Origin of the sequence: Salinisphaera dokdonensis CL-ES53, from assembly GCF_040361215.1 — a bacterium.
GTDB classification, from domain to species: Bacteria; Pseudomonadota; Gammaproteobacteria; order Nevskiales; family Salinisphaeraceae; genus Salinisphaera; species Salinisphaera dokdonensis.
The window spans coordinates 115344-171789 of record NZ_APND01000003.1; the positions used below are offsets into that span (position 1 = coordinate 115344).

The following is a 56446-nucleotide window of genomic DNA, read 5'->3' on the forward strand; positions in this document are numbered from 1 at the left end:
CGAATAAATCGTCAGACACAAAAAAGGCCCATCTGATGATGAGCCTTCTTCTTTGCATGGTGCGCCCGGGAAGATTCGAACTCCCGACCTTGCGGTTCGTAGCCGCACGCTCTATCCAACTGAGCTACGGGCGCTTTGACTAGTTGTCATGGCGGAGAGGGAGGGATTCGAACCCTCGAAGAGGCTATAAACCCCTTACTCCCTTAGCAGGGGAGCGCCTTCAGCCACTCGGCCACCTCTCCTGAAATTCGTTGTCCTTATCGAACGCAACCGCCGTTCACTAGAGCCGTTTGCGTCGACTGTTCGAACAAACCGACTTACTGAAGTAGCGGCCTTGCGAGAACGAACGTGCATTCGTTCAAGGCCGCGAATAATACCGGTGTAACCGGCGCGGGTAAACCCCTTGTCTACTTTTGATTTGTACCGGTTTCCGAATCATCCTCGGGGGTCGCTGCGTCCACAGCCTCGATACGCACGTCGCGCGGCGCCTCGACACCGATGCGCACCGTCTGCCCATCGGTATCGAGAACACGCACTTCAATCTCGTCGCCGAGTTGCAGCGCTTCGCCTGCGCGCCGTTCGTAGACGAGCACGACCTGGCCTTAGCCCTGGTCTGCCGACGGCGTGAGCTCGCTTTCGACCTTCTTCGGCTCTTCGTCGAGTTCGAATTCGTCGTGCAGCGCGCGTACCGCGAGTTCGAGATACTTGGTCTCGATCACGATCGAGATCTTGATCTCTGTGGTCGAGATCATGCGCACGTTGATGTTCTCGTTCGCCAGCACCTTGAACATGCGCGCGGCGACGTTCGCATGCGAGCGCATGCCCACGCCCACGAGCGACACCTTGGCGATGCCGGCCTGGCCGGAAACGTCGCGCGCCCCCAGATCCTTGGCGGACTTCTCCAGCAGCTCCTTGGCCGCATCGAAGTCACGGGTATGCACGGTGAAGGTGAAGTCTGTCAGCGTGAAATCGCTGCTCGAATCGCCCGAGACGTTCTGCAGGATCATGTCGACTTCGATGTTGTTCTCGCCGATCGGGCCGAGCAGCGCATAGGCAATGCCGGGACGGTCGGGCACGCCGAGCACGGTGAGCTGGGCTTCGTCCTTGGTAAAGGCGATACCGGAAATGATCGGTTCTTCCACTTGATTCTCCAATGTAATGAGCGTGCCGGGGCCGTCGTCGAAGGTGGACAGTACGCGCAGCGGCACGCCGTACTTGCCGGCGAATTCCACGGCGCGTATCTGCAGCACCTTGGAGCCGAGACTGGCCATCTCCAGCATTTCCTCGAAGGTGATCTGTTCCAGACGCCGCGCACCCGAAACCACGCGCGGATCAGTCGTATACACGCCGTCCACGTCCGTATAGATCTGGCATTCATCGGCGCCGAGCGCGGCCGCAAGCGCCACCGCCGTGGTGTCCGAGCCGCCGCGACCGAGTGTCGAGATCTCGTTGTTCTCGGTCACGCCCTGAAAACCGGCCACTACCGTTACGTCGCCATCGTCCAGCGCGCTGCGCAGATTTTCCGGGTCGATGCTCTGGATACGTGCCTTGCCGTGCGAATCGTCAGAGACGATCGGAACCTGCCAGCCCGTGAACGAACGTGCGGATACGCCGGCGTGGCGCAGCGCCATCGACAGCAGCGAGATGGTGACCTGCTCGCCGGTGGACAGCAGCACGTCCATCTCACGTGCGATCGGGCGGCTTTCGAGTTCGTCCGCCAACCCCTGCAGGCGATCGGTCTCGCCGCCCATCGCGGAGACCACGACGACGACCTGGTCGCCGTTATCGCGGTAGCCCTTGATCTTCTGGGCGATGCGTTTGATCTTGTCGACCGTGCCGACGGAAGAGCCGCCGTATTTCTGGACAATCAATGCCATGGAATATCGTCTTCCTTGCCGGGCACGGGGTCGCGCGCCCTGGGTGAAAATTCGATTGTACTAATATCTGCGCGCGGCGCCCGCTAATCGACGCTGCGCTGTTCGACCCAAGCGTAGACACTTTCCAGTGCCTCATCGAGTTTGCCGGCATCGCTGCCGCCGGCTTGCGCCATGTCCGGCCGACCGCCGCCCTTGCCGCCGACCTGCTCGGCAACGAAGTTGATCAGTTCGCCTGCCGGCAGCGTCTTGCTCTGGCCCTTGGCCACGCCGGCAATCAGCGCGACCTTGCCTTCGGCCGCCGCGCCGAGCACGACGACTGCGTTATCGAGCTTGTTCTTGAGCGCATCGACAGTATCGCGCAGAACCTTGCGATCGGCGCCGTCCATGCGTTTGACCACGACTTGCGCCCCGCCAATCTCGCGTGCGCTATCGACCAGGTCGTCGCCCTGGCTGGCGGCGAGCTTCTGGTTCGCCTGATCGAGCTGTCTCTCCAGACCTGCGACGCGCTCGAGCATGCGATCGAGCTTGTCTTCGAGTTCGGCCGGCGATGCCTTCAGGCGTGAGGCCACGCGAATCTCGCGGGCCGACGCGTCCTGCACCCACTTGAGCGCATGGTCGCCGGTCACGGCTTCCAGACGCCGAACACCGGCCGCCACACCGCGCTCCTCGGTGACCTTGATCAGGCCGATCGCGCCGCTGGCCGGGGCGTGGGTACCGCCGCACAGCTCGACCGAGTAGTCGCCGAAGCGCACTACACGCACCTCGTCGCCGTATTTCTCGCCGAAGAACGCCAGCGCGCCCTCGGCGATCGCCTCGTCGTAGCTGCGGGTGTAGAACTCGCCCTGGATGTTTTCGCGCACACGGGCATTCACCTGGGCTTCGATATCGGCCAGGTTTTCAGGCGTGACCGACTCGTAATGCGCGAAATCGAAGCGCAGCCGATCGGGCGCAACCATGGAACCCTTCTGGCGCACATGCGTGCCCAGCGTCTCGCGCAGCGCGGCGTGCAGCAGATGGGTCGCCGTGTGATTGAGCTCGATCGCCCTGCGGCGTTCGAGATCGACACGGGCGTCCACGGCCTGCTTCGCTGCGAACTCGCCGTTCTCGACACGCCCGAAGTGCAGGAACACGCCGTTCTGTTTCTGGGTATCGGTAACCACGAAACAGGCACCGTCGGCCTCGATCACGCCGAGGTCGCCGAGCTGACCGCCGGATTCGCCGTAGAACGGCGTGCGATCGAGAACGAGCACGCCCTCGTCACCGGCTGCGAGCCGGTCCACTGGCTGCTCGTTCTGGATCGTGCTGAGCACGGTCGCTGAGCCGCTGGTTTCGGTGTAACCGATGAATTCGGTCGGCTCGTCGATCTCGAGCTTGGCGTGGTAGTCGGCGCCGAACTGGCTGGCTGCGCGGGCACGCTCGCGCTGGGCGCTCATGGCCGCGTCGAAACCGCGGGTATCCAGCGTCAGCTCACGCTCGCGGGCCACGTCGTTGGTCAGGTCGACCGGAAAACCATAGGTGTCATAGAGCTTGAACACGGTTTCGCCGGGGATCTCGGTGCCGCTCATCTCGCTGATGGCATCCTCGAGAATACGCAGGCCCTGGGCCAGCGTGAGCGCGAAACGCTCTTCTTCCTGCTCCACCACGCGCTCGATCTGCGCCTGCGAATCGGCCAATTCCGGAAAGGCCTCGCCCATGAGTTCGACCAGCGGGGCGACCAGTTTGTAGAAGAAGGTGCCCGTCGCGCCCAGCTTGTGGCCGTGACGAATCGCACGCCGCATGATCCGGCGCAGCACGTAGCCACGGCCTTCGTTCGCCGGCATCACGCCGTCGGTGATCAGGAATGCGGTCGCGCGAATATGATCGGCCACGACCTTGAGCGACGCATGGTCGGAATCGGCCGGGATGCCGATCGCATCGGCCGTGGCTGCCATCAACTTCTTGAAGACGTCGATCTGGTAGTTGTCGTGGGTGCCCTGCATGACCGCTGCAACGCGCTCCAGGCCCATGCCGGTGTCGATGGACGGGCTGGGCAGATCGACCATGGTGCCGTCGGGCTGGCGGTCGTACTGCATGAACACGAGGTTCCAGATTTCGACAAAGCGATCGCCGTCCTCTTCCGGCGTGCCGGGCGGTCCGCCGTTGATATGGTCGCCGTGGTCGTAGAAGATTTCGGAACAGGGACCGCAGGGGCCCGTGTCGCCCATCTGCCAGAAGTTGTCCTTGGCGCCGATACGCGAAAAGCTGTCTTCCGACACGCCGATCTCGTCGAGCCAGATACGTGCGGCTTCCTCGTCTTCCTCGTAGACCGTCACCCACAGCTTTTCCGCGGGCAGTCCCAGTTCCACGGTGAGGAATTCCCACGCGAACTGAATGGCCTCGCGCTTGAAATAGTCACCGAAGCTGAAGTTGCCCAGCATCTCGAAGAAGGTGTGATGACGCGCGGTATAGCCGACGTTCTCGAGATCGTTGTGCTTGCCGCCGGCGCGTACGCAGCGCTGCGAAGACACGGCACGGCTGTAGTCACGCTTGTCGCGGCCGAGGAATACGTCCTTGAACGGCACCATGCCGGCGTTGGTGAACAACAGGGTTGGATCTGACGCGGGCACGAGGCTGCTCGAAGCAACAAACCGATGCTTGTGACGTTCGAAATATTCGACGAAACGCGCGCGCAACGCGTTGGTGGACATCATGGGCGGGCGCCTCTTCTACAAAATCAGCGTGGGGCAAATAGCCCGCTAGTCTAGCAGAGCACCCGCGCCGGCCCTACCGCATTCGGCGCGCCTATTCACGTCCTGCATGAACGCTGTCGATCTTGTCCTGATTGCTCTGCGCGCGATCGGTGCGGCTGCCGACCTTGATGGTCGTGAACACGCGGGGTGCGCCCAGGTCGTGGATGGTTTCGTGGCATTCCCGGAAGGCAGCGAATACGTCGTCCCACTCGCCTTCGACGTTGGTGCCGTAGGCATGCAGCACGGGATTGAGTCCCGCCGCTTCCAGGATCGGCCGGCAGGCCGCGACATAGCGCGAGACCGATACGCCCACGCCCATGGGTATGACACAGATTTCGGCGGTGACTTTCATGGGCAACTCCATGCGGGACATACCTGCATCTTCCGACGTCGCGTAGCCGCTATCAATCCTCGAACGCGGCCTGCAATGCGTCGCCATCGAAACCGCGCCGCTGCAGAAACCGCATCTGTTTTGCCTTCGCGGGGAAATCGGCGGGCATTTCGTCACCGAAGCGTTTGCGCCGCACCGCCTCCGCGAGCGCGTGCCAGTCCACCTCGGCATCTTCCAACGCACGGTCGATCTCGAAATCGGAGACCTTGACCGCGGTGAGGTCGGCACGGATACGTATCGGACCGATACCGCGCGCAGCGCGCGAGGCCACCATGGCGTCTGCATAGCGGCTCTCAGATAAAAGCCCGTCGTCGATCAGCTCATCGAGAACGGTCGCGATCGTGTCTCGATCGTGATCACGCTTGGCGAGCTTGATCGCCAGTTCAGCCGGCGCATGTTCGCGGCGGGCAAGGAAGTCCATCGCCCGCTTGCGGATAGCGAGCCGCTCGGCGTCTGGGTCGAGCGGCTCGACTTCGGTCGAATCGTCGTCGATCATCCGACAGTGGGCGCGGGCGGCAGAACCGTTTAGCTGCTCTTGCCGCCGCTCTGCGCGGAATCAAGCAGATCGGAACTCTCGCTCTTCTCGGCGGCAGCCTTAGCCTCGGCCTCTTCCTTCTTGCTGCGCCGCGGCGCAAGCAGCTTCTCGCGCAGGGCGTCTTCCAGCTGCTGCGCGATCTCGGGATTTTCCTTGAGGAAGTTGCGGGCGTTGTCCTTGCCCTGGCCGACCCGGTCGCCGTTGTAGGAATACCAGGAACCTGCCTTCTCGATCAGGTTATTGGCCACGCCCAGATCGATGATCTCGCCTTCGCGCGAGCTGCCCTCGCCGTAGAGGATTTCGAACTCGGCCTTGCGGAACGGCGGTGCCATCTTGTTCTTGACCACCTTCACGCGGGTCTCGTTGCCGATCACCTCGTCGCCCTTCTTGATCGCGCCGATACGGCGGATATCCAGACGCTGGGACGCGTAGAACTTGAGCGCGTTACCCCCCGTGGTGGTCTCCGGACTGCCGAACATCACGCCGATCTTCATGCGGATCTGGTTGATGAACATCACCGTGGTGCCGGTACGCTTGATGTTGGCGGTGAGCTTGCGCAGTGCCTGGCTCATCAGACGCGCCTGCAGGCCGACATGGGAATCGCCCATCTCGCCCTCGATCTCGGCCTTGGGCGTGAGCGCGGCCACGGAGTCGACCACGACGATGTCCACCGCCGCCGAACGCACCAGCATGTCGGCGATCTCGAGCGCCTGCTCACCGGTATCCGGCTGCGAGATCAGCAGATTCTCGATATCCACGCCCAGCGCCTCGGCGTAGGTCGGATCCAACGCATGCTCGGCGTCGATGAAGGCTGCGGTGCCGCCGGCCTTCTGGCATTCGGCGATCGCCTGCAGCGTGAGCGTGGTCTTGCCCGAAGATTCCGGGCCGTAGATCTCGACCACACGGCCTCGCGGATAGCCGCCAATACCAAGAGCGATATCCAGGCTCAGCGAGCCGCTCGAAATGGACGGAATATTGGTGGTGTCCTGGTCGCCCATGCGCATGACCGAGCCTTTGCCGAACTGGCGCTCGATCTGGCTGAGTGCGGCGGCCAGTGCCTTTTTACGATCTTCGTCCATAATTCTCGTCACTTTTCATGGGGATACGGTCGCCATTCCGAGTGGCGCCCGGTATCGAAATCGGGCCATCGGCGGCCATTATTTCACAACCTGAACGCCTCGACCGAAGCCGGCAGAAGCGGCCATCGACGCAGTTCGCGATAGGCGCCGGGCGCGCCGTTCACGCCACTCGCGATCAACGAAAAATCGGTTACGGGCCAGCGTATCGGTGTGATCGATCGCGTTTCCAGTACCGCCGCTTTGCGCTCGATCGTGATATGCGGACGAAAGCGCCTGCCATCAATAGCCGAATGTGTATTTTTATACAGCATTCGAGACAGGGCTGGCAACGCCTGGGGTGGCTCGCTCGGGGCGAGCCAGTTGATGCCGGCATGGGCAAAACCGCCGACATGGTCCAGCGCCAGCGCGAAAGCCGGCATCTGCGCCGCGTCGCCACGCGCCAACAACGTATCGATCTGCATATCGTCCACGTTGCCGATGAACGCCAGTGTGAGGTGCAAGCGATCGGTAGACACCGCCTGCCCCGTCAGTCCAAGAGACTGTGCCAGTTCGCCAATTTCCGCCGCGACCGAAGCTGGCGGCATGAGCGCGAAGAAAACGCGGCTGCGTGATTCGCAGGCATGGCGCGGCGCCGGCATATAACGCGCGGCTGTTACTGCGCGTCGGCCCGCTCGCGCAGGCCGACTAGTGCAGCGACCACGCTCTGACGGCGCACTTCCGCGCGCTCACCGTCGAACTGGTAGCGCACCACATCAGGACGACCTGCGCGCGCCATCCAGCCAATGAAGACCGTGCCTACCGGCTTGTCTTCGCTGCCACCGCCCGGGCCGGCGACGCCGGAAACCGCAACTGCCCAATCCGCCGGGCTGTGCGCAAGCGTGCCCTCGAGCATGGCAGCAACCACCGGCTCGCTGACGGCACCGTGCGCCTCCAGCAAGGCATCGGGAACGCCAAGGCATTCCTGTTTCGCGGCATTCGAATAAGTGACGAAGCCGCGCTCGAACCAGTCGGAGCTCCCCGCGCGGTCGGTACAGGCCGCCGCGATCATCCCGCCAGTGCAGGATTCCGCCGTCGCCAATCTCTGACCGCGGCCCGGCAGCAGCGTGGCAAGTTGCTCGACGAGCGAGGCAATGGATTTCTGGGCATCGTAAGCTGCGATCATCCAACGTATTATGCCAACAATCGCGCCTGCGAAGAGACGCCGATTGCGTCTACAATCCGCGCCCGCCCACACGGGCCGCCTTCGACGACTGGCGCAGGCACCGGCCCGGCCCTGACCAAGTAAAGGCTCATGAGCGCATCCCGCACCGGCGAACAACGCAACGAGATCTCGCCCGACGATTTCACTCAGCACACGCCGATGATGCGCCAGTATCTCGGCATCAAGGCGGACTATCCGCACATGCTGCTGTTCTATCGCATGGGTGATTTCTACGAGCTGTTCTTCGACGACGCCCACCGCGCCGCCGAGCTGCTCGATATCACCCTTACCGCGCGCGGTGAATCGGCCGGACGCTCGATCCCGATGGCCGGGGTGCCCTATCACGCCGCCGAGGGTTATCTGGCGCGCCTGATCGCAAAGGGCGAATCGATCGCCATCTGCGAACAGCTGGAAGCGCCGGGCGCGACCAAGGGCCCGGTCAAGCGTGAGGTCGTACGCGTGGTCACGCCGGGCACGGTCACCGACGATGCCCTGCTCGAGGCCCGGCGCGCCAACCTGATCGTGGCCCTCGCGCCGGCCAAGCGCGCGATCGGCATTGCGGTGCTGGAACTGGCGCGCGGCGATTTCGCGGTCACCGAAGTTGCCGACGATACCGCACTGGCCGCCGAACTAGCGCGTCTGGATCCGGCCGAAATCGTGATCGGCGAGCAGTCGACGCTGGATCTGCCCAGCGACGGCGTCGCGATCACCCGTCGTCCGAGCTGGCTGTTCGATGCGGTCAGCGCACGACGCCGGCTCGAAGGCTTTTTCGAGGTCGCCCAGCTCGACGCCTTCGGCTGTGCCGATCTGCCGCGTGCGATTGCCGCGGCGGGCGCACTGGTCGATTACGTCGAAGCCACCCAGCAGGCGGCGCTATCGCATATCAAGAGCCTGCGCACCTACGCGGTGACCGATACGCTGGTGCTGGATGCTTCGACCCGCCGCAACCTGGAAATCGAACGCAGTGCGAGTGGCGACACGCGCCATAGCCTGGTCGGCTTGCTCGATCGCTGTGCCACGCCGATGGGCGCCCGCGCGCTGCGCCGCTGGCTGGCCGAGCCGCTGCGCAACTTCGATATCCTGCGCCATCGCCATTTGGCGATCGAAACGCTGCTGTCCGGCAGCCATGCCGGGCTGTCGGAACGGCTCAAGGAAGTGCCGGACGTCGAGCGTATCGCCACCCGAATCGCGCTCGCCTCGGCGCGCCCGCGCGATCTGTCCGGGCTGAGCCGTGCGCTGGTCGCCCTGCCGGCGATTCGCAGGACGCTGGCCGGTCTCGACGCGCCGCTGCTGGCCGCGCTGCACGAACAGATCGACCCGGCCGAGGAAGTCCGCGCCCTGCTCGAGCGTGCCGTGATCGACAATCCGCCGGTGGTGATCCGCGACGGCGGCGTGATCGCGCCCGGCTACGATGACACGTTGGACGAGCTCCGCAACCTGTCGGCCAACGCGGACGGCTTCCTCGCCGAACTGGAAATGCGCGAGCGCGAACGCACCGGCGTGGAGACGCTCAAGGTCGGCTATAACCGCGTGCACGGCTATTACATCGAGATGGGCCGGATGCACGCCGAGAAGGCACCGATCGACTACCAGCGGCGCCAGACGCTCAAGGCGGTCGAACGTTACATCACCCCGGAACTGAAGAAATTCGAGGACCAGGTGCTCTCCGCGCGAGAGCGCGCGCTGGCACGCGAGAAGGCGCTCTACAACGAGCTGGTCGAAAGTCTGGCCGCGCATCTGCCGCGGCTGCAGGCGATCGCCGCGGGCCTTGCCAGCCTCGACGTGCTCTGCGCGCTGACCCGCTGCGCACTCGATTGCCACTGGGTTGCGCCAACCCTGACCGATACGCCGGGCATCCAGATCACCGGCGGGCGCCATCCGGTCGTGGAGCGTTTTTCCGACACGCCGTTCGTGGCCAACGACACCGTGCTCGACGACGACTGCCGGCTGCTGCTGATCACTGGCCCGAACATGGGCGGCAAATCCACGTACATGCGCCAGACCGCGCTGATCGTGCTGCTGACCCATATCGGCAGCTTCGTGCCGGCCGATGCCGCGACCATCGGTCCGCTGGATCGCATCTTCACGCGTATCGGCGCGGGAGATGACCTATCGGCCGGCCAGTCGACCTTCATGGTCGAAATGAGCGAGACCGCGCAGATTCTGCACCACGCCACTGATCGGTCACTGGTACTTCTCGACGAAATCGGGCGCGGCACCTCGACCTACGACGGCCTGGCGCTGGCCCGCGCGGTGGCAGAGCGGCTGGCGCGCCACAACCACTCTTACACCCTGTTCGCGACCCACTACTTCGAGCTGACCCAACTGGCCGAGAATTGGCCCGCCAGCCGAAATGCACATTTCGAAGTGGCCGACTACAACAACGGCGGCGAACAGAAACTGGTGTTCCTGCACGCGATCCGGCCCGGCCCGGCATCGCGCAGTTTCGGCTTGCAGGTGGCCGCACTCGCCGGCGTGCCGCGTACGGTGATTCGCCAGGCCGAAAAGCATCTGGCGGAGCTGGAAGCCCAGTCGCGCGCCGAATCCGGTCCCCAGATGGGCCTGTTCGAACCGGCCCCGGAAGTGAAAAAGCCGGCCGAACCCGATCCGTTACACGACGCGATCACCGATCTGGACTGCGACGACATGACGCCGCGCGAAGCGCTCGATCTGCTTTACCGTCTCAAGCGTATTGCGAGCGAGCGCAGCGATACGCCGGGCGGCTAGCCCACTAGCCGGCGAACGACGTCGCCATTTTCACCAGCCCGACGAGCAGCACGATCAGCAGGATCGTCGCCAGCAGGCCGAGCAGAATAAAGTGACTGGCCTTGCCGCGAGTGAAGTCCCGCTCGCGGTTGGCGCTGGACTGCACGCCGAAGAAGGCCGCCAGCACGCTAACCCAGCTTTGCCAGAGCGTCGGCGGCTTGCCTTCGCGCTCGCGCTTGTCGTCATGTGCCACGATCAGGCCGCAGCGTAGTCGCTCGCCATCTTGTTCGACAGCGCCATATCGCTATGCAGGCGATCAGTGATCGGACCGGCGATGGCCTTTTCGATCTTGGAGCCAAGCAGCGGCACCTGGGCATCGATATCAAAACGCAGTGTCAGTCGAGCCTTGCCGTTCTGCTCGCTGAGTTTCAGGTCGATGGTGATATCCACCGGCGCCTTCTCGATATCGATATCGATACGGCCGCTCTGGCTGGCCACGTTCCAGACATCCGTCTGGCGCAGCATGATGCGGTCGCCGACCCGCTTCTTGATGATGTCCGGGAACGAGAGCTTGTTGGCGTCCAGCGCATGACGAACGGTGATGGAGAAACGATCGTCCGTCTTCTGGCTATCGACGAGTTCGGGCTTGCGACCACCGAGACGCTCGTACTTATCCAGGAAATAATCCTGGTCGGTGAACATCCGGAGCATGACCTCCGCCGGATAATCGAAATCGAAGGTTTCCTCAAACTTCATCTGTGCCTTTCCTTGGTAATAACTTGCGAACCGCGGCGCGTCAGCTGTCGTCCGACGCTGCCGGTTCGGCTTCACGATAGAGATAGGATGCCAGCATGTCGCGCGCGTCGATCTCGGCGTCGAGCACGGCCAGCAGCACGAATACACCGCCCATGCGCCGGTGCAGGAACACGATCTCGCGCGGCGGGATACGGAACCAACGCGAGATCGCCGCGTCCGACACCGCACGCGAGACACGAAACGGCAGATCCGACTCGCCCCAGCGATAGGCGCCCTGCTCGTTCGCCAGTTCCTCGGGCGGATCGTCCGTGAACGGTTCGATCATGAGCATGCCGACCCGCGCGAAGGCGTCGAAGACATGCTGCGGCGAGTCACGGCGCAACAGATTGATGCCGATCGCGCCGTCGATGAGGCGCTTGGCGTCCTTTTCGAAGGCGCCGGAGACCACATCGTAGTAGGAACCGAGAAAACGCGGGGCGAACTCGCGAGTAGCACCGAAATCGAGCAGCACCATCTGATCCGGGCCGTCATCCTGCAGCCGGATCTTGTAGTTGCCGAAATGCGGATCGGTCTGGACGATGCCCCAGACGAAGAACTCGTTGAAGAACAGGTCCAGCGCGTGGCGGCCAAGCGCATCGCGGCGCGGCTGATCGAGCTGCTGCACGGCCTCGCTCTGCACGTGATGGGCCTGCTCGAAGGACGTCACCAGCACGGTCTCGGTCGAGTATTCCGGAAAGACCTGTGGCACCACGTAGCGGTCGTCGCCTTCCAGCCGGGTGGAGAATTCGCGGGTCATGCGCAGTTCGCGATCGTAATCCACCTCGCGGTAGATCATCTCTCGCACCTCTTCCATGATCGCGTTCAGCTCCATGCCCTTGGGCACCAGCCGCGCCAGGCGCACGATCTGGGTGAGCGTGCGGATATCGCTGTCGATGGCATCGGCCAGACGCGGATACTGGATCTTGACGCACAACTCGAGCCCATCGGACTTGCGTCGTGCGCGATGGACCTGACCCAGTGAAGCTGCCGCCAGCGGCTCCGGATCGATTTCCAGTTCCGACAGGCGCTTCTTGCCCAGGCGCTGGACAACGACCGGTTCCAGGTCTTCCCAGGCAACCGGCGGGCTGTCGTCTTGAAGGCTGCGCAGCACCTCGATCGCTTCGGGCGGCATGAAGTACTGGCCATAGACAGACAGCATCTGCCCGACCTTCATTACGCTGCCTTTCAGCTGGCCGAGCTCGTCCGCAAGGAATTCAGCCTGCTTGACGTAGAAATCGCGGTTGCGGCGCTCCTTGCTTTCCTTGCTGCGGAACATGTTGCCGAGCGTATGGCCCGCAAACGAAGCGCCCGCCATCACGCCCATGCGGGCCATTGCCGCATTACGGTCGAAGGAGCCTGTCTTGAGCTTGAGTGGTTTCCGGTCTTTACGGTCGGAAGAGTTGGCCATACGTCCGGTCGACTGCCGCATAAAGGTCGAAGTCTATCAGGTCATTCGCGCCTGACAGACCGCAGAATCAAGCCATGCGCAGCGAACGGCTGACGCATGAGGGCCAGGCAAAAAAAAGGGACCCGGCGCCTGCCGGATCCCTTTTCAACCTTCGAAAGATCGAAGGTGCACGTCGCCTGGTGGCTATGGGTGGATTTGAACCACCGACTCTCGCATTATGAATGCGATGCTCTAACCCCTGAGCTACATAGCCGGAAAGCCGCGTAGTTTCTTCGCCGCGGGCCGTCGTGTCAACCCTTGTGCGGCAACGTTTTGCCCGTGCTTTGAACGGGCTGAATCAGACGTTGAAACGAAAGTGGACCACGTCCCCTTCCGTCATCAGATATTCCTTGCCCTCTAGCCGGTGACGGCCCGCTTCCTTCGCGCCTTTCTCGCCCTTGAGCGAGACGTAGTCGTCGTAGCCGATGACCTCGGCACGGATGAACCCACGCTCGAAGTCGGTATGGATCACGCCGGCGGCCTGGGGCGCGGTGGCACCACGACGTACCGTCCAGGCGCGCACTTCCTTGGGCCCGGCGGTGAAGAAGGTCTGCAGGCCGAGCAATTCGTAGGCGGCCCGGATGACGCGATCGAGTCCCGGCTCCTCGAGGCCGAGATCGGCCAGAAATTCGTTCTTGTCGTCGCCGTCCAGCTGGGCGAGCTCGCCCTCGAGCGCCGCGCATACGGCGACGACCGGCGCGTTCTGGGCGGCCGCATGCTCCGATACGCGATCGAGCAGCGGATTGTTCTCGAAGCCTTCCTCGTCGACGTTGGCGACGAACAGGGCCGGCTTGGCGGTGATCAGGTGCAGCTCGCGCAGGGCCAGTCGATCGTCATCGCTCAGATCCATGGCCCGCACGGGTGCACCCGTATCCAGGTGATCGCGCACCCGCTCGAACAGTTCGACATTGCGCTTGGCGGTTTTGTCGCCCGACTTGGCCGCCTTCGCGGTGCGGTCGGCTGCGCGCGTGACCGTGGTCAGATCGGCGAGCGCCAGTTCGGTGTCGATGGTCTCGATATCCGCGATCGGATCGACCTTGCCCGACACGTGCATGACGTCGTCATCGTCGAAACAGCGCACCACGTGCAGGACGGCGTCCGTTTCGCGGATATTGGCCAGAAACTGGTTGCCTAGGCCCTCACCGGTCGAGGCGCCGGCCACGAGACCCGCGATATCGACGAATTCGATCGTCGTCGGCAGCGTCTTGTCCGGGCTGGCGATCTCGGCGAGCGCGGTGAGACGCGGATCCGGCACCGTCACCACGCCGACATTGGGGTCGATGGTGCAGAACGGATAGTTCTCGGCCGGAATCTCGGCGGCGGTGAGTGCGTTGAAGAGCGTGGACTTGCCCACGTTGGGCAAGCCGACGATACCGACCTGAAGTGCCATGCGCTGCCCCTAGGGAGACTTGCGGGAATTGAGTTGCTGGGCGCCGTGGTCCCAGCCCTTGTCGAGCGCCGTTTCGAGCGCTTCGATACCGGCATCGATCGCGGTATCGATCTCGATGCGCTCGTCCGGCGCCGGCGTGCCGAGCACGTAGGACAGCACCTGACCCCGGTCGCCCGGATGGCCGATGCCGATACGCAGGCGCTTGTACTGGGTGCCGATCACGCGAGTGACATCGCGCAGACCGTTGTGGCCCCCGTGGCCGCCGGACTGCTTGAGCCGGGCGGTGCCGGCCGGCAGATCCAGATCGTCGTGAATCACCAGTACGCTTTCCGGCGCGATCTTGTGGAACGCGCAAAGCGGCTGCACGGCATCGCCGCTACGATTCATGAAGGTCGACGGCTTGAGCAGCCACACCGTGGCGTCGCCCATGCCATACCGCGCCAGTTCGCCCTTGAACTTGCGCTCAGGCGACGGGAACACGCGCCAGCGGTCGGCGAGCCGATCCGCCAGCCAGAAACCGACGTTGTGCCGGTCGCTGGCGTGGTCAGCGCCGGGGTTGCCCAGCGCCACGACGGCGCGAATCGGATCGCTCACGCCACACCGTGGTGCCGGGCCCGCACGACAGAGTCAGACGAAACGAAGACTACTTGTCTTCGTCTTCGCTGCTGTCGTCGCCGGCATCCTCGGAATCGCCATCCTCGGCGCCTTCCTCGGATTCGCCTTCTTCGCCCTCGGCGGCTTCCGCAGCCGCGGCTTCGGCTTCAGCCTCTTCCTCGGCTTCCAGCTCGATGGCGGCACGCGGCACCTGAACGGAAACGACAGTGCGATCGTGCTGATCTTCCTCGTCGCCCATCAGTTCGACGATCTCGACGCCTTCCGGCAGGACGAGTTCGCTCAGGTGCACGGAGTCATGCAGATGCAGCTTGGTGCAGTCGACCTCGATGTACTCCGGCAGATTGCGCGGCAGGCACTCGATCTCGATGTCGTTCATGTTGTGCTGGACAACGCCGTCTTCGTCGGCAACGCCCGGGCACTCGTCCTCGCCCACAAAGTGCAGCGGCACGCTCATGCGCAGCGCTTCGCCCGCGACAATGCGCAGGAAGTCGGCATGCTCGATGAACGGCTTGGCCGGGTGGCGCTGCAACGCACGCAGCACGACTTCCTCGGTCTGGCCACCATCGACGTGAATCTTGACGATGTGCGAGAAGAACGCCTCGTTGTCGAGATGATGCTCGAGGTCGTTGTGCTCGAGAGTCAGCATCACCGGCTCGCCATTGCCACCGTAGATGATGGCCGGCACGCGGCCGGTGCGACGCAGGCGACGGTTCTCGGCGCGGCCCTTCGCGGTACGTTTTTCCGCATTCAGCTCGAAAGCTTCCATATCGATTCGCTCCAATAATAAGGACGGCCGCCGGGGGTTCCCGCCGGTCGCTCGATCGTTGTTTTCATGGCGGGCCGCCGCCCACCGTTCGCAAAAGACCGCGTAGTATACGCGCTTGAACGGCAAATGCACGACCTCTGCGGCCATGCATTGCTGTTAGTCCACGTACAGCGTGGAAACGGATTCCTCGTTGCTCACTCGGCGGATGGTTTCGGCCAGCAACGCAGCGATGTGCAGCTGGCGGATCTTGCCGCAGGCTGCGGCGTCCGGCGACAGCGGGATCGTATCGGACACGACCAGTTCGTCGAGCCGCGAATTGCTGATGTTTTCCACCGCCTTGCCGGACAGCACGGCGTGCGTGACATACGCCTTCACCGACGTTGCGCCCTGATTCTTGAGCGCGTCGGCGGCCTGGCAGAGCGTGCCGGCGGTGTCGACCAGATCGTCGACCATGATGCAGCTCTTGCCGTTCACGTCGCCGATGATGTTCATCACCTTGGCTTCGTTGGCCTTGGGACGACGCTTGTCGATGATCGCCAAATCGGCATCATCGAGGCGTTTGGCAAGCGCTCTTGCGCGCACCACGCCGCCGACGTCCGGCGATACCACGATCAGCTTCTCGTCCTTCTTCTGGCGCCAGATGTCGCCCAGTAGAATCGGCGAGGCATAGACGTTGTCCACGGGCATGTCGAAAAAGCCCTGGATCTGGTCGGCGTGCAGATCGACGGTCAGTACGCGATCGGTGCCGACGGCGCCGAGCATGCTGGCAACGACCTTGGCCGAGATCGGCACGCGCGCGGAGCGCGGCCGCCTATCCTGGCGGGCGTAGCCGAAATACGGAATCACGGCGGTGATACGGCCGGCCGATGCGCGATGCAGCGCATCGATGAGCATCAGCAGCTCCATGACGTTGTCGTTCGTCGGGCGGCAGGTGGACTGCACCACGAACACATCGCGTCCGCGCACGTTCTCTTCGATCTCGACCGCGATCTCGCCGTCGGAGAACTTGCCGACACTCGCCTTGCCCACAGGCAGCTTGAGATAACCGGCCACGTCCTTGGCCAACGCCGGATTGGCGTTGCCGGTAAAGACCATCAACCTGGAATCCGCCATGCGTTCGTGCTGCCGTGCTGTCGATTGAAAATGAGCAACGGCCGACGAAAAACATCGTCAACCGTATTGCAACGCCGTTCGGCGATGCTTGATCCCAGCGGAAGATGCGACGAACGCTGCGCCGCTTGAACCGCTTTTTCAGACCCCGCGCTGCTGCGCTGACCGGTTTGAGCGCGCTGCCACAGAGGCTGTTCGTGCCCGCTATCGCGGGCGTCTCTATGTTGGCTGGGGCGGCAGGATTATTCGCCACCTACCGGTGGCTCACCCTGCGGGCTCGTGCCTCTGCGCGTCACGATTCTTGCGCGCTTCGCGCGCTGCGTCGAACCTGGCAGGTCCTCATCCAGCCGCCCCGGCTGTTCTTCGTGCCCGCTTTCGCGGGCGTCTCTATGTTGGCTGGGGCGGCAGGATTCGAACCTGCGGTACACGGGATCAAAACCCGATGCCTTACCGCTTGGCTACGCCCCATCTGACTCGGTTGTTTTCGTTCCTTCGAACTGCGCCGCTTTCCGGCTCAATTCGAAACCGCGTATTGCCTAGCCTCGATCAGCCGGCGATACGCTTTGAAGAGACCTTTACGGGCCGACCCCTTCAATGAAGGCCGCGTATTTTCTTGACTGCTCGAGCCGCTGTCAATTCGCGCGCGATACGCCGTCGACATCGAACCAGCGATCGACGACCAGGCGGATTCGTGTTTCACCGTTATCGAGCACGATGCGACGCGGCACCGCGGGCGCGCCTTCGGGCTCGATATAGTCGGGAAACGACAGGGCCCAACCCTGCTGTTCGAGCGCAATCATGCGGCCCTGCTCGTCGACGCTGATGCGCTCGTAGTCGCCCGGCGCGGGCAAGCCGCGCGCCCAGAAGCGCAGCGGTTCGAGCGGGAACGTCCAGCCCAATGTCCGCTCGACCAGCGCATCCGGCTCTTCGGTGACATAGCGCTCATCGCGCGTCTGGATAACCACTTCTTCCTCGAGCGCGCCCATGGCACGGAAGCCGCCCGCGCCCAGCGGCCCGGATAGCCGCACATCGAATTCCTCGCCCTGCTGGCGCCAGCTCAGGTTGCCAGTCCAGCCGAGCAGCTGCCCGGTGGCAACGCGCCCCTGCAGGGACCAGACGCTGAAGTCCGCCAGCTCTTCCTTGTGCTCGGCCCAGGCCGACGCATTGACGACGCCGGGCTCGGTTTCCGCCGGTTTGCGGATGATCGCGCAGCCGGACAGCACGGAAAGAACCAGCAGTGAGGCAACAAGTTTCTTCATGGATCGAGACGGTTCACGGTTTCACGCAGAACCGGATGGTCGGGGTTGTCAGCCAGCGCACCCTGCCAGACTTCGCGCGCGGCTTCATGCTGGCCCTGCGTCCAGAGCACTTCGCCCAGATGGGCCGCCACCTCGGCGTCCTGGAAGTCGCTGTAGGCCTGTTCAAGGTAACGACGCGCCTGCGCAAGGTTGCCGAGCCGGTATTGCACCCAGCCCATGCTGTCGAGAATTGCCGGGTTGTCGGGCTCGGCTTCAAGTGCGCGCTCGATATAGTCGAGGGCTTCCGCGTAGCGGTCGCTGTGATTGGTCAGCAGGTAGCCGAGCGCATTGAGCGCGCGCACATCGTTGGGTTCGCGCTCGAGCACCGCACGCAGATCTGCCTGGGCATCATCTATTTTTCCGAGCCGCTCCAGCGCCATCGAGCGGCCGTAGCGCAGCTCGGTGCTGTTGGGCACGGCATCGAGTCCGTGGTTGTAGATATCCAGCGCTGCCCGCGGCTCTTCGGCCTCGTAGAGCAACTGGCCTTCGGCGGCATAGAGCTGGTCGGTGAGTTCCGGATAGGTTTCGCGCAGTTCGGCAATGCGCTGTTGCGCGCCTGGCAGATCACCCTGCTGGTAGATCATGCGCGCGGCGCGCACCTGGGCGTCGAAGGCACGGCCGCCGCTTTCGACCCGCTGATACCAGTGCTGCGCGTTGGCGTAATCCTCGTTCTGTTCCGCTACCGTGCCCAGATAATAGGCCGCGTCGTCGGCGCGCTCGTTCTTGTCGTATAGCGTCTTGAACGCGGTTTCGGCGCGCTCGAGATCACCGATACTCAATGCCAGAATCGCCAGTCCGTAGCGCGCGTCGGCGTTGTCGGGCTGCAGCACGATCGCGCGTTCGAATTCGCTCAGCGCGGCCTCATCCTCGTCGGCTTCGATGAGCAGGCGTGCCAGCGTGAGGTGGTATTGCGCGCGGCTTGCATCGTTGCCGGCCAACTCGTCGACCAGCGCCTGCGCTTTTTCCGTCTCACCCTCACGGATCCATACGCCGGCCTGTAAGAGCACGGCATCGTTCCAGGTCGGGTCGATAGCGAGGGCGCGCTCTGCTGCGCGCGCGGCCACTTCACTGCGCTCGTAGCGCAGCGCGATCACGCCGAGCGCGTACTGCGCCGGTGCACTCTGGCTGTCGCGTTCGGCCATGTCGCGGACGGTATCGATCGCAATATCGGCCGCCTCTGGCTGGCCGCTGACCACATCCGCGAGCAGCCGGTAGCCGATATCGGGCGATGCCGCCGCGCGCACCATGGCGGGCGCGTAAACGCCCAGTCCTTCGGCGTCGCTGTTGGCTATGGCCATGCGCGTGGCGGTGCGCTGGGCATCCAGAGAATCCGGCTCGGCGGCTGCCCAGACCCGCGCGGCGCGATAGGCCATTTCGGGTTTTTCTGCGAACAGCGCGATACGCGTGGCACGCTTCGCGAGCGCCGGGTCGTTGGAATATTCGAGAGCGGCCACATATTCCTGCGCGGCGAGCTCGCGCTTGTTGCGCTGAATCGCCATTTCGCCGGCAAGGACATGGTATTCGTAGGCTTCGCGCCGACTCGCCTTCGACGGCTGCACGGCGTTCGCGTCGATACGCACGTCCGACGCGGGTCGCTCACCGATCGGCTGGCTGGCACAGCCGCTCACCAGCGATACGGCGAGCGCGGCTGCCGCGAATACGGCACCACCGAGCCGCCTCGCCCTCGCCTGGCCGGCACAATTCACGTCGTTGATATGCATGAGGCGATGATAGCGCGACGATCGAACCAGGGGCTATGTAAACCGGCGCGCCACGTGACGTGTGACGGTAGAATGACGCCATGACGCTGCTGACCGTCGGCCTGAACCACATAACCGCCCCGCTATCGGTCCGCGAGACCGCGGCGTTCCCGCCCGAGCAGTTCGACTCGGCGCTGGACGACTTTTTGCGCCTGCCGCATGTGCACGAGGGCGCGATCCTGTCGACCTGCAACCGCACCGAACTGTATGCCGTGACCGACGCCCCCGGCGATGCCGAACTGCGCCACTGGCTATGCGAACAGCGCGGGCTCAACGACGATGCCATGGCGCGTTACTTCTATATCCATCGCGATCGCGACACCGTCCGCCATAGCCTGCGCGTGGCCGCCGGACTGGATTCGATGATTCTCGGCGAGCCGCAGATCCTGGGCCAGATGAAGAACGCCTATCGCAGCGCGCGCGCAGCCCGCGGCGCTGGCCCGCTGCTCACCCGGCTGTTCGAGCACAGTTTCGCGGTAGCGAAGCAGATCCGCAGCCAGACCGAGATCGGCGCCAACCCCGTATCCGTGGCCTATGCCGGCGTGAGCCTGGCGCGCCAGATCTTTGCCGACCTGTCCGAAACCGCGGCGATGTTCATCGGCGCCGGCGAAACGGTCGACCTGGCCGCGCGCTATCTGGCCGAGGCCGGCGTTCAACGCATGATCTTCGCCAATCGCAGCATCGAGCGTGCGCAGGCGCTGGCCACGCGCTATCACGGCTATGCGATCGCGCTCGACGACGTGCCCGCGCATCTGGCCGAGGCGGACATGCTGATATCGTCGACCGCCGCGCCGGGCTTCATGGTCCATTTCGACCAGCTGCGTGCCGCGGTCAAGAAACGCCGGCGCAAGCCCATGTTCGTACTCGACCTGGCCGTGCCGCGCGATATCGACCCGAGCGCGGGCAAGCTCGAGGACATCTATCTCTATTCGGTGGATGACCTGCAGAGCGTCATCGACGACAATCGCCGCTCGCGCGAAAAGGCGGCCGCGCTCGCCAACGGCATGCTCGATGTCCGTATCGAGGAATACATCGACTGGCTGGACTCGCGTCAGGCCACCGATACCATCCGCCAGCTGCGCGATCAGGCCCATACCGCGCGCGAGGATGTGCTCGACAAGGCCCGGCGCCGGCTGGCTCGCGGCGAGAACACCGAGGACGTGCTCGCCTTCGTCGGCCGTACGCTGACGAACAAGCTCATGCACGAACCGAGTGCCACACTGCGCAAGGCACGCGGCGCCCATCAGCAGGAACTGCTGACCAGTGCCCGTCATCTGTTTTCGCTCGATGACGGCGACTCTTCCAAAACGACCACAGAAGACAACGAATGAAAGATTCCCTGCGCGCCAAACTCGAGGAACTGGTCGAACGCCACGAGGACCTCGCGCACTCCCTGTCCGATCCCGAAGTCATCGGCGATCAGGACAAGTTCCGGCGCATGTCCCAGGAATACGCCCAACTGGAATCGCTGACCGAGGACTATCGCGCCTGGCGCACGCTGGTCGACGAGATCTCTGACCTCGAGGACATGCAGAACGCCGACGAGGCCGAGCTGCGCGAAATGGCGGACATGGAGCTGGAATCCGCGCGTGAGCGTCTGGTCGATCTCGAAGCCGCGCTGCGCAAGCACCTGATCCCGCGCGACCCCAACGACAACGCCAATCTGTATCTGGAAATCCGCGCCGGTACCGGCGGCGACGAAGCCGCCCTGTTCGCCGGCGACCTGCTGCGCATGTACTCGACCTATGCCGAGAAGCAGGGCTGGCAGGTGGAGATCCTGTCCGCGAGCGAAGGCGAGCACGGCGGCTACAAGGAAGTGATCTCGCGCCTGATCGGCACCGGCGCGTTCTCGCGCCTGAAGTTCGAGTCCGGCGCGCATCGCGTGCAGCGCGTGCCCGCCACCGAATCCCAGGGTCGTATTCATACCTCGGCCTGCACCGTGGCCGTGCTGCCGGAACAGGATGAAGTCGGCGATATCGATATCAGCGCGAACGACATCCGCGTGGATACCTATCGTGCCCAGGGCGCGGGCGGCCAGCACATCAACAAGACCGATTCCGCGATTCGTATCACCCATATCCCGACCGGCGTCGTGGTCGAATGCCAGCAGGAGCGCTCGCAGCACAAGAACCGCGCACGCGCCATGAGCCTGCTGCAGACCAAGCTGCTCACCGCCGAGCAGGACAAGCAGGCCAGCGAACAGGCCGCCACCCGCAAGAAGCTGGTCGGCAGCGGCGACCGCTCAGAGCGTATCCGCACCTACAACTTCCCACAGGGCCGGGTGACCGATCACCGCATCAACCTGACGCTCTACAAGCTCGACGACGTGATGGCCGGTAACCTCGAGGAAGTCGTCGACGCGCTGACCAGCGAGCATCAGGCCGACCTGCTGGCCGAGATGGGCGCGGCCTAGCAGCCCACGACACCATGCCGGCCACGATCGATTCCACGCTGCGCGATGCGCGGGCGCGCCTGGCCCCGGTCAGCGACAGCCCCGATATCGACGCCCGGCGCCTTCTCGAACACGTGCTGGGCGTCAGCGGCAGCTGGCTGATCGTGCATGCGCGGGACTCGTTCGATCGCGACGCGCACTCACGCTTCGAAGCGCTGCTCGAACGCCGCCTCGCGGGCGAACCGCTGGCCTATGTGACCGGCCGAGTGGGCTTCTGGACACTCGATCTGGACGTCACGGCCGACGTGCTGGTCCCGCGCCCGGATACCGAAACACTGGTCGAGGCCGTACTCGAACACCACGACGCGCAGTCGCTTCGCCTGCTCGATCTCGGCACCGGCAGCGGCGCGATCGCGTTGGCTCTGGCCAGCGAACGCCCGAACTGGGCGATCACTGCCACCGACGCAAGCAAGAGCGCCCTCGCCTGTGCGCAAGCGAACGCCGAGCGCCTCACTCTGGACAATGTCACGTTCACGGTCGGCCCCTGGTATGCGCCCCTAGAGGGCGAGCTCTTCGACGTGATCGTGTCCAATCCACCCTACGTGGCGCCGGGTGACCTGCATCTCGACGCACCGGCGCTTCAGCACGAACCACAGGCGGCCCTGATCGCAGAAGACAACGGCCTGGCCGATCTCGAGCGGATCATCACGGGCGCGCCCGCACGATTGAACGCTGGCGGCGCCATTTATCTCGAACATGGCAACGACCAGGGCGCTGCCGTACGCTCGAAGCTGATCGCCGCTGGCTTCGAAGCAGTCGCCACGCGGCGCGACCTGGGCGGCAACGACCGCGTTACCCACGGCCTGCTCGCGAGGGCCACGTCATGATTCGCTATTCATCCACTCCGCGTCGTGTCACTCGATGTGCATTCGGATCGGTCACAACGATCGCGATGCTTTCGCTTACCGCGCTCGCCGCCACGGCGGCCGAGCGTGTCGACGTAGGCGTTTTCGCGCCCGGTTCGCTGACCGAGTGGGAAAGCCGATCGTTCGAAGGCAAGACCGACTACCGCCTGAGCGGCGACGGGGAGTCCCGTGTTCTGGAAGCGGCATGCGACGGCACCGCGTCGGCAATCGCACGCCGGGTGCCGGTCGATTTGAAGGCGACCCCCGTGTTGCATTGGCAATGGCGTGTCGACGGCGTACACGAAGGCTTGGACGAGCGCAGCAAGGCCGGAGACGACTTCGCCGCGCGGGTCTATGTGATCCGGGACGGCGGCCTGCTGAAATGGCGCACGCGGGCGATCAACTATGTCTGGGCGGGATCCAGTGAAGCAGGCCAGCACTGGCCGAACCCGTTCACCGATCAGGCCATGATGGTCGCTGTGCAAGCCGGGCCGCCGGACGACACCGGCGCGTGGGTCAGCGAGTCTCGCAATGTGCGCGCGGATTTCGAGCGCTTCTACGATCTCGATCTGGATACGGTCGACGCGGTCGCGATCATGACCGACTGCGATAACGCCGGCGGCCAGGCGGCCGCCGCGTATCGCAATCTCTACTTCGCGCCCGAATAACGCCTGATCAACTAGCCGAGTCGTTCGATCACCGCATCGGTGAAGCGATCCGTGGTGGCATTGCCGCCCAGATCGGGCGTGACGCGGTCATGCTCGGCCACGACCGAACGCACGGCACGGCGCAGACGATTGGCGTTCTCCGGCTGGTCCACATGCTCGAGCATGAGCGCCGCCGCCAGGATCACGGATGTCGGATTGGCGATGTTCTTGCCGGCAATATCGGGCGCACTGCCATGCACCGCCTCGAACATCGCGCAGTTCTCACCGATGTTCGCACCCGGCGCCAGCCCCAGGCCGCCGATCAGGCCGGCACACAGATCCGACAGAATGTCGCCGAACAGATTGGTGGTGACGATCACGTCGAAGCGTTCGGGATGCATGACGAGCTTCATCGCACAGGCATCGACGATCACCTCGTCGTGTTCGATGTCGTCGTACTCTTCGGAAATCTGGCGACCCACTTCCAGAAACAGCCCGGAGGTGGACTTCATGATGTTGGCCTTGTGCGCCAGCGTCACCTTGCGACGGCCGCGCGCACGCGCCATGTCGAAGGCGAACCGGATGATGCGCTCACACTCGGAACGCGTGATCACCGACAGTGCCTCGGCGCGATTGCCGTCTTCCGAGACTTTCTGACCCTGGCCCGAATACATGCCGCCCGTGTTCTCGCGCACGGTGATGATGTCGAGATTGTTGTAGCGCGACTGTGTGCCCGGCATCGACAGCGTCGGCCGCACGTTGGCATACAGATCGAAATGCTTACGCATCGCCACGTTCACCGAGCGATAGCCCTTGCCCGACGGCGTGGTCACCGGCCCCTTGAGCACCAGGCCGGTTTTCTCGATCGACTTGAGCGCCGATTCCGGCATCACTTCCGACTCACCCGCATCTAGAGCGGCCTGCCCGACGATGACTTCCTGGTATTCGAAGCCGGTATCGAGACAATCGAGTACACGCAGCGTGGCATTGACGATATCGGGCCCGATGCCGTCGCCCTTGATAACCGTGACCGGCGTTTTGCTCATGTCCAGATCCTGTTTCCGAAAGTTTGTAATGAACCGCCACCAGCCCCTTGAGGCGCCGACTTATGGCGGTTTTAAATCAGCTATGTGGCATCCTAGCACCCGAGATAAAACCGCCGATTACAAAGGCCGTACGGCTGGAATGATCGAGCGCAGCCCGCGTAGCCACTGGTCGCTACCCCGCCTGATCGGCAGAATTGCGTTTTCAGGCAGTTGCGTGCGACCAGGCGACGAGCCATTCGTCTGTCGTATGCCGCGGCCATAACCGCCCTGCCCGTTGAGACAAACCAAACAAGAGTCGGCCCATGCGCCCGAAAAGAATCGGTTATAGAGCACTTGTCACCTTGTGGCTGCTGACCACCCTGGCGCTCGCCGCTCCTGCGATCGCACAGGAAAGCGTCGGTGATACCGCCAGCCAGGCGCCGGTGGACCTGGTCGTGGTGATGAAAGCCAACCGCGTGCTTTATCTGTATTCCGATGGCGAGATGGTCGACCAGTTCCCGATCGCGCTCGGCAAGGATCCGATCGGTACCAAGCGCCGCCGTGGCGACAACAAGACGCCCGAAGGCCTCTATCGTCTGGACTGGCGCAACCCCAACAGCGATTTCTATCGTTCGCTGCATGTTTCCTATCCTGACGCACAGGATCGCGCGGCTTCGGCACGGCTCGGCGTGGACCCGGGTGATTTCATCATGATCCACGGCCAGCCGAGCTACGACGACCGCGAACGCGAAGGCGACTGGACCAACGGCTGCATCGCGGTATCCAACGCGGCGATCGACGAGATCTGGAACCGCGTGAGCGACGGCACGCGCATTCATATCTATCCCTGATAGTGGCGACCGCAAACCGCCGCGCCAGGCCGCGAGCCGGCCGGACCCGCATTAACAACAGCCCACGACGACCGGCGTAACCGCGGCCTGCTCGTCGCTAAGCGGTTCGGGCGCTATCATGCGCGTCGATTTCTCGGGACGGGATCAGCACGTGACACCACTGAAGATGAGCCGGCCGCTGGCGACGCGGCTGTTGTTCGAGGCGCAGAAGCAACCGGACGTTGAGGTCTGCGGCTTTTTGAGCGCGAGCGACGAGGGGCCACACGAGATCTATCCCGTGGCCAATATCGCCGCCGAGCCCGCTCGCCGCTTCGAGATGGATCCAGCCGGCCAGATCGCGGCCATGAAGGCCATGCGCGAGAACGGCGAGCGCCTGCTGGCCATTTATCACTCACATCCCAGCGCGCCGCCCGAGCCGTCGATCCACGATATCGAGGGGCTGGGCTATCCGGACGCGCTCTATCTGATCATCTCGCTCAATATCAAGGGCGTGCTCGAGATGCGCGCCTGGCAACGCGACGGCGAAGCCATGGTCGAGCGCGTCCTCACGGTCATGGACTGATCTCGACAACCCGATAGCGGGCCGACCATTCTCGGTCGGCGCCGCCTGTTTTTTGTAGAATCGCGGGCTGATTCGTTCACCTGCCCAACCGGCCTAACCCATGCGTCTATCCGCCTTCGCGCTGTCCACCACCAAAGAGACTCCGGCCGATGCCGAGATCGTGTCGCACCAGCTGATGCTGCGTGCCGGCATGATCCGCAAGCTCGGCGCCGGCCTGTATACGTGGAGCCCGCTGGGTATGCGCGTGCTGCGCCGGGTGGAAACCATCGTGCGCGAAGAAATGAACGCCACGGGCGCGCTGGAAGTGCTGATGCCGGCGATCCAGCCGTCCGAGCTGTGGCGGGAATCCGGCCGCTGGGAGCAGATGGGCGATCTCATGCTGCGCATGCACGACCGCGCCGAGCGCGAATACTGCTTCGGCCCGACCCATGAAGAAGTCATCACCGATTTCGTCAAGCGCGATATCAGCAGCTACAAGCAACTGCCGGTGAATTTCTACCAGATCCAGACCAAGTTCCGCGACGAGATCCGGCCCCGTTTCGGGCTCATGCGCGCCCGCGAATTCATCATGAAGGATGCCTACTCCTTCCATATGGATGAGGCCGATCTGGACCGCGAATACCACGCCATGCGCGCGGCCTATACGGCGATTCTCGATCGCATCGGCCTGGACTATCGCGTGGTCGCTGCCGATTCGGGCGCCATCGGTGGCGCGAAGTCCGAAGAGTTCCATGTGCTGGCGCAGGCCGGCGAAGATGAACTCGCGGTCTCGGAAGACGGCCGCTATGCCGCGAATATCGAGGCCGCAATCACCCTGCCCGGTAAAGACGAACGCCCGGCCCCGTCGGGCGAGCTGCGCAAGGTGGACACGCCCGGCGTCGCAACCATCGCGGATCTGTGCCAGTCGCTCGATCTGCCCGTGGAAACCACGGCCAAGGCTATCGTGGTCATGGGCGACGACGACAAGCCTGTACTGATGGTGCTGCGCGGCGACCACACGCTCAACGACATCAAGGCCGAGGGCATCGAAGGCATCGCCACGCCGCTCAAGTTCGCCGAGGAAAACGTCATTCGCGAACACTTCGGCGCCGGTCCCGGCTCGCTCGGCCCGGTCAATACCAACGTGCGCGTGATCGCGGACTACGCCGTACAGAACGCGGCCGACATGGCCGTCGGCGCAAACTACGACGGCGCCCACTTCGTGAACTTCAACTGGGGCCGCGACGCGATCGAGCCCGAGTTCGCGGACCTGCGCAACGTGACTGCCGGCGATCCCAGCCCGGACGGCTCGCCGCTGTCGGTGTTGCGTGGCATCGAGGTCGGCCACGTCTTCCAGCTCGGCGACAAGTACAGCAAAGCGCTCGAATTGAGCGTGCTCGACGAGAACGGCAAGGCCGTGACCCCACAGATGGGCTGCTACGGCTTTGGCGTGTCGCGTATCGTCGCCGCCGCCATCGAGCAGTGCTACGACGACGCCGGCATCTGCTGGCCGACCGCTATCGCGCCGTTCGAGCTGGTGATCATCCCGATCAAGGCCGACAAGTCGGCCACCGTGCGCGAGGCCTGCGAGAAGCTATACACCGAATGCCGTCAGGCCGGCATCGATGTCGCCTACGACGACCGTGGCCTGCGTCCCGGCCCGATGTTCGCCGATGCCGAACTGATCGGCATCCCGCATCGTGTGGTGGTTTCCGATCGTGGCATCGACGCGGGCACGCTCGAATACAAGGGCCGGCGCGATAGCGAAAACAGCCAGATCGAGTTCAGCCTGGAAGCGCTCAGGCAAAAGTTGTCGCAAGGCTAGCCGATACCGTCGTTACGCCACGCGTGGATACCTTGTGACCCGCGCGGCGATTGGGTGGATGACGGCCAGACAGGCCATCGGCTCTGAACCGGATTCGTGGGGGCGGCGCGATTTGATCATCGAGCATTCGGAAACACAGGCGCAGCCGCATCGACGCGGGCTGCGGCCCGGCGGTGTAGCAGCGCTGTTGCTCGTGCTCGCTTCGATGATCCTGGGCGGCACGGCACAGGCCGCCGCGGCCGCACGGCCCGGCGAGGTCGATCCGGACCTGCGCCGCGCGCTCGTGGCCGCGGTGCAGGAATCGGCCACCTTCTCGAATCGCTTCGAGGCCGAAGTCTGGCTCATGGATATGTCCACCCGGCTGGCCCGCCAGATGCCGGACGTCGGTCGCCGCATGGCCCTGCTCAAGACCGTGCACGCTGAGGCCACGCGCGCCGGGCTCGATCCGCAGATCGTGCTGTCGCTGATTCAGGTCGAGTCCGCCTTCAAGCGTTTCGCCGTGTCCTCGGCCGGCGCGATGGGGCTGATGCAGGTGATGCCGTTCTGGATCGACGAGATCGGGCGACCTGACGACAATCTCTTCGATATGCGCACCAACCTGCGTTACGGCTGCACGATCCTCGCCCACTACCTCAAGCGCGAGAAAGGCGACCTCACCGACGCGCTGGCCCGCTACAACGGCAGCCTCGGCAAGTACTGGTATCCGTCGCGCGTAGCCACCGCCCTGCAGACCCGCTGGTACGCACGCTGACGCGCCGCTCGCCGCGCTGGCGGGCAGCGATTGCGTCCGGGCCGGCGCGCCCGCACGATATGCCGCCGGTTCACCCCTACGCCGCCGCCATGCGTCTGTACTACAACCCGCGCTGTTCCAAGTCGCGCGCAGCACGTCAGCTTCTCGAAGAGGCCGGTCACGCCGTCGAGATCGTGAACTATCTCGATACGCCGCCCGATGCCATCACGCTCGCCCGCCTGCTCGAACACCTCGATGCCGAACCGGCCGACCTGGTGCGCACGACCGACGCGGCTTTCCGGGATCGAGCGCACCCAGCCACCACGCTGAATCGCGAAGCGGTAATCGATCTGCTCCAGGCCACACCAGAACTGATGCAGCGCCCCGTGCTCGATACCGGTACGCGCGCGATCATCGCCAGGCCACCCGAGCGCGTATTCGAACTCGTCGACAACTCGCACAACCACTAACGCATGAGCGACCAGCCCATGACCGACAATTCTTCGCCCGGCGCCAGCCGCGACATCCTCGTGCTCTACTACAGCCGCAGCGGCGCCACCGCCGCGCTCGCCAACGAGGTCGCACGCGGCGTCGCGCGGGCCAAGCCCATGCAGGCACGCGTACGCACCGTGCCGGAAGTCTCGCCCCAGACCGAAGCCAGCCAGCCGGCCGTGCCGGAAAGCGGCGCGCCCTATGTCAGCCACGATGACCTGGAAGATTGCGCGGGCCTGATCATCGGTTCGCCCACGCGCTTCGGCAACATGGCGGCACCGCTGAAATACTTCATCGACACGCTTTCGGGCCAGTGGCTCTCGGGCACGCTCGCCGACAAGCCGGGTGCGGTATTCACATCGACCGGCAGCCTGCACGGCGGCCAGGAAACTACGCTCACCAGCATGATGCTGCCCCTGATCCACCACGGCATGCTCATCGTCGGCCTGACTTATACCGCCGACAACTTGCTCGCCGAAACCGATAGCGGCGGCACGCCCTACGGCGCGAGCCATGTCTCCGGCGTGCTGGGCGACAAGGCGCTCACCGAGATCGAGAAGCAACTCGCCCGCAATCTCGGCGAGCGGGTCGCCCGCACCGCCCTGAAGCTTGGAGCTGCCTGATGCGCTGGTCCCGCTATGCACTCGGCCTGGCTATTGCCGGCAATGTCGCCGTGATCGCCAGCCTGTTCCTCCTGGCAGGCGTATCAGCCGGCCCCCGGCTGGTTCTTGCCGTGGTGTTCAGCCTGCCGCTGATTGCCTCGCTGAACGGGCTTTGCCGTGCCCGCCTGTATACCGCTGCCTGGGCGTCGATGGCGGCCATGTTCTATCTGGCCTATGCCATGGTCGAGTACATCGCCGGCGCCGGCACGGCCGCCGTCGATATCTGCCTGGCCGGCAGTATCGCGATGTTCGTGGGCACCGTTGTGTTCGCGAAATGGGATGCCCGGGAAAACGAAGCTGCACGCGACTGACGCGCGTTCTCACGACAGCGCAAGCCGGCCTCGCCCAGCTGAATGCCCCTAACCAACTAGTCGGCAAACCACAGACCGGGATTGAGCATGCCCGTCGGATCCAGCGCACTCTTCGCGCCGCGGATCGCGCTGCGAAACGCATCCGGTATCTCGGTGCGTGCCCAGGTCTTGTGGTCGCGCCCCATGGCATGGTGATGGCTCATGGTGCCACCGCCTGCGACTACCGCTTCCGAAACCGCGGCCTTGAGCGCGTGCCATTGGGTAAGCAGCGCGTCGTGTTCGCCGGGCGCATAGAACGAGAAATACAGCGCGACCCCATCGGTGTAGGCATGGGTCACACGACAGGCGACGCCGCCGTGCCCACAGACTTCATCCAGAGCCTCACCGGTCGCTTCCAAGACGCTGTGATAGAAGGCCGGCACGGCCGACCATGGCACCGCCGTTTCGAAGGTATCCACGATCACCGCATGGTCAAGCAACGCATCGCGCAAGTAGGGCTGGCGGAAGAAGGCCTCTCGCCAATCGCCGGCGCCGCTGTCGCCGGATGTACGCGGCGTGCCGCCATGAGCACGGGCAATCTCGACCGCGGCGTCGCGCTGGCGCGAGACGTCGTACTCGCCCTCGAAGCCGAGAATCATCAGCGCGCCCTCTCCGGCCCCGCCCGCCAGCGCGGTCGAGACCATATGCTCGAACGGATCGAGCACGCGCATCTGCGCCGGCCAGATCTCGGCCTGGGCGATGGCACGGGTGGCTTCCAGCGCAGTCTCGAAATCACGAAAACCGATGGATGCCGAGAGCTTGTGCGCCGGATCGGCCACCAGGCGTAGACGCACATCGGTGATCACGCCCAGCGCGCCTTCGCTGCCGGCCCAGAGCCGGTTCGGATCCGGGCCGATGCTGGAGGCGGGTAATGGGCGTGTCGTCGACGTGCTGCCGTCTGGCAGCATTACCGATAGCGACTGCACCCGATCCTCGATCTTGGCGCGCAGGGTAGAGAAATGCCCGGCGCCGCGGGTGGCAACCCAGCCGCCGAGCGTGGAATGGAAATACGACTGCGGATAATGCCGTACGGCAAGACCAGTGCCGGCCAGCGCGTTCTCCAGCGCCGGCCCGAGAATGCCGGCCTCGGCATGCACGACGCGGTCACGCTCGTTGATACCGAACACCTGATTCATGCGCTGCAGGTCGATCGTGACCGCACCGGGCCAGTCGCCCATATCCTCCGGGTTCACACCCCCGACCACGCTGGAACCGCCGCCGAAGGGAATCGCTGCCAGGCCGGCATCCGACGCCCAGGCCAGCGTATCCTCCAACTCCTGCGGATTGCGCGGCGTGGCGACCGCAGCCGGCGCGGCCAACGGCGTGCCGGCGCGTAGGGTGGCGAGATCGCGAAAACTGCGACCGACCGCGCGCAGCAGGCGCTGGTCGTGATCAGTCGAGACGAATGCCGCGAGCGCTTGCGGCGGATCGACCGCGGGCGTGGCGAGCGTCACATCGGCCGCACTCGGCCCCGGCCGTGCCGGCTGCGGCGCACCGCCGAGCACCGGCGCCATCACGTCGAGGATCGGTTGCAGCGTGGACTTGTCGATGGCGTCCTCGACATAGCCCCAGCCCATGGGGTTACGGGTCTTGTTCAAGCAGTTCTCCTCGTATGGCCGCGACATGGGCGGCGTCTATTATTTTTATCGCGGGCTCCCGGGCAGCGTTTCGACGACAGCCACCATAGAGCGCGCTTTCTGCGGAGTGTACAAAACCCAGTCCGAGTCGGCGCAGCGCCCGTGCGGCGCGAAGAAACCGCCGACGGCTCAGCCTTCGGCGGCGAGCGTCTGCTTCACAAAGGGAATGGTAAGGCGACGATGGGCGGCGAGCGATGCATGGTCGAGGGTATCCAGTGCACGCATAAGCGCCGGCACATCGCGCTCGCCGTGGCGCAGCAGCCAGCGGGCGGTCGCATAGGGCAGATCCATGCCGCGTTGGGCGGCCCGTTCGACCAGCAGGTCCAGCTTGTCGCTGTCATCGAGCTCAATCGCCGCGACCGCCCCACCCCAGCCCAGCCGGCTGGCCAGATCCGGCAGCGTCAGGCCGATCTCGCGCGGTGAGTTACGATCCGCCGCGAGCAGGCGGCCGCCGCTCGCGCGCAGGCCATCCGTCAGGCTCAGCAGGGCGATCTCGGCATCGCGGTCACCGGCAATCGCGCCCACGTCGTCGATGCAGACGCAGTCCATATCCTGCAGCCCGACGAGCAACGATTCGGCCTGATCGGCCATCTGGGCGAGCGGTACGTACACACTGCGATCCCCGGCATCGCCGGCGGCGCGACAGGCTGCCTGAAGCAGATGCGTCTTGCCGCTGGCTTCCGGCCCATGCAGGAAAAGACGCTCGCTGCGGCCGTCGACGATCTGCTCGACCGCGGCCCGCACCTGCGCGTTGGTCGCACCAACGAACGCTTCGAGCGTTGCGCTCTGCGGCAGCTGTACGCCAAGAATCATCTGCGTGGCCATTCAGACCCCGCTCCGCGCCGTCAGGTCCATGTCAGTGATCCAGATAGAGTCGGCTGGAACGCCACTGGCGGCCGCCATAGCGCACCACCACCGCAACCGCGGCAGCTACGGGCAGCGCAATGAGCACGCCCGCAAAGCCGAGCAACTGGCCGCCGGCAAGCACCGCGAAAATCACCCATACCGGGTGCAGGCCGATGGCATCGCCGAGCAACAGCGGCTGCAGCACGACCTGTTCGAGCACCTGGCCAATGCCGAATACGATAAACACCCAGATCAGCGCGAACGGATCGCCGGTCTGCACGAGCATCGCGATACTCGAGATCGCCAGGCCACTGATCACGCCGACATAGGGCACGAAGCTCACGATGCCCGCGCCCAGGCCGATCACCAGCGCCAGATCCAGTCCGGCCAGCCAGAGGCCGACGATATATACCGAGCCCAGCACGGTCATCACCAGCAGCTGGCCACGGATGAACTGCCCCAGCACCTGGTCGGTTTCCTGGGCGAGTTCGCTGATCGTGCCGACATAGCGGCGCGGCAGCTGCGACTTGATCCAGGCCACCATGTGATCCCAGTCGCGCAGCAGGTAGAACATGATCACGGGGATCAACAGGATGTTCATGGCGATGGCCATGAGCGCGGTGCCCGAGGAGAACGCCTTCTTGGCCACCGACGAGGCGAAGCCACCGGCGGTGCCCCAGTTATCGGCAATCAGCGTCTTGATCGATTCGACATCGAGTGCGCGGCCGCCCAGGTAAGGGGCCGTGGTCTGCTGTATCCAGTCCGCATAGCGCGGCAGATTCTGGACCAGCGTATTGATCTGTTGCTGCAACTGCGGCAGGAGCAACAACAACAGCAGGGTGAACACGACCACCACCACGGCGAAAACCACGACCACGCCGCTGGTGCGCGACAACCGCAGCGTCTCGAGCCGGTCGACGATCGGGTCGCAAACGTAGGCAAGCCCCGCGCCGATCAGAAATGGGGTGAGCACCGACCCCAGCAGCCACACGGCCAACACCACGAAAGCCAGCAGCCCGAGCACGAGATTGCGTTGCCGTTTCATCATCCAGCGGACACCATCAGCCCGGCACGCGTGAACGCGCGGAAGGCTCGCAACGATTGAACTGCGGTGCGGCGGCTACTCTCGATGCCGCGAAACGAGCGGTGCTGCACGAAGACCTCGGCATGAAACGACGATGGCGACAGGCACGATATGGCAGTCGTGTCACACCGCCCATCATTGCTGCCTGTCATTGCAGGGCCGCGTCCACATCGTGCGCTCCAGTTTCGTTTACACGTCCGGCGAACACCGAACTCTGCTGCGGCAGATTGGCGTATTTCACGCCTGTTCGCTGCACCGGAAACAAGTCAACGCGACTGCGGATCAGCATGAATGGCGGCAGACCCCAACTCCCGCGTTACAATAACATGCGTGCCCCCGCACCGGCGGGCGCCGTTTTCCCAAACCGCGAGCGATCACACGTGAGTCAACGCCCTTCCCTGACCTATGCCGATGCCGGCGTGGATATTGATGCCGGCAACCGTCTGGTGGACGAGATTCGTGGCCCGGTCGAAGCCACCCGCCGCCCGGAAGTGATCGGCGGCCTGGGTGGTTTCGGCGGCCTGTTCGAGTTGCCGGTGGACCGCTATCGCCGCCCCGTGCTGGTCTCCGGCACCGACGGCGTCGGCACCAAGCTGCGCCTGGCGATCGACGCCGCCCGCTATGACGGCATCGGCATCGACCTGGTCGCCATGTGCGTGAACGACGTCCTGGTCACTGGCGCCGAGCCGCTGTTCTTTCTCGATTACTACGCGACCGCGCATCTTGATGCCGCGGTCGCCGCACCGGTGATCAAGAGCATTGCCGAGGGCTGCCAGCAGGCCGGTGCCTCACTTGTCGGCGGCGAGACCGCGGAAATGCCGGGCATGTACGCCAGCGGCGATTTCGATCTCGCCGGCTTCTGTGTCGGCGTGGTCGAATACGACCGCCGCATCGACGGCAGCCGCATGACCGAGGACGGCGTTGTGCTCGGGCTGGCCTCGTCCGGGCCGCATTCCAACGGCTACTCGCTCGTCCGCCGGATTCTCGACGTGGCCGGCGCCACGCTGGATACCCGCCTGGGCGATCAGAGCCTGGGTGATGCCCTGCTCGCGCCGACACGTATCTATGTAAAGGCGATCCAGAAGCTGCTCGAAGCCGTCGACGTGCAGGGCATGGCCCACGTCACCGGCGGCGGCCTGGCCGAAAACTTCGCCCGTGTAATGCCCGAACATCTGGCCGCCACGCTAGAACGCAGCGCCTGGCAGCAGCCGCCGATCTTCGACTGGCTGGCCGATGCCGGCAATGTCAGCGACGCCGAGATGGCGCGCACTTTCAATTGCGGCATCGGATTCTGCGTGGTGGTGCCAGCCGATCAGGTCGCCCAGTCCATCGACATCCTCACCGGCGCCGGCGAGCAGGTCTTCACACTCGGCCGTATCCATGCGCGCGAAAACGCGGCCGACGACGCCGTTCGACTGGTTTGATCATGCCAATCGAAGGCGCCGAGAATCCGGCGCCACGTCTTGTCGTGGTCATTTCCGGGCGAGGTCGCAATCTGCAGGCGATCATCCAGGCCATCGAATCCGGTGATCTGAACGCCCAGATCGAGCTTGTGATCAGCAACCGCAGCGATGCGCCCGGCATGCAGATCGCCCGTATGGCCGGTCTGAACTGCGTCTGCATCGAACCCAAGGGATTCAAGCGTCGGGACGATTTCGACCGCGCGATGGGCGCGCGCATTGCGGCCGCCCGGCCCGACTGGGTGGTACTCGCCGGCTATATGCGCATCCTGAGTTCAGCTTTCGTCCAGCGTTTCGACGGCAAGCTCGTGAACATTCACCCCTCGCTGCTACCGCGCTACAAGGGACTGAACACCCACGAGCGGGTGCTGTCGAACGGCGATACGCGCCACGGCGCCAGCGTGCATTTCGTCACTCCCGATCTGGATGACGGCCCGCTGATCCGCCAGGCCAGTATTGCCGTTGCCGACGACGACACGCCCGAGACGCTGGCCGATCGGCTGATGGCCGACGTCGAGCAGCGCCTCTATCCGGCGGCGCTGGGCGATCTGATCGCCGGCACGGTTCGGTTCTACGACGGGGTCGTGTGGCGCGATGGCCAGATACAGGAGCACTGCCCACATGACGACTACGACTCGATCGCCACGACCTGAACCCCGCCGCCGGCATATTGCCGGCATCGCGCTGCTCGTCGGCGCCCTGTTCGCCTCGGTCGCCGGCGCAGCCGTCACCGACCCGTTCACAGCGCATTTCAAGGTCAACCGCGGCAAGATCGGGCTGGGCACGACGACCTTCAGCCTTGCCCGTGCCGAGACCGACAACTGCTACATCTATTCAGGTCGCGCCAACCCGAACGCGCTCGTGCGCGTGTTCATCGGCGATGTCACCGACGAAAGTCGTTTCTGTATCGAGGACGGCACGCTACGGCCGAGCCGCTTCTCGCATCACATGCAGGACGACGCGGAAGACAGCTACACCCTCGACTACGACTGGGCCGCGCGGCAGGTCGTCTATCGCAGCGAGGCCGGCAAGCAGGAAACGATGGCGCTGGGCGAACAGGGGCTCGACCCGCTGTCGATCCAGATCGCGGCGCGGCGCTGGGTGGCGGATGCTGCCGATCCCGACAGCCTCGGCGAGGCGGATTTCTCGCTCGTCGATGAAGACGAAACCAAGACCTACACGCTGCGCGCCAGCGACGGCGGCACCGTCGACACGCCGGCCGGGCGCTACGAGACTCTCTTGGTCGAACGCGTGGACGATGACAAGCGCCATCTGCGTTTCTGGCTGGCCCGCAACGCCGAGTGGATTCCGGTACGCGTGGAGCACCAGAAAGGCGACGGCGGCGTATTCCGCATGTCGCTGACCGGACTGGAACGTCCGGACGCATAGGGCCTGTTGCCGTCCCACACGACGCCGCGCCGAGGGCCATTTTTTCGCAAGACAAGGCGCAGCGAGCGCCGTATAGCCGCGCTACATAAGCGAGCTGCAACGCCGTATTGCGGAAAAATGGCCCTCGTCCCACGGTTATTTATTGAGGGTTGCGGCCCAAATCTACGCCATCCGGCGTTGCAGGACTTGACCTTGGAATAACCGAGGCCGGCGCCCTGCGCCTTGGCTGACGCAAATTTGGGTTGCAACGCGGGGCCGTGTGGAACGGCAACAGGCCCTGGACGAATCAGGTGCGCGGCAGCGTCACGCCGCGCTGGCCCTGGTACTTGCCGCCGCGGTCCTTGTAGGAGGTCTCGCAGACTTCGTCGGATTCCAGGAACAGCATCTGGGCCACGCCTTCGTTGGCGTAGATCTTGGCCGGCAGCGTGGTGGTGTTGGAAAACTCCAGGGTCACGTGGCCTTCCCATTCGGGCTCCAGCGGCGTGACGTTCACGATGATGCCGCAGCGCGCATAGGTCGACTTGCCGAGACAGATCGTGAGCACGCTGCGCGGAATTCGGAAATACTCCACCGTCGAAGCCAGCGCGAAGGAATTCGGCGGAATGATGCAGGTGTCGCCCTCGAAGTCCTGAAAGCTTTTGTCATCGAACGCTTTCGGATCCACGATCGCGGTGTTGATATTGGTGAATATCTTGAAATGCGGCGAGCAGCGCACGTCGTAGCCGTAGCTCGATACGCCATAGGACACGATCCGGCCCTTCTCGTTTTCCTTGACCTGGCCGGGCTCGAACGGCTCGATCATGCCGGTCTCGGCGGCCATGCGGCGGATCCACTTGTCGGATTTGATACTCATCGGGTCGGCTCTGCGCGGCGGGCAAAGCGCGCAGTTTAGCGCCTCGCGGGCGCACGCGCCTACGCCCGGACTGAGTCATGCCGCGCATTGACGTATTGTGGCCCTCGTCATTGCTGCACAAGCGTTCAGGAGTCCAGTTATGAAGGTCCAGCTCATCCGTGAATTCGGCGCGCCCGATGTCTTCGAAGCCGCCGACATCGATACCCCCAAACCCGGCGCCGGCCAGGTCCTGGTGCGCCAGATCGCATCCAGCGTGAACCCGGTCGATACCAAGCTGCGCGCGGCCGGCCCGCCGATCGCGCCCGAACTGCCGGGCGTGCTCGGCTGTGACGTGGCCGGCGTGGTCGAGGCGGTCGGCGAAGGCGTCACGCGCCTAAAAGAAGGCGACGCGGTCTATGGCTGCGCGGGCGGCCTGCGCGGTCGCGGCGGCGCCTACGGCGAATACATCGCAGTCGATGAAGCCTTCATGGCCTTCAAGCCGGAAGCGCTCGACTGGCGCGAAACCGCCGCCCTGCCGCTGGTGACCATCACGGCATGGGAGGCGATGGTCGATCGCACCCGCGTAATGCCCGGCGATCATGTGCTCATCCATGGCGGCGCCGGCGGCGTCGGCCATATCGCCATCCAGCTGGCCAAGGCTCAGGGTGCGCGCGTTGCCGCGACGATCTCCTCGGCCGCCAAGGCCGATATCGCGCGCCGCATGGGCGCAGACGACATCATCAACTACCGCGAGGAAAGCGTTGCCGATTATGTCGAACGCCTGACCGGCGGCCGCGGCTTCGATGTGGTCTTCGATGCCACCGGGGGCTCGGATATCGCCACCTCGTTTGCCGGCGCAAGGGTCAACGGACAGGTCGCGACCATCGTGTCGCAGTACGAGGCCGATCTCACACCCATGCATTCGGGCAGCCTGACGCTGCACACCATCTTCATGCTCACCAGCATGCTGCACGGCGTGCATCCGCAGCATCACGGCGAGATCCTGACCAAGGCCGGCCAGCTGGCCGCGACCGATCAGCTCAAGCCGCTGCTCGACGAACGTCGCTTCACGCTCGACGACATCGCAGCCGCGCATTCGCATCTGGAAGCCGGTGCTGCGGTCGGCAAGGTCGTGATCGATATCGGCGAAGAAGCGCGCAGCGCCTGATCGCCAGAAGCGCGCCCCGAGGCAAACTCGGGGCGCCTGATCCGGCTATCGCCCGCCAGTCAGATGGCAGTCTCGCATCACCTGCTCATCCGGCTTCGGATCACGCAGGCCTCGGTGCAGCTGGGCCCGACTGTAGCCCAGATCGCAGAGGATATGGTCGTCCTTGGCCAGCAGCGCGCGCACCGCACGTCGTGTGCGCCAGCGGCGGACTGCGCGGCCGATTATTGCGAACAGCCACAGCGGCGGCATTGCCGGCATATAAAGCCGTTGAAATTGGGCTTTCTGACGAGCGATCTCCTGAACGGTCGGGCGTTTCGGATGGGACGGGACATCACGCATGGCTCTTCTCCTGAAGGCGGGCCTTTCGCGCCTGCCAGTGTTGGGACGCCTCGATTTCTCGAGGCACGAAACCAGCGTGCGCATGCGCGACTGTTCAATCCAGCGAAAAGATTTATACTCTGCCTTCAATATTTCTTAACGCTAGGCGATGACACAATCCCCTGCACCTTCGGCCTCGGGCGTCCAGCCACTGCTGGATACCGACGTGCTGCGCAGCTTCGTCGCGATCGCGGAGCACGGCAGCTTCACGCGTGCTGCCAAGGCAGTGTTCCGTACGCCGTCGGCGTTGAGCATGCAGATCAAGCGGTTGGAGACCACGCTCGGCAAGAACCTGTTCGTGCGTGAGGCGCGGCGGGTACAACTGACCGAGCACGGCGAACTGCTGCTGCGCTATGCGCGCCAGTTGCTGCAACTCAACGCCGAAGCGGTCGCCTGTTTCCTGGCACCCAAGCTGGAAGGCACGGTGCGTATTGGCACGCCGGACGACGTCGGCACGCGAATCCTGCCGCAGGCGCTGGGCGAATTCGCGCGCTCGCACCCGGCAGTACAGGTCGATGTGATGACCGGCGCAAGCCGGGTGATACTCGAACGGCTGGACGCCGGCGAGATCGATCTCGCGCTGGTGACAGCCGGCAACCTCGACGTCCAGGTGGAGCGCGGCGAGATCGTGCATACCGAGCCGCTGGTGTGGGTCGGCCGGGCCGACGGCACGGCGCGTCTGCGCGAACCGCTACCCGTAGCGCTCGCCGAACACGGCTGTGCCTGGCGAGCGGATGCGGTGAATGCGCTCGATCGCGCCGGACGCCCCTATCGGGTGGCCTACAGCAGCGAGCACAGCGCCGGCCAGCGGGCCGCCGTCGAGGCCGACCTGGCCGTGGCGCCGTTGCCGCGCTCGCTGGCAAATTCGCCACTGCTGGAGATCATCGACGAACCGAAGATGCCGGCGCTCGTCGATACCCACGTCGCGCTGGTGATCGGCGCGCACTGCGCCGAGGCCGGCAAGGCGTTGACGCAGCATGTGCGCGCCGCGTTCCGCGCCCTGCGGCGCAACTGAGCGTTCGTATCAGCTGTTCTCAACCTTGATATTCGGGAACTTGCTGGCGTAGTCCTTCTTCTGGCGCGCCAGGCGGGCCGCAGTCTTGCGCGACATATCGAAATAGGCGCTGGCGATATTGCCGTCGGGATCGGCCACCACGCTGGGATGGCCCGCATCCGCGTTCTCGCGAATCGAGATATCCAGCGGCAGCTCGCCGAGCAGATCCACATCGTACTGATCGGCCAGCTTGCGTCCGCCGTGAGCACCGAAGATCGCTTCCTCGTGGCCGCAGCTCGAGCAGATATGTGTGCTCATGTTTTCGACGATGCCCAGCACCGGCACATTGACCTTCTTGAACATCTCCACGCCCTTGCGCGCGTCGAGGAGCGCCAGATCCTGCGGCGTGGTCACCACCACCGCACCTGAAACCGGCACCTTCTGCGACAGCGTGAGCTGGATGTCACCGGTGCCCGGCGGCAGGTCGATGATCAGGTAATCGAGGTCATCCCAGGCAGTCTGGAACAGCATCTGCTGCAGTGCGGACGTCACCATCGGCCCACGCAGGATCGCCGGCGATTCCTTGTCGATGAGATAGCCGATCGACATGGTCTGCATGCCGTGGGCTTCCATGGGAATCAGCGTCTTGCCGTCCTTGGCCTGGGCCCGGCCTTCGATCCCCATCAAGCGCGGCTGGCTGGGCCCGTAGATATCCGCGTCCAGCAGACCGACCGACGCGCCATCAGCCTTGAGCGCGAGCGCCAGATTGGCGGCGACCGTGGACTTGCCGACCCCGCCCTTGGCCGAGGCCACGGCGATGATGTTACGAACGCCTTCGACCCGCTTGAGCGACGGCTGGACCGCGCGTGCCGCAACCGAGAAACCGACGGTGACGTCGGCCCGTTCGATACCGTCGACGGCTTCGAGCATGGCGCGGACCTGCTCGGCAAGCTTCTGGCCGTACTGGCCACAGGGAAAGCCGAGATCCAGTTCGAGCGTGACGCGGTCGCCTTTCACTTCCAGCGAGCGAACCGCCCGTGCGCTCATCAGGTCGGTATCGAGATAGGGTTCGTTGAAGCGGCCGAGTTCGGTCTCGACGGCCTTCTTCAGGGAATCGCTCATGGCGTGCACCCGATGATTGTCTAAGCAAATTGAAACGACGGCGATGATAGCAAGGACGGCCGGGCTACCGGGGCGCGTATGGCATACTGGCCGGCTTTCAAAAGCCACGAACACGCTCGGGAAAACCTAGCCATGGCGCGCGATATTCTTGTCACCTCCGCCCTGCCCTACGCCAACGGGTCGATCCATCTCGGCCATCTGGTCGAGTACATCCAGACCGACGTCTGGGTGCGCTTCCAGAAGCTGCGCGGCAACAACTGTGTCTATGTCTGCGCCGACGACGCGCACGGCACGCCGATCATGCTCAAGGCGCGCGACATGGGCATCGAGCCCGAGCAGCTCATTGCGGACATAGGCGCCGAGCACAAGCAGGATTTTGACGATTTCCTGATCGGCTTCGACAACTACCACTCGACCCATTCGGACGAGAACCGCGAGCTGGCCAGCGAGATCTACACGCGCCTGGAAAAAGCCGGCCATATCGCGCGTCGCACGATTTCACAGGCGTTCGACGAAGAAAAGCAGATGTTCCTGCCGGATCGCTTCATCCGTGGCGAGTGCCCGAAATGCGGCAGCGCGGACCAGTACGGCGATGCCTGCGAAGTCTGTGGCGCGACCTATCAGCCGACCGAGCTGAAGAATGCGGTTTCGGTGCTCTCGGGCAAGCCCCCGATCGAGCGCGATTCCGAGCATTACTTCTTCCAACTCGCCGATTTCGAGCAGTTCCTGCACGACTGGACCCGTAGCGACCATCTGCAGGAAGCCGTCACCCGCAAACTGGACGAATGGTTCCAGGCCGGCCTGCGCGACTGGGACATCTCCCGCGACGCGCCCTATTTCGGCTTCAAGATCCCGGGCACTGAAGACAAGTATTTCTATGTCTGGCTGGACGCGCCGATCGGCTATATGGCCAGCTTCGCAAACCTGTGCAAGCGCCGCGACGACCTCGATTTCGACCGCTTCTGGAAGGCCGATTCCGACGCCGAGCTGTACCACTTCATCGGCAAGGACATCGTCTATTTCCATGCCCTGTTCTGGCCGGCCATGCTGGAAGGCGCGGGCTATCGCACGCCCACGGCGATCCACGCGCACGGCTTTCTCACCGTCAACGGCGAGAAGATGTCCAAGTCGCGCGGCACCTTCATCAAGGCGCGCACCTGGCTCAAGCATCTGCCGGCCGAGTTCCTGCGCTATTACTTCACCGCCAAGCTGTCGGGCAAGGTCGAGGATCTCGATCTCAATCTCGACGACTTCATGGCCCGGATCAACTCGGACCTGGTCGGCAAGTACGTCAACATCGCCAGCCGCTGTGCGAACTTCATCAGCAAGCGCTTCGACGGCAAGCTGGCGGACACGCTGGACAAGCCCGAGCTGTTCGAGCGCTTTGCCGCGGCCGCCGACGAGATCGCCGAACACTACGAGCAGCGTCGCTTTGCCCAGGCCGTACGCCAGATCATGGCGCTCGCAGACGAGGCCAACGCCTATGTCGCCGAGCGCGCGCCCTGGCAGCTGGCCAAGGAAGAAGGCCGCGAGGACGAGCTGCAGCAGATCTGCACGACAGCGCTCAATCTGTTCGCCCAGCTGACGATCTATCTCAAGCCGGTGCTGCCGGAAACGGCCGCCCGTGCCGAGGCCTTCCTGCAGGTCGGTGATCTGGGCTGGGCCGATCTGGCCAGGCCGCTGACCGGGCATGAGATCGCCAAGTTCAAGCCGCTGCTGCGCCGCGTCGAGCAGCCGGCCATCGACAAGATGATCGAGGCCAGCCAGGAAGACCTGGCCGCCAAGGCCGCGCCACAGGCCGAGGCCGAGGCGCCGAAGAAAGCCGATAAGAAGCCTGCGGATAAAAAGCCGGAATCAGCCGAGGGTGCCGACACGATCGAAATCGGCGATTTCGCCAAGGTTGATCTGCGCGTTGCACGTATTGCCAGCGCCGAGCATGTGGAAGGCGCGGACAAGCTCCTCAAGCTCACGCTCGACGTAGGGCCGCTGGGCACCAAGCAAGTCTTCGCAGGCATCAAGTCCGCCTATGCGCCGGAGACGCTGGAAGGCCGGCTCACCGTCATGGTCGCCAACCTGGCCCCGCGCAAGATGCGCTTTGGCCTGTCCGAAGGCATGGTGCTGGCCGCTGGTGATTCGCCGCATATCCTGTCTCCGGACGACGGCGCCAAGCCGGGCGACAAGATCAAGTAGCCCATGAGCGAGCCGTCTGTCGACGCCATCGACGCCCTGCTGCCGCAGACGCAGTGCCGGCGCTGCGGCTATGACGGCTGTCGGCCCTATGCCGAAGCGATCTCCGCGGGCGAGACGGATATCAATCGCTGCCCGCCCGGCGGCGACGCGACGGTCGAACGCCTAGCCGCGCTGACGGGCGAATCGGTCAAGCCGATCGATCCGGAATGCGGCGACGCCAGTGTGGCCAAGGTCGCCTTCATCCGTGAAGACGAATGCATCGGCTGTACCCGCTGTATCCAGGTCTGTCCGACCGACGCCATTATTGGTGCGGCCAAGCAGATGCATACGGTGATGGAATATGACTGCACAGGCTGTGAGCTGTGCGTGCCGGCCTGCCCGGTCGACTGTATCGACATGCCGGAATCGCAAGCCGATTCGGGCCAGCCGCTATGGCCACCCCAGCGCGAGATCGACGCCGAACGTGCCGCGCGTGCACGCCAGCTGTTCGAGGCGCGCCAGAAACGCCTGAATCGCCAGACCACACGGCGACGCCGCACGAACCGCCACGACGCCACCGTCGATGCACGCGAGGACGCGGCGGCCGGCGCCGACGCCAAGAAATCGACCATTGCCGATGCAATCGCGCGCGCCAAGGCAAAACGCGAACAGCGCGACTGAGCGACGAACGCCCATGAACAAGGCCAAGCGAACCGAAATCTTCACGCGCCTACGCGATGCGAACCCCAGCCCGAAGACCGAACTACAATACAACTCCTCGTTCGAGCTGCTGGTCGCGGTGATCCTGTCGGCGCAGGCGACCGACGTCGGAGTGAACAAGGCCACCGCCAAGCTCTACCCGGTCGCGAACACGCCACAGGCGATTCTCGACCTCGGCGAAGACGGGCTCAAGAGCTATGTAAAGACGATCGGTCTTTACAACAGCAAGGCCGCGAACATCATGAAGACCTGCCGTGCGCTGGTCGACGAACACGACGGCGAGGTGCCGGCCACGCGCGAAGAACTGGTCGCCCTGCCCGGCGTGGGCCGCAAGACGGCGAACGTGGTGCTCAACACCGCCTTCGGCAAACCGGCGATGGCGGTGGATACGCATATCTATCGCGTATCCAATCGCACCGGGATCGCGCCGGGCAAGACCGTGCGCGCGGTCGAGGACCGGCTGATGCGGCTGGTGCCGAAGGAATTCCTGCTCGACGCTCACCACTGGCTGATCCTGCACGGACGCTACACCTGCCGCGCACGCAAGCCGTTGTGCGACAACTGCATCATCGTCGACCTGTGCGAGTATCGACACAAGAATTTGACTGAGGAATCCGCCCGATGACTGCCAACACTGCCCGCCCTGCCGAGGCGTTTGCCGCGCGCAACACGCCGCGCATCTTCTGCATCGGCCGCAACTACGCGAAGCACATCGAAGAACTCGGCAACACTTTGAGCGGGCAGGAGTCGGTGGTGTTCATGAAGCCGGCCAGCGCGCTGGTCGCGCCCGACGAAGCCATCACGCTGCCCGACGATGTCGGGGCAATCCATTACGAGACCGAACTGGTGGTCGAGATCGGCAGCGGCGGCCGCGATATCGCGCCCGAAGCCGCCCGCGAGCATATCGCCGGCATCGGGCTTGGCCTGGACCTCACGCTGCGGGATGTCCAGACCGATCTGAAGAACACTGGCGAGCCCTGGGAGAAAGCCAAGGCCTTCGATCACAGCGCGCCGCTCGGCCCCCTGTGCGCGTTGGGCGAGGATGTCGACCTCGCCGATCTGCATTTCGAACTGACCGTCGACGGCGAAACCCGCCAGCGCGGCCATACCGCACACATGCTCGTCGGCGTGGCCGATCTCATCGCCATGCTCAGCCACCACTGGCAGCTGCTGCCGGGCGATCTGATATTCACCGGCACCCCTGAAGGCGTGGGCCCACTGCATCCGGGCATGCATCTGGCGGTTTCTTCGCCGCAGCTTGCATCTGCCGAGTGGACCATCGCGTGAGCGAATCGGCGCTGCCACGCGGCGCCTTCATCCCATAACAAGAACAAAGGATCGGCCATGCACCCAGCACTCGCGGGCATCTCTCTTGTCGTCTTCGATCTCGACGGCACGCTGATCGACTCGGCGCCCGATCTGGCGGTTGCGGTCGACGCCACGCTCGCCGAACGCGACCTGCTGCCCGCCGGGGTCGACAAGGTGCGCCACTGGGTGGGCAACGGCTCGCACAAGCTGGTCGAGCGCGCGCTGGCCGACGCGCTCGGCGCGGCGGCGGAGTCGCTGGACGCCGGAGAAATCGATGCCGCGCATGACCGTTTTCTTGCCTACTACGCCGACGCGCCCTGTGAACGCACGCAGCTTTACGACGGCGTGCATGAATGCCTCGAAGCAATGCGCGAACGCAATATCGCCTGCGTGCTGGTCACCAACAAACCGGTAGCCTTCCTGCCCGCCATTCTCGAACAGTTCACGCTGGCGTCTTTCTTTGCGCTCACCCTCGGCGGCGACAGCCTGAGCGAGAAGAAGCCCCACCCGGCGCCGCTGCTGCATGCCGCCGAACATACCGGCGTCGCACCGGCCCGAGCGCTGATGGTGGGCGACTCGCGCCACGATGTGCAGGCCGGCAAGGCGGCCGGATTCAGAACGCTGGCGGTGACTTACGGCTACAACCACGGCGAGCCAATCGCCGACAGCGCACCTGATCACGTCACCGACTCGCTCGCCGTTCTGGCTGCCGACTGAATCTAAAAAGACCTATTGTCATTTCACCGGCGTTACGGGACGATGCGCTGAAATAACGACGTCCCTGGAGAACGTCGATGGCGAAGAAGAAGACGGCCCTCGTCTCGGGCGGCGGCATCCTGTTGCTGCTCGTCGTGGCGCTCGTGGCGATGCGCCTGGCACAAAGCGTGGACGACTCGCCCCCGCCGATGACCGCCCAGAAACAGGCACAGCTCGCGGCTCTCGACGAACTCCAACAGGCGCACGAAAACTACGCCGGTGAATTCAATCCGCGCGAACGCGAACCCACCCTGCGCGACTCGGGCCGTGCGGCCGTGGGCCTGTTCATCCACAACACCTATTTTCGAATCGCCGGCGATATCGCCTTCGATACCGAGCACTTGTCCGCCCTGCTCGTTCCCAAGGAATCGTCGCAGCCGGTGATCCTCGACGACCCCGGCTCGTTCGTTTTCCAACCGCTCAACGGCTCGGTCACCATGCCACCGAAGGCACTGGCGGCGCTGTTCAACCAGTATCTGACCGACTACGACGACACCCAACTACGTAACACAACCGTGCGGACCGCCCCCGGCAAACTGATCGTGGAAGGTGAAACCGCGAAGATCCCGGGCCTGTGGCTCCCCTTCCATATGGAAGGCAGCGTACGCGTCGAACAAGGCCATCTGTTCGTCTACGAGCCGAGCAAGATCGAGGTCGCCAAGATCGAGGCCAAGGGTCTGCTCGAAGGCATCCGACTACAGCTGTCGAGCCTGCTCGATATCGAGACCGGCGGCGCCGAGTTCTCCGGCAACAACGTCGTGCTCGATCTCAACCATTCGCTGCCGCCGCCGACCCAGGACGTGAACGTCTCGGAGATGGCCATCGACGATGCTGGCGTGCACCTGACCTTCTCCAGCGACTTCAATCCCGAATTCCCGCCCACGATCGTGGACTCCGACAGCTACGTCATGATCCAGGGCGGCGATATCAAGACCTTTCGCGCCGTGATCACCGATGCGCGGCTGCAGATGGTTGCCCAGAATGGCGGCAAGCTCGACGCCTCGCTCTACAGCTATCGCGAACAGATTCTGGCCGGCCTGTTCGATGCCACCCCGGCCGGCGAACTGGTGGCCTATCTAGGCCCGTACCAACCGGCCGATTACCTGCCGCCCGCCCAGCCAGAGGGGGACGACGATGCGTCCTGATTTCATGCGCCTGTCGGGCCCCACTATTGATCGCAGTCGGGCAGGCAAGCTCTGGCCTTCGACCGTACTCGCAGCGTTGTTGTTTGCCTTGACCGCAGCGACCAGCACCGCCGCACTCGCCCAGGGCCAGATGCGCGAAACGGACGGCCCGTCGTCCGCAGCCGACGAAACTGCCGAAACCACCCAGCCGGCCGAAGCCGACGAACAAGCCGATGCCGATACCTCGGAAAACGAAGAGACAGCAGAAACCGAAGGCGCCGCGCCGAGCACGGGCGGGCCGGACAACCAGCTCGATCCCGACGACCGCATCGTGCCGTCGATCGTGCGCGAGCAACGCGAGCAGTATCAGCAGCTCGAAAAGGTATGGGGCCAGCGCCGAGTGCCGGCCGGCCTAGCCGGCGACATCGGCGCCGCCCAGCCGAGCGATTCCGGCGTGAGCGCGGTCGCGCTCGAGGCTCGGAACGTCGATTTCTATCTCGACGACGAGGTCGGCTATCACGTCAAGCATCTCAAGGCGGCACTCGAACCAGTCGAAGCCGGCGCGCCGGTGGATTTCGACGATCCCGAGCAGTACGTGATCCATATCCTGTCCGGCGAGGTGCTGATCCGGCCCAAGGATCTGGACGCACTGTTCAACAACTACGTACTCACCTACGAGCCGCGTTCGCTGTCGTCGGTCGAGAACAAGACCAGCAAGGACACCCTCGAGGTCACGGTGGGCGCGCGGCTGTTCCGTTTCATTCCGCCCGTCGGCGGCCTGCCGACCAAGCTCAGCGGCCCGATCAAGGTCGCCGACAATAACTGGCTGGTCTATACGCCCACATCGGTCAGCCAGTTCGGCATGCCGGTCAAGGGCCTGATCGAGACGGCCCAGTTGTCACTGGCGACCCTGACGCCGTTCGACCGGCCCGGCGTGAAACTGGAAGGCAATCAGCTGCTCATGAACCCGGAAACGCTGTTTCCGCCGCCGAAGCTCAAGATCGACAAGATCACCAACGCACAGCTCAGCGATGAAGGCCTGACGCTGACCTTTGGCAGCGACACCAGCGATGCCGGCTATGTCGACCCGCCGGAGGCTGCCGACAGCTATATCTGGCTGCAGTCGGGCGATGCGCGTTTCTACTCCACGCTGCTGGTCAACGCCAACCTGCAGCTGATGAGCGACAGCGACGAACCGCTGGATTTTCACCTCTACCATTACCGGGCGCAGAGCGCTGCCGGCACGATCAGCTCGAAACGCGATGGCGCGTTGATTGTTCGTGTTCCCAACACGTTCGAAGAGGATGATCTCGATCCGCAGCAGAACAGTGGCCTGACGCCGCGATCTGCCCAGGACGGGGGGAGCTGAGCTCACCACATAACCCACGCGCGCGCCCGCGTGTTGCCACGGTATGGCCTTATCGGTAATCTGCGCGTTTTTGCCGCGCCGGTAGCCCCGCCAGCCCAGGACGAGTGCCCATGAGTTTGAATGCCGAGTTGAACACGACACTGGGCCTGGATGGCCTCGAGTATCGCCATAACCTCAGCAAGGACGACCTCTTCCGGGAAGCGCTCGCCAATGACCGCGGCCGTATACGCGCCGACGGGCCGGACGATGAACCCAAGGCTTACGAAACCGCACTCGGCCTCGAAGGTCCGCTGGTCTACTACTCGGATCCCAGCTGCACCGGCCGCCCGGTTCAGGACACCTTCGCCGTGGCCTGGCCCGAAGTCACCGACAAGGTCTGGTGGAAATCGGATTTTCAGCAGTTCGACCCGGCGCATTTCGGCCCGCTGCTTGAGCGCGTTGCCCAGCATCTGAACGAGCGCGGCCAGCATCTCTACGTGCAGGACGTCTACTGCGGCTGGGATTCGTCCTATGCCGTGCCGTACCGTTTCGTCGGCGAGTTCGCCACCCATGCGCTGTTTGCGACCAACATGTTCGCCGACGGCGTCGATGTGGAGAACCCGGACGACAAGCGCTGGACGCTGCTGAACGTGCCCAGCTTCCATTGCGACCCGGAACGCGACGGCACCAAGTCCGGGCGCGCCGTAATCGTGGACATGCGCAACCGCATTGGCCTGGTTCTGGGCCGCGCCGACTACTGCGGCGTGGTCAAGAAGACCATGTTCACGGTCATGAACTATATGCTGCCCGAGATGGGCGAGATGCCGATGCATTGCTCGGCCAACGTCGGCGCGCGCGGCGACGGCGCGATCCTGTTCGGTCTGTCGGGCACGGGCAAGACCACGCTTTCGGCCGATCCGAACCGCGAACTGATCGGCGACGATGAGCACGCCTGGACCACCGACGGTGTCTCCAATTTCGAGGGCGGCTGCTATGCCAAGCTCATCGATCTGGACAAGGACGCCGAACCGGTGATCGCCGCGGCCCTGTCTACCCCAGGCTGCGTGATCGAGAACGTCCCGCCGCTGCCCGGTAAGGCCATGGCCGACACCGATCCGCAGGATCTGGACCTGACCGACGGCTCGATCACCGAGAACACCCGCCTGTCCTATCCGCTGTCGGCGAACCCCAACGTCGCGGACGGCGCCTGTGGCCCGCATCCGGAAACCATCGTGCTGCTCACCGCCGATGCATTCGGCGTGCTGCCGCCGGTGTCGCTGCTGGATACCAAGGACGTGATGTATCACTTCGTGTCCGGTTTCACCGCGAAGCTGGCCGGCACCGAGGTCGGCGTGACCGAGCCCAAGGCGGCATTCTCGGCCTGTTTCGGCGCGCCCTTCATGGCCCAGAAGCCGTCGGTCTATGCCGAAATCCTGGCCGAGAAGATGCGCACCCACAAGGCCCGCTGCATCCTGTTGAACACCGGCTGGTCCGGCGGTCCGCACGGTGTCGGCAAGCGCATTTCGATCAAGCACACCCGTGCCCTGCTCAATGCGGCGCTCGCCGGCGATCTGGATCCGGACAAGGTCGAGTACGAGAACCATGAGATCTTCAATCTCGCCATGCCCACCAGCTGCCCGGGCGTGCCCAGCGAGATCCTGAACCCGCGCAATACCTGGGACGACAAGGCCGCTTACGACAAGCAGGCCAAGATGCTGCGCGACATGTTCCGGGAAAACTATGCTGCCAAGGGCTTCGACCAACTCGGTATCGAAGCGGTCATGTAATCCCCGGCCGCGGATTCGAGACCGAGCCCGCGGCCAGCCGTCCTTTCAAGGGCAATCCTCACCCCGTGCAGACGGCTGTAAAGCTGTCTTGAGCGCAATCGGTCACACGGGCCACCGCTCACCAAACACGTGACGGCAACAATGTGAACAAGTGTTGACTTGACGGTAGGGCCAGCCTAATGTGTACAAGTGTTCACATTAGAGCCGCAAATACCTATCACCATGAAATTCTTGACCCACCTATGGTTGCCCTGCCTGCTTCTGCTCGTTGTGGCCTCCAGCCCGGCAACCGCCGCTGAAACCCGCCGTGCTTGCGTATTCGATCCGGTCGGCGCCGACGGCTTCGTCTACGACCTTTTCCGCGACTATGCCGTTCAGGCACGCGAATGGGGCTACGATCTCGAAACTCGCGCCTATACCGATGAGTCGGTAGCCGCCAATGACCTGAAGGCCGGCAAATGCGATATGGCGGTGCTGTCCGGCGTGCGCACGCGTCAGTTCGTGAAGTTCGCCGGCAGTCTCGATATGGCCGGCGGGCTCCAGAGCTATGCTGAGCTGCGCAAGGCCGTAGGCGTGATGTCCGGCCCGAAGGCCGCACCGCTGATGCGCGCCGACAGCTACGAAGTGGCCGGGATCGTACCGCTGGGCAAGGTCTTCCTGTTCGCGCGTGATCGCGCTCACCTCGCGAGCCTCGACCAGATGGCCGGCAAGCGCATCGCGGTGCTTGACTACGACCGCCCCTCACGGCTCATCACCGAAGAAGCCGGCGCCTCGCCGGTGCCTGCGAGCATCGCGTCCCTGGGTCCGCTATTCAACAACGGCAGCGCCCAGCTGACCTATGCCCCCGCGATCGCCTACGCGCCGTTGGAGCTTCAACAGGGTGTCACACCCGATGGCGGCGTGGCGGATTTCGTGCTCGCCATGCTGTCCGGCCAGATTGTTATTCATCACGAACGTTTCGAAGACGATTTCGGCGCGCAGTCACGGGCCTGGGTGTTCGATCAACTGTTCGACACAACGCTCGCTCGTGCAGAGAAGGCCGAAGATGCGCTCGACGACGACCTCTGGGTAGCGGTGGATGCCGAACAGAAGCGCGACTATCACGCCATGTTCCGCCGCGTACGCGCGCAGCTCTGGGACGAAGAATGGTATAGCCACCGCATGCAGCGTCTGCTCAAGAAGATCCGGTGCGATGGCGATGCCGGGCTGGCCGAATGCGGCCAGGCCTCGGAAGGCGGCGCGATCTACTGAACCGGCCCGCGCGCTGACCGAGCACGCATAAAAAAGCCGCCGACGCGAACGTCGGCGGCTTCGTTTTCTGCATCAGCGGCCTGAGCGGCCGCTAATCAGGTCGGGCTACTCGCTGGCAGCGCCGCCCTCTTCACTTTGCGCGGCGTCGCCGCCTTCGCTGGCGCCGTCACCCTTTTCGACGCTGATCAATTCCACATCGAAGATCAGGGTTTCGTTCGGGCCGATCTGGGCGCCCGCACCACGCTCGCCATAGGCGAGATCCGCCGGGATGTAGAGCTCGTACTTGGCGCCCCGCTTCATCAGCTGCAGCGCTTCGGTCCAGCCCGGAATCACGGCATCGACCGGGAAGGTGACCGGTTCGCCACGCTTGCGCGAGCTGTCGAACACGGTGCCGTCGATCAGCTTGCCGGTGTAGTGCACGGTCACGCTGTCGCTGGAGCTCGGGCTCGAGCCGTCACCTTCTTCGAGGACCTTGTACTGCAGGCCGCTATCGGTGGTCTCGACGCCTTCCTTGTCCTTGTTCTCGGCCAGGAACTTCTTGCCCTTTTCGAGATTGTTCTCGGACTGCTGGTCGACCTTCTTCTGCTGGGCCGCTTCCATGTCCTGCACGAAGCCCTGCATCACGCCGTCGAGTTCATCCTGCGACAGACGGGTTTCGTCGCCGTTGACCGTGTCACGCACGCCTTCAGCGAGCGAATCCACGTCGATCTCGACCGGAAGCTCCTTGAGCGAATTGCCGATATCCATGCCCAGCGCATAGCTGCGACGCGCTTCGGGGCTATCGAAATCGCCGCTCTTCTCGCTGTCTGCTGCCTTGGAGTCGGTCTTGGAGTCGGCTTTGGCCGCGCTATCGCTGCCGTTCGAGGCCGAGGCGTCGCTCGATGCATCGCCGGAATCCGACTGGTTACCGCATGCGGTGAGCGCGAACAGGCACGCTAACAGAGCCACATATTGTTTCATTGAAATCATCCATGTGCATTTCTTGGAACCCGCAAGCCTACGCTAAAGCCCCAAGGAGAAAAAGCCGGTTTCTGGATGCGCAAATGCCCGTTCGAGCAGCGCTTGGAGCGCGCTAGGACTTGTCCGGCGATGATCCGTCATCAGGCTCGGAAGGGTTCGCTCCAGCACTGTCCGAAACGTGGCCGTCCAGAAAATGGGGCGCTTCGATATATTCTTCGTGACGTGGGTCGAGTTCGAGAATCGCCTGACTTGTGTTGGCCGCGACGATCGTGACGTAACGACCCTGCTCCGCCACCGGCACCGACGGTGTGGTGTATCCACGCCAGAAAACGAACAGCGAATAACAGGCGAACACGCCGGCAAGGAACACGAACAGACCGGACGGGCCCAGCGCTTCCATTGCGAAGGCACCGGCCACCGGGCCGATACAGGTGCCAACGCCATAAGCCAGCAGCAGGCCCGCGCTGGCTGCGATCGGGTCGCCGCTTTCCATGTAGTCGTTGATCATCGCCAGGCTGATGGGGTACAGACAGGCGGCGAGGCCAAAAAGCGGCGCCGTCGCGATGTAGAGCAGGCGTACATCGTGCGCGCCGCCCCAGGCGGCCGCGACACCCGAGAGCGTCGCGACGGTGCTGATCACGCCGATCGTCAGGCGTCGATCGAAATGGTCAGACAACCGCCCCACCGGCCACTGAATCGCCATCGTCGCCACCACGGCAAATGCCATATAGCGCGACACCTCGCCTAGCGTCATGCCGATACCGTTGGCGTAAACCGGCGCGAGCGTGCTGAAACCGGCAACCAGCGCGCCGCCGGCGATCCCGCCGAACAGGCCACTCGGCGAGAGCGCGTAGATCTGACGAAACCGCAACCGCTCGGCCGCACCCGGCGCGGGCGCCTCGGAGCGGGTCAAGGCGAGCGGTACCAGCGACATCACGATCAGCATCGCCACGACACTATAGATCGGATAGTCGTCGGTATCCCCGAGCGAGACCAGATACTGGCCGAGCGCGGCTGCGAAGAAGAACACCACTTGGTAGATGCCGAGCAGCGCGCCACGTATGGCATGGGTCGCACGCCCGGAAATCCAGCTCTCGAGCACCATGATGAGCCCGGCCGCGCAGAAACCCACGAGTACGCGCAAGACCGCCCAAAGCGCGCCGTCGAACAGCATCGGATGAATCAGCGAAGCCGCACAGGCCACGGCCGCAAAGGCAGAGAAGGAACGCACCTGGCCGACCCGGCGCACAAGAGGCGTCGCGAACAGTGAGCCCAGCACGAAGCCGACGCTGTGACAGCCCAGAATCAGGCCGACCTGGGTCGTACTCAGACCGTCCGAGGCGAGCTCGACCGCGACCACGGTCGTAAGCAACGCCGTGCCCGCGATGAACAGCGTGAGGCTTGCGAACATCGCAGCCAGCGATATAACGACCTGACCCATGGCCTGCACCTCCAGCGTGTGACGCTGGCAGAGGCGGAGGCCGCGCGCAAGCGTGTCTTGAGGCGCAGTATTTTATGCGCGCTCAACGCTTTGCGGTAGCTTTTTCGCTCACAAAAAAGGCGCGTGCGCTTCGCGCGGCACGCGCCTTCGTTTCGGCCAGCCGATGCCGGGACAGCCGGGGCCGCCCGCTCGGGGTTAGCGCTGCTTGTGCCCCAGACGCAGACGCAGCGCGTTCAGGCGAATGAAGCCGGCCGCGTCCTTCTGATCGTAGGCGCCGCGGTCGTCCTCGAAGGTGGCGATCGCTTCGTCGAACAGGCTGTCCTTCTCGGAGGCCCGGCCGACCACGCTCACGCTGCCCTTGTAGAGCTTCACGCGCACGGTGCCGTTGACATGGCCCTGCGACTTGTCGATCGCGGCCTGCAGCATCTCGCGCTCGGGCGAGAACCAGTAGCCGTTGTAGATGAGCTTGGCGTAGCGCGGCATCAGCTCGTCCTTGAGATGCGCGGCTTCGCGATCGAGCGTGATGGATTCGATCGCGCGGTGCGCACGCAGCATGACGGTGCCGCCCGGCGTTTCGTAGCAGCCGCGCGACTTCATGCCCACATAGCGGTTCTCGACGATATCGATACGGCCGATGCCGTGGGCGCCAGCGCGTTCGTTGAGCTTCGCCAGCACCTGGTACGGGCTCAGCGCTTCGCCGTCGATGGCGACGATATCGCCACGCTCGAAGGTGAGGTCGATTTCCTCAGGTGCATCGGGCGCGTCTTCCGGCGACACGCTCCATTCCCACATGGAATCCTCGGCCGGCGTCCACGGATCTTCCAGCACGCCGCCTTCATAGGAGATATGCAGCGCGTTGGCGTCGGTGGAATACGGCGAGCCGCCGTCCGCCTTCTTGCGGATATCGATGCCGTTCTCTTCGGCATAGGCGAGCAGCTTCTCGCGCGAGTTCAGATCCCACTCGCGCCAGGGGGCGATCACCTGAATGCCCGGCATCAACGCGTAGGCCGACAGCTCGAACCGAACCTGGTCATTGCCCTTGCCGGTGGCGCCGTGGGCGATCGCATCGGCGCCGGTTTCCTGCGCGATCTCGACCAGCCGCTTGGAGATCAGCGGGCGCGCGATCGAGGTGCCGAGCAGGTATTCGCCTTCATAGATGGCGTTGGCGCGAAACATCGGATAGACGAAATCCTGCACGAACTCCTCGCGCAGATCGTCGATGAAGACTTCCTTCACGCCCAGCGCTTCAGCCTTCGGTCGAACTTCGTCGAGTTCCTCGCCCTGTCCGATATCGGCGGTGAAGGTCACCACCTCGCATTGATAGGTGTCCTGCAGCCACTTGAGGATGACCGAGGTATCCAGGCCGCCCGAATAGGCCAGCACCACTTTCTTGACGTCGCTCATATCTACGTTTGTCAGCTGTTGCGAGGTGAATACGTGAACAAGCCGCGCATTATACGCACGGCCCCGCCGGCGAGCACGGTGGACCACGGCGTGTCGCGACAGCAGGAAAGGCCGAAGATGCGGCAAACAGCGCATCGCCACGGGGCCGATACGGCGTAACCATGGGCATGAGCATCGCCCCCTGCACACGGCAGGCTGCTAGTATCGCGCCATGACAGATCTTGATCCCACCGAAAACGGGCCCGAATCGGGCGTGCCGGCGATCGCTCAGCGCTTTCGCGGCTTCCTGCCAGTCGTCGTCGATGTCGAAACCGGCGGCTTCAACAACGCCACCGATGCCCTGCTCGAAATCGCCGCCGTAACCGTCGACTTCAACAGCGACGGCGATCTCGAACTGTGCGAGTCCGTGTCCTATCACGTCGAGCCTTTCGAGGGCGCGAACATCGAGCCGGCCTCGCTCGAGGTCAACGGCATCGACCCGCACCACCCGCTACGCCCGGCGCTGCCGGAACGCGAAGCGCTGGCGCGCGTGTTCAAGATGATTCGCGCCAGGCTCAAGGAAACCGGCTGCAAGCGCGCCGTGCTGGTGGGCCACAACGCGCATTTCGATCTCGGCTTTCTCAATGCCGCGATCGAGCGCAGCGGCATCAAGCGCAGCCCGTTTCATCCCTTTTCCTGTTTCGATACCGCGACCCTTGCCGGCGTGGCACTCGGGCAGACGGTATTGCGGCGGGCAGCCACGGCTGCCGGCATGTCCTGGGACAACAGCGCTGCGCATTCGGCGCTTTACGACACCGAGCAGACCGCCCGTCTGTTCTGCACGATCGTGAACCGCTTCCGGCCTGTCTACGAGAATATCCCGCCGCTGCCACAAGAGTAGACGCGCGTGTGACTGGCCGCGCTGTCATGGCGCGGTCATCGAAACATCATCGTTCCTCAATTTTTCCTGCCTAGCCTGCGCCTGACATCTACCGGCGAAAGGTCATGCCATGGCAGTTGCTGTACGCGCGTTGCGTCTACCCGAAACGGCGCGCACGCCGCGGGTCCGTCTTGCCCGCTCCAAAGCGGATACCGAAGCCAGTCTGCGGCTGCGCTACCGCGTGTTCGTGGATGAAATGGGCGCTGACATCGACGACTGCGCGGGTGGCC

The 56446-nt window shown here is 64.2% G+C and carries 55 protein-coding genes and 4 tRNA genes (1 of these 59 running past the window's edge); 28 read left to right on the forward strand and 31 right to left on the reverse strand.

Translation table 11 applies throughout. From position 1 onward, the window contains the following. Positions 1-57 precede the first annotated feature (57 nt). The 10 genes from SADO_RS10105 to SADO_RS10150 form a co-directional block, all read right to left on the reverse strand. Positions 58-134: transfer RNA gene (locus tag SADO_RS10105), tRNA-Arg, on the reverse strand. A gap of 15 nt (positions 135-149) precedes the next feature. Continuing rightward, a tRNA-Ser gene (locus SADO_RS10110) sits at positions 150-242 on the reverse strand. A gap of 165 nt (positions 243-407) precedes the next feature. Continuing rightward, positions 408-593, reverse strand: coding sequence for a carbon storage regulator (locus SADO_RS10115; RefSeq protein WP_353111082.1), 186 nt, complete (start codon positions 591-593; stop codon positions 408-410). 9 nt (positions 594-602) lie between these two features. Then, entirely contained in the window at positions 603-1877 is a 1275-nt protein-coding gene (locus SADO_RS10120) for an aspartate kinase (RefSeq protein WP_353111083.1), read from the reverse strand. Positions 1878-1960: 83 nt separating this feature from the next. Next, the gene (gene alaS / locus SADO_RS10125; RefSeq protein ID WP_353111084.1) at positions 1961-4567 is read right to left on the reverse strand and encodes an alanine--tRNA ligase; all 2607 of its coding nucleotides are present in this window, start codon (positions 4565-4567) and stop codon (positions 1961-1963) included. A gap of 91 nt (positions 4568-4658) precedes the next feature. Next, a complete protein-coding gene (locus SADO_RS10130; protein WP_353111085.1) occupies positions 4659-4958 on the reverse strand; it encodes an MTH1187 family thiamine-binding protein in 300 nt (99 codons plus the stop codon). A gap of 52 nt (positions 4959-5010) precedes the next feature. After that, positions 5011-5493 (reverse strand): regulatory protein RecX, encoded by a 483-nt coding sequence (locus SADO_RS10135; protein WP_353111086.1) that lies wholly within the window; start codon positions 5491-5493, stop codon positions 5011-5013. Positions 5494-5522: 29 nt separating this feature from the next. Next, positions 5523-6611 carry a recombinase RecA gene (recA, locus tag SADO_RS10140; protein WP_353111087.1) on the reverse strand — a complete coding sequence of 363 codons (1089 nt, stop codon included), beginning with the start codon at positions 6609-6611 and terminating at the stop codon, positions 5523-5525. Positions 6612-6694: 83 nt separating this feature from the next. Then, a complete protein-coding gene (gene thpR, locus SADO_RS10145) occupies positions 6695-7249 on the reverse strand; it encodes an RNA 2',3'-cyclic phosphodiesterase (protein WP_353111088.1) in 555 nt (184 codons plus the stop codon). A gap of 14 nt (positions 7250-7263) precedes the next feature. After that, the gene (locus SADO_RS10150) at positions 7264-7773 is read right to left on the reverse strand and encodes a CinA family protein (protein WP_353111089.1); all 510 of its coding nucleotides are present in this window, start codon (positions 7771-7773) and stop codon (positions 7264-7266) included. Between the two features lie 129 nt (positions 7774-7902). Here SADO_RS10150 and mutS point away from each other — a divergent pair, with 129 nt between their 5' ends. Beyond that, a complete protein-coding gene (mutS, locus tag SADO_RS10155; protein ID WP_353111090.1) occupies positions 7903-10539 on the forward strand; it encodes a DNA mismatch repair protein MutS in 2637 nt (878 codons plus the stop codon). A 4-nt stretch (positions 10540-10543) separates the two neighbouring features. Here mutS and SADO_RS10160 read toward each other — a convergent pair whose 3' ends face one another. From SADO_RS10160 to SADO_RS10210, 11 genes are all read right to left on the reverse strand, one after another. Continuing rightward, positions 10544-10771, reverse strand: coding sequence for a DUF2970 domain-containing protein (locus SADO_RS10160; protein ID WP_353111091.1), 228 nt, complete (start codon positions 10769-10771; stop codon positions 10544-10546). 2 nt (positions 10772-10773) lie between these two features. Further along, positions 10774-11274 (reverse strand): DUF2505 domain-containing protein, encoded by a 501-nt coding sequence (locus tag SADO_RS10165; RefSeq protein ID WP_353111092.1) that lies wholly within the window; start codon positions 11272-11274, stop codon positions 10774-10776. Positions 11275-11314: 40 nt separating this feature from the next. Then, a complete protein-coding gene (locus tag SADO_RS10170) occupies positions 11315-12721 on the reverse strand; it encodes an ABC1 kinase family protein (protein WP_353111093.1) in 1407 nt (468 codons plus the stop codon). 177 nt (positions 12722-12898) lie between these two features. Further along, a tRNA-Met gene (locus SADO_RS10175) sits at positions 12899-12974 on the reverse strand. An 84-nt stretch (positions 12975-13058) separates the two neighbouring features. Continuing rightward, positions 13059-14150, reverse strand: a complete 1092-nt coding sequence (gene ychF, locus SADO_RS10180) for a redox-regulated ATPase YchF (RefSeq protein WP_353111094.1) — start codon at positions 14148-14150, stop codon at positions 13059-13061. Positions 14151-14159: 9 nt separating this feature from the next. Next, on the reverse strand, positions 14160-14744 hold the full coding sequence (pth, locus tag SADO_RS10185) for an aminoacyl-tRNA hydrolase (RefSeq protein WP_353111095.1): 585 nt from the start codon (positions 14742-14744) through the stop codon (positions 14160-14162). A gap of 49 nt (positions 14745-14793) precedes the next feature. Then, positions 14794-15531, reverse strand: coding sequence for a 50S ribosomal protein L25/general stress protein Ctc (locus SADO_RS10190; protein ID WP_353111096.1), 738 nt, complete (start codon positions 15529-15531; stop codon positions 14794-14796). Positions 15532-15687: 156 nt separating this feature from the next. Then, positions 15688-16644: a ribose-phosphate diphosphokinase gene (locus SADO_RS10195; protein WP_353111097.1), complete on the reverse strand. Its 957-nt coding sequence runs from the start codon at positions 16642-16644 to the stop codon at positions 15688-15690. A gap of 390 nt (positions 16645-17034) precedes the next feature. Then, positions 17035-17109, reverse strand: a tRNA-Gln gene (locus SADO_RS10200). A 164-nt stretch (positions 17110-17273) separates the two neighbouring features. Continuing rightward, positions 17274-17900 carry a lipoprotein insertase outer membrane protein LolB gene (gene lolB, locus SADO_RS10205; protein WP_353111098.1) on the reverse strand — a complete coding sequence of 209 codons (627 nt, stop codon included), beginning with the start codon at positions 17898-17900 and terminating at the stop codon, positions 17274-17276. Then, the gene (locus tag SADO_RS10210; protein ID WP_353111099.1) at positions 17897-19660 is read right to left on the reverse strand and encodes a tetratricopeptide repeat protein; all 1764 of its coding nucleotides are present in this window, start codon (positions 19658-19660) and stop codon (positions 17897-17899) included. Before SADO_RS10210 ends, lolB begins: the two co-directional genes overlap by 4 nt. 80 nt (positions 19661-19740) lie before the next feature. On the opposite strand from SADO_RS10210, the gene hemA reads away from it, so the two are divergent. The 4 genes from hemA (at position 19741) to SADO_RS10230 (ending at position 23664) form a co-directional block, all read left to right on the forward strand. Beyond that, positions 19741-21030, forward strand: a complete 1290-nt coding sequence (hemA, locus tag SADO_RS10215; RefSeq protein WP_353111100.1) for a glutamyl-tRNA reductase — start codon at positions 19741-19743, stop codon at positions 21028-21030. Continuing rightward, positions 21027-22112 carry a peptide chain release factor 1 gene (gene prfA / locus SADO_RS10220; RefSeq protein ID WP_353111101.1) on the forward strand — a complete coding sequence of 362 codons (1086 nt, stop codon included), beginning with the start codon at positions 21027-21029 and terminating at the stop codon, positions 22110-22112. The genes hemA and prfA overlap by 4 nt, the downstream gene beginning before the upstream one ends. Positions 22113-22126: 14 nt before the next feature. After that, a complete protein-coding gene (prmC, locus tag SADO_RS10225) occupies positions 22127-22978 on the forward strand; it encodes a peptide chain release factor N(5)-glutamine methyltransferase (RefSeq protein ID WP_353111102.1) in 852 nt (283 codons plus the stop codon). Positions 22979-23043: 65 nt separating this feature from the next. Further along, positions 23044-23664 (forward strand): DUF3047 domain-containing protein, encoded by a 621-nt coding sequence (locus SADO_RS10230; protein ID WP_353111103.1) that lies wholly within the window; start codon positions 23044-23046, stop codon positions 23662-23664. 11 nt (positions 23665-23675) lie between these two features. On the opposite strand, the gene SADO_RS10235 is transcribed toward SADO_RS10230, so the two are convergent. Beyond that, positions 23676-24689, reverse strand: a complete 1014-nt coding sequence (locus tag SADO_RS10235) for an isocitrate dehydrogenase (protein ID WP_353111104.1) — start codon at positions 24687-24689, stop codon at positions 23676-23678. A gap of 302 nt (positions 24690-24991) precedes the next feature. On the opposite strand from SADO_RS10235, the gene SADO_RS10240 reads away from it, so the two are divergent. From SADO_RS10240 to SADO_RS10270, 7 genes are all read left to right on the forward strand, one after another. Beyond that, complete coding sequence (locus SADO_RS10240) at positions 24992-25519, forward strand: L,D-transpeptidase family protein (protein WP_353111105.1); 528 nt, start codon at positions 24992-24994, stop codon at positions 25517-25519. A gap of 151 nt (positions 25520-25670) precedes the next feature. Beyond that, positions 25671-26081, forward strand: coding sequence for a M67 family metallopeptidase (locus SADO_RS10245; RefSeq protein ID WP_353111106.1), 411 nt, complete (start codon positions 25671-25673; stop codon positions 26079-26081). 100 nt (positions 26082-26181) lie between these two features. After that, on the forward strand, positions 26182-27885 hold the full coding sequence (locus SADO_RS10250; RefSeq protein WP_353111107.1) for a proline--tRNA ligase: 1704 nt from the start codon (positions 26182-26184) through the stop codon (positions 27883-27885). A gap of 205 nt (positions 27886-28090) precedes the next feature. Continuing rightward, positions 28091-28636, forward strand: a complete 546-nt coding sequence (locus tag SADO_RS10255; RefSeq protein ID WP_353111807.1) for a lytic transglycosylase domain-containing protein — start codon at positions 28091-28093, stop codon at positions 28634-28636. A gap of 59 nt (positions 28637-28695) precedes the next feature. Next, positions 28696-29085, forward strand: coding sequence for an ArsC/Spx/MgsR family protein (locus tag SADO_RS10260; RefSeq protein ID WP_353111108.1), 390 nt, complete (start codon positions 28696-28698; stop codon positions 29083-29085). Between the two features lie 18 nt (positions 29086-29103). Next, complete coding sequence (gene wrbA / locus SADO_RS10265) at positions 29104-29730, forward strand: NAD(P)H:quinone oxidoreductase (RefSeq protein WP_353111109.1); 627 nt, start codon at positions 29104-29106, stop codon at positions 29728-29730. Continuing rightward, a complete protein-coding gene (locus SADO_RS10270; protein WP_353111110.1) occupies positions 29730-30080 on the forward strand; it encodes a DUF2069 domain-containing protein in 351 nt (116 codons plus the stop codon). Before wrbA ends, SADO_RS10270 begins: the two co-directional genes overlap by 1 nt. A 56-nt stretch (positions 30081-30136) precedes the next feature. On the opposite strand, the gene SADO_RS10275 is transcribed toward SADO_RS10270, so the two are convergent. The 3 genes from SADO_RS10275 to SADO_RS10285 all read right to left on the reverse strand — a co-directional run bounded on the left by SADO_RS10275 (position 30137) and on the right by SADO_RS10285 (position 33650). Beyond that, positions 30137-31717 carry an FAD-binding oxidoreductase gene (locus SADO_RS10275; RefSeq protein ID WP_353111111.1) on the reverse strand — a complete coding sequence of 527 codons (1581 nt, stop codon included), beginning with the start codon at positions 31715-31717 and terminating at the stop codon, positions 30137-30139. Positions 31718-31885: 168 nt separating this feature from the next. Next, the gene (hda, locus tag SADO_RS10280) at positions 31886-32581 is read right to left on the reverse strand and encodes a DnaA regulatory inactivator Hda (RefSeq protein WP_353111112.1); all 696 of its coding nucleotides are present in this window, start codon (positions 32579-32581) and stop codon (positions 31886-31888) included. A 31-nt stretch (positions 32582-32612) separates the two neighbouring features. Next, positions 32613-33650 carry an AI-2E family transporter gene (locus tag SADO_RS10285; RefSeq protein WP_353111113.1) on the reverse strand — a complete coding sequence of 346 codons (1038 nt, stop codon included), beginning with the start codon at positions 33648-33650 and terminating at the stop codon, positions 32613-32615. Between the two features lie 416 nt (positions 33651-34066). On the opposite strand from SADO_RS10285, the gene purM reads away from it, so the two are divergent. Genes purM through SADO_RS10300 form a run of 3 tightly spaced genes read left to right on the forward strand, consistent with a single transcriptional unit; the run spans position 34067 to position 36535 of the window. Continuing rightward, entirely contained in the window at positions 34067-35110 is a 1044-nt protein-coding gene (purM, locus tag SADO_RS10290) for a phosphoribosylformylglycinamidine cyclo-ligase (protein ID WP_353111114.1), read from the forward strand. A 2-nt stretch (positions 35111-35112) separates the two neighbouring features. Beyond that, entirely contained in the window at positions 35113-35799 is a 687-nt protein-coding gene (purN, locus tag SADO_RS10295; protein WP_353111115.1) for a phosphoribosylglycinamide formyltransferase, read from the forward strand. Next, positions 35768-36535, forward strand: a complete 768-nt coding sequence (locus SADO_RS10300; protein ID WP_353111116.1) for a DUF3108 domain-containing protein — start codon at positions 35768-35770, stop codon at positions 36533-36535. Before purN ends, SADO_RS10300 begins: the two co-directional genes overlap by 32 nt. Positions 36536-36821: 286 nt before the next feature. Here SADO_RS10300 and dcd read toward each other — a convergent pair whose 3' ends face one another. Next, complete coding sequence (dcd, locus tag SADO_RS10305) at positions 36822-37388, reverse strand: dCTP deaminase (protein WP_353111117.1); 567 nt, start codon at positions 37386-37388, stop codon at positions 36822-36824. A gap of 139 nt (positions 37389-37527) precedes the next feature. Here dcd and SADO_RS10310 point away from each other — a divergent pair, with 139 nt between their 5' ends. Further along, a complete protein-coding gene (locus SADO_RS10310) occupies positions 37528-38535 on the forward strand; it encodes a zinc-dependent alcohol dehydrogenase family protein (protein WP_353111118.1) in 1008 nt (335 codons plus the stop codon). Between the two features lie 45 nt (positions 38536-38580). Here the strand turns inward: SADO_RS10310 and SADO_RS10315 are convergent, their stop codons facing one another. After that, entirely contained in the window at positions 38581-38874 is a 294-nt protein-coding gene (locus SADO_RS10315) for a YjiS-like domain-containing protein (protein ID WP_353111119.1), read from the reverse strand. Between the two features lie 148 nt (positions 38875-39022). Between SADO_RS10315 and SADO_RS10320 the strand changes: the two genes are divergently transcribed. After that, positions 39023-39928, forward strand: coding sequence for a LysR substrate-binding domain-containing protein (locus SADO_RS10320; RefSeq protein ID WP_353111120.1), 906 nt, complete (start codon positions 39023-39025; stop codon positions 39926-39928). 9 nt (positions 39929-39937) lie between these two features. Here the strand turns inward: SADO_RS10320 and apbC are convergent, their stop codons facing one another. Next, positions 39938-41029 (reverse strand): iron-sulfur cluster carrier protein ApbC, encoded by a 1092-nt coding sequence (gene apbC, locus SADO_RS10325; RefSeq protein WP_353111121.1) that lies wholly within the window; start codon positions 41027-41029, stop codon positions 39938-39940. A gap of 132 nt (positions 41030-41161) precedes the next feature. On the opposite strand from apbC, the gene metG reads away from it, so the two are divergent. The 9 genes from metG to SADO_RS10370 all read left to right on the forward strand — a co-directional run bounded on the left by metG (position 41162) and on the right by SADO_RS10370 (position 51492). After that, a complete protein-coding gene (gene metG / locus SADO_RS10330) occupies positions 41162-43219 on the forward strand; it encodes a methionine--tRNA ligase (protein ID WP_434547898.1) in 2058 nt (685 codons plus the stop codon). A gap of 3 nt (positions 43220-43222) precedes the next feature. Beyond that, positions 43223-43879, forward strand: coding sequence for an RnfABCDGE type electron transport complex subunit B (locus SADO_RS10335; RefSeq protein WP_353111123.1), 657 nt, complete (start codon positions 43223-43225; stop codon positions 43877-43879). Between the two features lie 13 nt (positions 43880-43892). Further along, on the forward strand, positions 43893-44543 hold the full coding sequence (gene nth / locus SADO_RS10340; RefSeq protein ID WP_353111124.1) for an endonuclease III: 651 nt from the start codon (positions 43893-43895) through the stop codon (positions 44541-44543). Beyond that, positions 44540-45205 carry a fumarylacetoacetate hydrolase family protein gene (locus SADO_RS10345; protein WP_353111125.1) on the forward strand — a complete coding sequence of 222 codons (666 nt, stop codon included), beginning with the start codon at positions 44540-44542 and terminating at the stop codon, positions 45203-45205. The genes nth and SADO_RS10345 overlap by 4 nt, the downstream gene beginning before the upstream one ends. A 57-nt stretch (positions 45206-45262) precedes the next feature. Continuing rightward, on the forward strand, positions 45263-45943 hold the full coding sequence (locus SADO_RS10350) for a phosphoglycolate phosphatase (RefSeq protein ID WP_353111126.1): 681 nt from the start codon (positions 45263-45265) through the stop codon (positions 45941-45943). Between the two features lie 77 nt (positions 45944-46020). Beyond that, positions 46021-47127: a hypothetical protein gene (locus tag SADO_RS10355; protein WP_353111127.1), complete on the forward strand. Its 1107-nt coding sequence runs from the start codon at positions 46021-46023 to the stop codon at positions 47125-47127. Then, entirely contained in the window at positions 47117-48475 is a 1359-nt protein-coding gene (locus SADO_RS10360) for a hypothetical protein (protein ID WP_353111128.1), read from the forward strand. The genes SADO_RS10355 and SADO_RS10360 overlap by 11 nt, the downstream gene beginning before the upstream one ends. 110 nt (positions 48476-48585) lie before the next feature. Continuing rightward, positions 48586-50241 carry a phosphoenolpyruvate carboxykinase (ATP) gene (locus SADO_RS10365; RefSeq protein WP_353111129.1) on the forward strand — a complete coding sequence of 552 codons (1656 nt, stop codon included), beginning with the start codon at positions 48586-48588 and terminating at the stop codon, positions 50239-50241. Positions 50242-50463: 222 nt separating this feature from the next. Further along, the gene (locus SADO_RS10370; protein ID WP_353111130.1) at positions 50464-51492 is read left to right on the forward strand and encodes a putative solute-binding protein; all 1029 of its coding nucleotides are present in this window, start codon (positions 50464-50466) and stop codon (positions 51490-51492) included. A 105-nt stretch (positions 51493-51597) separates the two neighbouring features. Here SADO_RS10370 and bamJ read toward each other — a convergent pair whose 3' ends face one another. The 3 genes from bamJ to SADO_RS10385 form a co-directional block, all read right to left on the reverse strand. Next, positions 51598-52452, reverse strand: a complete 855-nt coding sequence (gene bamJ / locus SADO_RS10375; RefSeq protein ID WP_353111131.1) for a BamJ family beta-barrel-assembly machinery protein — start codon at positions 52450-52452, stop codon at positions 51598-51600. Positions 52453-52564: 112 nt separating this feature from the next. Then, positions 52565-53893: an MFS transporter gene (locus SADO_RS10380; RefSeq protein WP_353111132.1), complete on the reverse strand. Its 1329-nt coding sequence runs from the start codon at positions 53891-53893 to the stop codon at positions 52565-52567. 195 nt (positions 53894-54088) lie between these two features. Then, the gene (locus tag SADO_RS10385; protein WP_353111133.1) at positions 54089-55297 is read right to left on the reverse strand and encodes an argininosuccinate synthase; all 1209 of its coding nucleotides are present in this window, start codon (positions 55295-55297) and stop codon (positions 54089-54091) included. A 211-nt stretch (positions 55298-55508) separates the two neighbouring features. Between SADO_RS10385 and rnt the strand changes: the two genes are divergently transcribed. Both rnt and SADO_RS10395 read left to right on the forward strand, forming a co-directional pair. Then, positions 55509-56177, forward strand: coding sequence for a ribonuclease T (gene rnt / locus SADO_RS10390; RefSeq protein ID WP_353111134.1), 669 nt, complete (start codon positions 55509-55511; stop codon positions 56175-56177). A gap of 109 nt (positions 56178-56286) precedes the next feature. Further along, on the forward strand, positions 56287-56446 hold the start of the coding sequence (locus tag SADO_RS10395) for a GNAT family N-acetyltransferase (protein WP_353111135.1). It continues 632 nt past the right edge of the window; only the first 160 of its 792 coding nucleotides appear in the window; it begins with the start codon at positions 56287-56289; its stop codon lies off the right edge, out of view.

Coding starts and splice junctions, on each gene's coding strand:
- SADO_RS10120 (WP_353111083.1), bottom strand. CDS start 1,877: ATGGCATTGATTGTCCAGAAATACGGCGGCTCTTCCGTCGGCACGGTC.
- alaS (WP_353111084.1), bottom strand. CDS start 4,567: ATGATGTCCACCAACGCGTTGCGCGCGCGTTTCGTCGAATATTTCGAA.
- SADO_RS10130 (WP_353111085.1), bottom strand. CDS start 4,958: ATGAAAGTCACCGCCGAAATCTGTGTCATACCCATGGGCGTGGGCGTA.
- SADO_RS10135 (WP_353111086.1), bottom strand. CDS start 5,493: ATGATCGACGACGATTCGACCGAAGTCGAGCCGCTCGACCCAGACGCC.
- recA (WP_353111087.1), bottom strand. CDS start 6,611: ATGGACGAAGATCGTAAAAAGGCACTGGCCGCCGCACTCAGCCAGATC.
- thpR (WP_353111088.1), bottom strand. CDS start 7,249: ATGCCGGCGCCGCGCCATGCCTGCGAATCACGCAGCCGCGTTTTCTTC.
- SADO_RS10150 (WP_353111089.1), bottom strand. CDS start 7,773: ATGATCGCAGCTTACGATGCCCAGAAATCCATTGCCTCGCTCGTCGAG.
- mutS (WP_353111090.1), top strand. CDS start 7,903: ATGAGCGCATCCCGCACCGGCGAACAACGCAACGAGATCTCGCCCGAC.
- SADO_RS10165 (WP_353111092.1), bottom strand. CDS start 11,274: ATGAAGTTTGAGGAAACCTTCGATTTCGATTATCCGGCGGAGGTCATG.
- SADO_RS10170 (WP_353111093.1), bottom strand. CDS start 12,721: ATGGCCAACTCTTCCGACCGTAAAGACCGGAAACCACTCAAGCTCAAG.
- ychF (WP_353111094.1), bottom strand. CDS start 14,150: ATGGCACTTCAGGTCGGTATCGTCGGCTTGCCCAACGTGGGCAAGTCC.
- SADO_RS10190 (WP_353111096.1), bottom strand. CDS start 15,531: ATGGAAGCTTTCGAGCTGAATGCGGAAAAACGTACCGCGAAGGGCCGC.
- SADO_RS10195 (WP_353111097.1), bottom strand. CDS start 16,644: ATGGCGGATTCCAGGTTGATGGTCTTTACCGGCAACGCCAATCCGGCG.
- lolB (WP_353111098.1), bottom strand. CDS start 17,900: ATGAAGAAACTTGTTGCCTCACTGCTGGTTCTTTCCGTGCTGTCCGGC.
- SADO_RS10210 (WP_353111099.1), bottom strand. CDS start 19,660: ATGCATATCAACGACGTGAATTGTGCCGGCCAGGCGAGGGCGAGGCGG.
- hemA (WP_353111100.1), top strand. CDS start 19,741: ATGACGCTGCTGACCGTCGGCCTGAACCACATAACCGCCCCGCTATCG.
- prfA (WP_353111101.1), top strand. CDS start 21,027: ATGAAAGATTCCCTGCGCGCCAAACTCGAGGAACTGGTCGAACGCCAC.
- prmC (WP_353111102.1), top strand. CDS start 22,127: ATGCCGGCCACGATCGATTCCACGCTGCGCGATGCGCGGGCGCGCCTG.
- SADO_RS10230 (WP_353111103.1), top strand. CDS start 23,044: ATGCTTTCGCTTACCGCGCTCGCCGCCACGGCGGCCGAGCGTGTCGAC.
- SADO_RS10235 (WP_353111104.1), bottom strand. CDS start 24,689: ATGAGCAAAACGCCGGTCACGGTTATCAAGGGCGACGGCATCGGGCCC.
- SADO_RS10240 (WP_353111105.1), top strand. CDS start 24,992: ATGCGCCCGAAAAGAATCGGTTATAGAGCACTTGTCACCTTGTGGCTG.
- SADO_RS10250 (WP_353111107.1), top strand. CDS start 26,182: ATGCGTCTATCCGCCTTCGCGCTGTCCACCACCAAAGAGACTCCGGCC.
- SADO_RS10255 (WP_353111807.1), top strand. CDS start 28,091: ATGATCCTGGGCGGCACGGCACAGGCCGCCGCGGCCGCACGGCCCGGC.
- SADO_RS10260 (WP_353111108.1), top strand. CDS start 28,696: ATGCCGCCGGTTCACCCCTACGCCGCCGCCATGCGTCTGTACTACAAC.
- wrbA (WP_353111109.1), top strand. CDS start 29,104: ATGACCGACAATTCTTCGCCCGGCGCCAGCCGCGACATCCTCGTGCTC.
- SADO_RS10270 (WP_353111110.1), top strand. CDS start 29,730: ATGCGCTGGTCCCGCTATGCACTCGGCCTGGCTATTGCCGGCAATGTC.
- hda (WP_353111112.1), bottom strand. CDS start 32,581: ATGGCCACGCAGATGATTCTTGGCGTACAGCTGCCGCAGAGCGCAACG.
- SADO_RS10285 (WP_353111113.1), bottom strand. CDS start 33,650: ATGATGAAACGGCAACGCAATCTCGTGCTCGGGCTGCTGGCTTTCGTG.
- purN (WP_353111115.1), top strand. CDS start 35,113: ATGCCAATCGAAGGCGCCGAGAATCCGGCGCCACGTCTTGTCGTGGTC.
- SADO_RS10300 (WP_353111116.1), top strand. CDS start 35,768: ATGACGACTACGACTCGATCGCCACGACCTGAACCCCGCCGCCGGCAT.
- dcd (WP_353111117.1), bottom strand. CDS start 37,388: ATGAGTATCAAATCCGACAAGTGGATCCGCCGCATGGCCGCCGAGACC.
- SADO_RS10310 (WP_353111118.1), top strand. CDS start 37,528: ATGAAGGTCCAGCTCATCCGTGAATTCGGCGCGCCCGATGTCTTCGAA.
- SADO_RS10315 (WP_353111119.1), bottom strand. CDS start 38,874: ATGCGTGATGTCCCGTCCCATCCGAAACGCCCGACCGTTCAGGAGATC.
- SADO_RS10320 (WP_353111120.1), top strand. CDS start 39,023: ATGACACAATCCCCTGCACCTTCGGCCTCGGGCGTCCAGCCACTGCTG.
- apbC (WP_353111121.1), bottom strand. CDS start 41,029: ATGAGCGATTCCCTGAAGAAGGCCGTCGAGACCGAACTCGGCCGCTTC.
- metG (WP_434547898.1), top strand. CDS start 41,162: ATGGCGCGCGATATTCTTGTCACCTCCGCCCTGCCCTACGCCAACGGG.
- SADO_RS10335 (WP_353111123.1), top strand. CDS start 43,223: ATGAGCGAGCCGTCTGTCGACGCCATCGACGCCCTGCTGCCGCAGACG.
- nth (WP_353111124.1), top strand. CDS start 43,893: ATGAACAAGGCCAAGCGAACCGAAATCTTCACGCGCCTACGCGATGCG.
- SADO_RS10345 (WP_353111125.1), top strand. CDS start 44,540: ATGACTGCCAACACTGCCCGCCCTGCCGAGGCGTTTGCCGCGCGCAAC.
- SADO_RS10350 (WP_353111126.1), top strand. CDS start 45,263: ATGCACCCAGCACTCGCGGGCATCTCTCTTGTCGTCTTCGATCTCGAC.
- SADO_RS10355 (WP_353111127.1), top strand. CDS start 46,021: ATGGCGAAGAAGAAGACGGCCCTCGTCTCGGGCGGCGGCATCCTGTTG.
- SADO_RS10360 (WP_353111128.1), top strand. CDS start 47,117: ATGCGTCCTGATTTCATGCGCCTGTCGGGCCCCACTATTGATCGCAGT.
- SADO_RS10365 (WP_353111129.1), top strand. CDS start 48,586: ATGAGTTTGAATGCCGAGTTGAACACGACACTGGGCCTGGATGGCCTC.
- SADO_RS10370 (WP_353111130.1), top strand. CDS start 50,464: ATGAAATTCTTGACCCACCTATGGTTGCCCTGCCTGCTTCTGCTCGTT.
- bamJ (WP_353111131.1), bottom strand. CDS start 52,452: ATGAAACAATATGTGGCTCTGTTAGCGTGCCTGTTCGCGCTCACCGCA.
- SADO_RS10380 (WP_353111132.1), bottom strand. CDS start 53,893: ATGGGTCAGGTCGTTATATCGCTGGCTGCGATGTTCGCAAGCCTCACG.
- SADO_RS10385 (WP_353111133.1), bottom strand. CDS start 55,297: ATGAGCGACGTCAAGAAAGTGGTGCTGGCCTATTCGGGCGGCCTGGAT.
- rnt (WP_353111134.1), top strand. CDS start 55,509: ATGACAGATCTTGATCCCACCGAAAACGGGCCCGAATCGGGCGTGCCG.